Below are 57,671 nucleotides of genomic sequence, written 5' to 3' on the forward strand. Positions count from 1 at the left end.
TGCCTTTTTGAGACAGCCTCTTCTTGCTGTTAGCTCCGTGGGGATTCTTCACGGAGGCAGCGTATAATTAGTGTGAACTTAAATTTTTCGCTTTCTCTTCATCGAAATTCGCTTCTAATTCAGCCAATTTTTTCTTACCGTATGCCATACGTGTAATCACAACGAATAGTACCGGAACGATAAAGATCGCTAGGAGTGTGGCTGCAGTCATACCACCAAATACCGTCCAACCGATTGTTTGGCGAGAAATTGCTCCAGCTCCATGAGATAGCATCAATGGAATAATCCCCAAGATGAAGGCAAAGGACGTCATGATAATTGGGCGTAGACGCAATTTTACAGCATCTAATGTCGCTTCATAAAGGTTCATCCCGATATCAACCCGTTCCTTAGCAAACTCTACGATTAGAATCGCATTCTTGGCAGCAAGTCCAATGATGGTGACCAGACCAATCTGCGCATAGATGTTATTATCCAATGTAGGGATTAATGTTAGGGTTAATATGGCCCCAAATACACCTAAAGGAACAGATAATAAAATAGAGAATGGTACAGACCAACTTTCGTATAATGCGGCTAAAAGCAAGAACACAAACAGGATACACAACGCAAAAATTTGGACAGTTTTTGATCCCGATTGCATCTCTTGCAGCGACAGACCGGAGAACTGATAGTCAAAACCTTCTGGTAATGTTTGTGTAGCTACTTCTTGTAAGGCTTTCAAAGCATCTCCTGATGAGTAACCAGGGGCCGAACTACCATTGATCTCTACACTTCTAAAGATATTGTAGTGATTGATGATCGAAGGCATAGTCATCAATTCATACTTAACCAGCGTACCCATCGGTACAGGGTTTCCCGACACATTGTTGACATACAATTTGTTGATGTCTTCAATATTCATACGGTACGGGATATCAGCTTGTGTGACGACACGGTAACTACGACCATACTTTGTAAAATCATTCACATAGCTACTACCCAAATAGGATGATATCGTCGAATAAATACTGGAGATAGGCACGCCCATGCGTTTTGCCTGTTCGCGGTTCACTTCCAATTTGTAGTTGGGAGAGTTGGTATTAAATAGGGTATAAGCCATGCCAATTTCTGGACGTTGGTTGGCAGCCATCAAGAATTTGCCGACTGTCGCTTCGAAATCTTTGATATTTACCGTCTGTAAATCCTGTACCTGCATAGAGAAACCTCCAGATGTACCTAGACCCGGAATTGCTGGTGGCGTTACCGCCAACACCCTTGCTTTGGTATAGCCCTGGTATTTACCCATAATCATACCAGCGATATCGTTTGCCGTGCGTGTACGGGTTTCCCAAGGTTTAAGCGAAACGAACACTGTTGCACCATTGGATTTAAACGCGCGGTTCAAAATATTGATACCGGAAATTGCAGTAACATACTTGATTTCTGGAAATGTCTTGTGTAGATCGGCTTCAATCTCTTTAAGAACTTCATTTGTACGCGCAGAAGAAGAACCTTCTGGCAATGTAATACCGGCGAAAAATGCACCACCATCCTCTGAAGGAATAAATCCAGTTGGTTTGGTTGTAAACATCCAGCCTGTTCCGATAAAAATACACAACAGAATGATCAATACCAGTGGTGCTTTTTTGATAGCCTGTTTTACACCATTTGAGTACCTGATGGTCACTTTTTCAAACCAAATATTAAATTTGTAGAAAAATTTATTCAAACCTTTAGCGCCTTCATGTACTGCTGTCGGCTTTAATAAAATTGAACATAATGCCGGGGTTAACGAAAGTGCGATAAATGCAGACAGCATAACGGATACTGCAATGGTGATTGCAAACTGTTGATATAATTTACCAACCATTCCAGGGATAAAACCAACCGGAACGAATACTGCAGCCAAAATTAATGCAATTGCAATAACCGGAGCAGTGATATCGCCCATGGCACGACGTGTCGCTTCTTTTGCATCCAGCTTATAATGGTCGATATAGTGCTGGACGGCTTCCACCACAACGATGGCATCATCCACCACAATACCGATGGCCAATACAAAGGCAAGCATGGTCAGGTTGTTGACCGAAAAGCCAAACATTAGGAAAAAGATGAAAGTACCGATGATGGATACGGGGATTGCCAGTACGGGAATTAATGTTGCTCTCCAGCTTTGAAGGAAGAAAAATACCACGACCGTTACCAGAATCAATGCTTCAACCAAGGTGTGGATAACCGAAGAAATAGAGGCATTCACAACCGACACCGTCTCATAACTGATCGTATAATCTACATCCGTTGGAAAAGATTTCTTTAATTTTTCCAAAGCATCGACAATACCTTTTGCGGATTCTACGGCATTTCCTCCTGGGGTTTGATTGATCATCATCGCAGATGAAGTCATACCATTTACGGTAGATGATGTACCATAATTAAATTGACCCAATTCAACACGCGCAACATCCTTTAAGAGTACGATAGATCCATCTTTATTGGTTTTTACAACGATGTTTTCAAAGTCCTCGGGATTTGAAAGATCACTATCGGTAATGATCGGATATTCAAATACCGTCGAAGACTCTTGTGGACGTCCACCAACGCTACCACCAGGTATACGGGAGTTTTGTTCGGCAATTGCTGTGGATACATCAGCAGGAGTCATGCTCAGGTTGGCTAATTTATTTGCGTCAAGCCACACGCGCATCGAGAATGGTTGCCCGAAAGCCGTTACATCACCGACGCCTTTCACACGCAAAAGTGCATCTTTAACGTATAAGTTGTTGTAATTGGCCAAGAAATTTTCACTTCTAGTTCCTTTTGGTGAAGTTAAAGCAACCAACATCAAGATATCGTTATTGGCTTTACGGGTTGTAATCCCCAAACGTCTTACCGCTTCCGGAAGGGCTGGTTCAGCAATTCCTACGCGGTTTTGGACGTCTAAGGTCGCGATATCAATATCTGTTCCCACTTCAAAGGTCACGGTAATTGTTGCTTGACCATTTGACGTACTATTGGACGACATATAAATCATGCCAGGTGTACCATTGATCTGACTCTCAATAAGAGTAGTCACGGTTTGTTCAACCGTCTGTGCATCCGCTCCCGTGTAATTGGCTGTAACCGTTACTGTTGGAGGTGCAATAGAAGGATACTGGCTAATTGGCAATGTAGATACTGCAATGATCCCGATAATTGAAATCAATATCGAAATAACGATTGCGGTAACTGGCCTCTTAATAAATACTTCTGAAATCATTCTATATCTTTTAGATTCTCTTTAAAAAATTAATGGTGTTATTTTCCTTGAGGAGCGCCTTTTGCAGCCTGTTGGGCAGCGACAGCAGCGTCAACTACTTTAACTCCATTTTGGACATTCATGGCACCATCGACAACGATTTTCTCACCATCTTTAACACCTTCTTTGATCACAATTTTGTCACCGGCTTTAATACCTAATTTTACTTGGCGAATTTCAGCTTTACTGCTATCATTTACGGTATAGAGGTTAAATACGCCAAGCTGTTCGAAAACGGCTTTGTAAGGAACCACAACTTCTTCCGTAGCTGAGGTTGTCGATACATTCATCGTAATATTCATACCGGCCCGCAATTCGTTGGCATTGTTGGGGAAAGTAGCGCGCACTTTGATCGTCCCGGTTGCAGGGTCAACTGCGCGGTCGATGGTTGTGATTGTCCCTTTACCTTCATACGTACTTCCATTTGGCAATACAAGAGAAAGATCGGATGATGAATGGCTACTTTGCAGTTTGGTAAATTTGGTAATATCCTTTTCATTTACCTGAAATTCAACAGCTATTGGGCTAGTTGAAGACAAGGTATTCAATAGGGTCGTACCTGGATTGACCAAGGCGCCCAAACGTACCTGTGATATTCCTACGGTACCACTAAAAGGAGCCCGAATGGTCGAACGCGATAAGTTTGTATTCGCGGTGACCAAAGCTGCACGAGCAGACTCTACCTGTGCCTGCGAAGCGGCTACATTCGAAACTGCATTGTCAAATACCTGCTTCGCAATCGCATCTTTATCGGCTAATGTTTGGTAGCGCGCTAGATCTCTTTTTTGCCGGTCCAAATCCGTTTGTGCTACCTGTAAGCTTGCTTTAGCTTGTTGGACAGCCGCATTGTAGCGTGTTCCATCAATTTCATAAAGCGCTTGTCCTGCGGAAACTACTGCGCCGTCAGAAACATATATTTTGGTGATATAGCCGCTTACTTCCGCATATAGATCTGCTTCGTTCAACGGTTTGACTGTTGCTGGATAGCTGATTGTACCTGTAACAATCTCATGTGATGCTACGCCAAAGCTGACAGGAACAACTTTTTCAGCCTGAGCCTGTGCTGCACCTTGCTTTTTTGCATCCTTATTTCCACAAGAGGTCCATACTAATGCCGTCCCAAGGAAGAAAGCGAATAATAATTGTCTTTTATTCATGATTTGTATTAGTTTCCGTTTATTGATTAATTTGTGTGGATTGCCCCAACTGCTTTCTGAACATCTAATTTACTTGATAATAGTGCATAGAGGGAGTTCAAATAATTAAGTTGCGTTGTTTTGAGATCAGTTTCTGCTGTCATTAGATCGAGGTAAGTTTTGATACCTTCGTCATATTGAAGTTTGATGGTCTCGTATACTTCTTTGGAGAGTTCCACATTTTCTTTAGCTGTTTTCCAATCATTTAAGTTAGCATTATAGGTTGCTCTTGCCAGCGAATACTCTGTGTTAATGCTATTTTCTAAATTTTTGATGTCCCAGTCAATTCTTTCTTCCTGCAATCTGGACTTATTGATTTGTTTTTTACGTTTAAATCCGTCGAAAATTGAAAAAGAAACATTTAGGCCGGCAACTGAACCCGGGAAATTATCGGAGTAAAGTTTACTAAATTTATCATTTCGATAGTTGAAAGCGTAATTATAAAAAGCACTTACACTTGGTAAATATGTCCATTTATAGTATTGCGTGCTCAACTGCTGGATTTTTTTGGATGTTTCCAATTGTTGGAATTCAATTCGATTAGAGACATTTATTCCAGCAGTTGTGTCTAACAAAATTTCTGATTCCATATTGCTATTGTCAAAGGATAGCGTCAAATTTTTGCTTTTATCCAAAGCTAGCAATTGTTTGAGGTATTCGTATTTATATTTGCGAAGCTCAACCGTTCTTTTCTCGTCTGCATTCGAATTTGCCAAAGCAATTTGTGCTCGCTTATAGTCGGTCTTATCGACTAAGCCCACATCGTATTGAGACTTTGCATCTTTCAATTGTTTTTGGAGGCGAGCGATATTTTCTCGTACAATCTTGATCTGCTCTTCCGAAGTTAGGATATCATAATAGGCTTTGCTGACCTCTACAACAGCGGTGATCTTTTTGTTCTCCGTATTTTGTTTATTGCCAAGACGTACCAATTCTGCCGCTTTCTTCGCCTGCATTAGCTCTGGATTTAGGATCTGTTGATCTGCTTGAAGCGTTAATGCACTTGCATTGTTCTGCCCCATTTTGATATTATTTCCGCCAATATTTGCTAATGGAACAATGACATTATAATTATAACTTCCTTTTAGACCCAATTGTGGATACCAACCTGAAAGAGAGATGTCAATATCCTTTTCACCGATGGTCTCGTCCAATTGCGCTTGTTTTACAGCGATTTGATTACGTAAGGCGTAATCAATCAGCTGCTGAAGTGTTGCATTTGCCGGCAAGTTTTCAGATTGCTGTTGTGCAAATCCTGTATTACTCAAAAGCGATAGGGCCGCTAAGGAATAAACGATTTTATTAAACTTCATATATGTAATTAATTATTTTTTTCTCTATTAATAGCCCCATCCCAAATAATCCCCATTAAGTCCTCCACATTTTGTTCGGAAAACTTGAGATCTTTAAATTTGATGCTGTGAACAGTTGATAGTGCCACGCCAATGTAACTTGCCACCAAAAGATGGACATCTACCTGCTTCAAAATTTTTCGATCAATGCCTTCCTGTAAAAAATCAACAACTTTGTTTTGCCCCCCCACAGGTTCTTGTATCTCACCTTTGTTCTTCTCGTAATAAGGAGAGGAAAAAAACTGCTCAAAAAAACTAAAGATGTGCCCGTTCTCTAGATAGAACTTGACAAAGTTGCGCCAAATATGAAAAAATGAGTCTTTATAGTCGAAATCATCTTTTATACCATCAAAAATATACTCATTGAGTAGTGTTCTACAATGTTTGAACAAACCAAAAATTAGATCGTCTTTTGACGGGAAATAATGGTAGATAGTCCCAATTGCTACATCAGACTCTTGTGCGATTTTGCTCATCGGCGTTCCATGGAAGCCGTTTGTTTGTATAAGTTTTAGTGTGCTGGCAAATACTGCCGCAATTTTTTCATTGGAATTCATCAATCGAACGTTCATTCGGTTGCAAAATTAACGATTAATTTGGATCCAAAATGTCAGAATATTGTTATAAATCAATAAATATAAAACGATTTGAATCAATAATACAATAAGGAAAAAGAGATGAAATTGTTTTCGTATTTTTATTTTTTTTGATCGGTGGAGGGGAGGTAGAGGTGAAGGATCACAAATAGAAAAGCGGTGATTTGATTAAATCACCGCTTTTCTATTTGCAACCTTTTAAACTTTTCTCAACATCTTCCAAAGGATATAAATTTTTCCCTTTGTTTATCTTGGTATTGATATAGGTTAATACATAAGCGATATCAATTGCGGAAAGATTTGAAGCGGGCATGGTATTATTGAACTTTTTACCCGCAACTTCAAGTTCCCCAGAAGTTCCGTGCTTGATGATGCAAGCAAGATCTTGACGATGAGTTTGCAGAAAGGTGGTATCGGTTAGGGGCGGATAGAGATTGCCCAATCCTTCACCTTTCTCTCCATGACAATTTTGACAATGTGTTCGGTATACCTTTTGACCGTTGACCGCATATTGCGCAGTTTTGATATCAACTTCATGCTGACAGCTTATCAAGACCGCTAAAATAGCACCAATTGTTATACCTGTTTTTAAGAGAATGTGCATGTTATTTTTTATCCTTGCTCAAGAGTAAAGGTAAGTCGTTCATCAGTTTTTTTACTTGCTCATCATTTGTACCGTCGTAGGCGCCCCGAATTCGCTTATCTTTGTCTATTAAGACAAGGTACCCCTGATGATCGTAACCTCCAGGCGCATTTTTATCTTCAGCGGTATAAACCAGGTATTGATTGGCTAGACCATATATTTCTGCTTTAGTCCCCGAAACAAATTGCCAGTGATTATTGGTTACACCCAATTTATTGGCATAATCTTTCAGTACGTAGGGTTGATCGTATTTAAAGTCTATACTATGGGACAGGAAACGAACTTCTTCATTATCCTTGTATTGCTGGTATATTTTTAATAGGTTGCGATTCATCGTTGGACAGATACTTGGACAATGGGTAAAGAAGAAGTTGGCGATATATACTTTACCCTCAAAATCTTTGTCTGAAATCATTGTACTATCCTGATTGAGCAGTTTAAAAGGCGGAATAGTATGATAGACTGTATCTACGATTTGTTTTCCATCAACTGTTTTTTCTACAGCTTCTCTTTCGCCATAGATGGGTAAACTTGTCTGGCTATTGTTTTTACAGGAAAATAAACCGAGTAAAAGACCAGTTGCGCAGTAAAATTTAGTTATGGATCTCATGTATTTAATAGTTTTGTTTGTTAAAGCTTAATTCCATCTTTACACGAACAACTTAATGTTAACCTAAAGAGGGGCGGACTGTGTTATTTGAATTTTTGGATTTAAAAATTCTTTAATTTGTCTTGGCTTTCTTTAGCAACATTATCAAATATTTTTTTCATATCACTTACTTTTTGAAGCTCTGTTTCAAAATATTTAACATCTGTTGAATCTGGGTTATATCCTTTCATCCAGTCCATCATATGGTCTGTAGCACTTTCTAAATTAGCTTTCAATGTGCTTAGCTCTTTTCTTGTTAAATTGGTGTCTAAATCAGCCTTAGTTGTTTTTAGGTTTTTTAAATTTGCCAAAATAGAATCTATCTTAACAACATCGCGGTCGAAATGAGCGATTTGAGGCATAATTTCATCATGTATCTTAATAGTTGAATCTTGCAGGGCTTTTACACCTGTTGCACCATTTCCCGGGGTTCCACATGCTGCTACTGCCAAGGATGCGATAGCTACAAACGCGATTTTATTCATGTTTTATGTTTTTTGGTAATTGGACAAATATATTAATTTCTTATGGCTCAATATTTCGATTTCTGGAAGGGAATGTAAAATTCAAGTCACGAATATAGGTTTCACAACGTACCGTGGCACAGAGGTCACCATACTTATCTTTAATTTCCAGGGTAAAATCCTTTACTACTTTGCCTTTTGTGCGGATAATATGGGCACATTCTTCAAGGATTTCCTCTGAGAGTTGCACAGAATATTCCACGCTGGTTTTGCCGGGTTTCTTAAAGGTAATCTGTGATGATTTTAACCAAGCAACGGTTTTCTTAAAGCCAATTTTTTGAAGGTATTGGTCGATTAGGATAGGGAAGATGGGGTCTGCTGCAGAAAAGATTGTTCCACCAAAGAGTGTTTTGTTGGTATTGATGTTGAATGGTGTTTTATATATTTTTACTTTGGCACCTTGGAAGCCAGGACTAATTTTTTTTACCCAGATTCCTTGAAATAGAAAGGGCGGGTAAATACGTAATAGCCATGTTAAGGCAAGTGGACTATATCTCATGATGCAAAAATAAAACAATGTGTCGGATTATTTTTCGAAATCTTGGTTTTATAGCTTCACTATGGTATTTTTACAGATCAAAAAACCTAAAATGTCAACAATAAAAGAAAAACAACCCAATAAAAAAGTGTGGTTACTGGTTATGATTGCGTCACTGGGCTATTTCGTCGATATCTACGATTTGATTATTTTCTCCATCGTCCGTATTCAGTCCTTCACTGATATTGGCGTCCCTGCGGAAGAGATGCGGGTAAAAGGTGAATTTGTGCTCAATATGCAAATGGGCGGTTTGCTGTTGGGTGGAATTCTTTGGGGGATTATAGGGGATAAATTTGGACGTTTAAAAGTGCTTTTTGGATCGATTCTTTTATACTCTGTAGCGAATATTGCAAATGGTTTTGTACATGATGTGCTTATGTATGGTATTATTCGTTTTATAGCGGGCGTTGGTTTGGCTGGAGAACTGGGGGCGGGAATTACCCTGGTTTCTGAAAGTATGCATAAATCAAAACGCGGTTATGGGACCATGTTGGTTGCCGGTGTCGGTGTTTTAGGCGCTATATTGGCCTATTTTGTCTCGGAAGAATTTGACTGGCGGACGGCTTACTTTGTCGGTGGTGGAATGGGCTTACTGTTGCTATTGTTGCGCATTGGCTCTTTTGAATCAGGATTATTTAAGGAGCAAGATAAATCGGGTGTTGTGAAAGGGGATATTCGCATGCTTTTCACAAATAAAAGCCGCTTAAAACGGTATGTCAACTGTCTATGCATTGGTCTTCCAATCTGGTTTGTTGTCGGTGTTTTGGTTACTCAAGCTCCGGAGATCGGCAAGGCCTTGGGGGCTGCAGGTACACTGAGTGCTGGTCAAGGGGTGATGTTTACCTATATCGGTATTTCTATCGGGGATGTACTGGCAGGAATATTCGCACAGATTTTAAAATCCCGCAAAAAAGTGGTGTTTATATGTCAATTAATTATCATTGGAAGCTCACTATGGTATTTATTGAGTGATGGTATTACAGCGACGAAGTTTTTAAGCCTTGCCTTTATAATAGGCTTAGGAGTAGGGTATTGGGCAACCTTTGTGACTATCTCAGCGGAACAATTTGGTACAAATCTTAGAGCAACTGTCGCAACGACGGCCCCCAATTTTGTACGCGGTGCACTCATTCCGTCAACAATGCTATATGGACTTCTAGTAAATGCATTTGGAATTGTGACAGCAGCAATTACAATGGTTGTCGTTCTTTCGGGTATAGCAATTTATTCGTTGAGCCAGTTAGAAGAAAGCTTTGATAAAGATTTAGACTACCTGGAAGAGTAGTCAATAAATAGCTATTTTTTTCGTCCCGGACATTTTTTACAGCGTTTGCCTTCTTTATATTTTTTGCAACACTTTTTAAAGCAGGCACAAGAAAAGTCAGAAAAAGGGTTCATAGCCGTATTCCGAAACTGAAACAACCCAGCTTTATTTTCTGACTCATCGATCTCCAACACAGATTCAATAACTTCGTTCATAATACAAAGTTACAATTTGTTTAAAACAATTCTAAATAATAGAATTGTTTTTACATTTTTTTGATCAGATTTTCAATTATTTTAGGGAAGTACTGATGTTCGAGTTGCTGTCCTTTAAATTTAATAATGTCTAAAGTATCGTTGGGATCCACTTTGAATCGTGCTTGGTATATAATTTCCCCCTCGTCGAAATGTTCATTTGCGAAATGGATCGTAATGCCATGTTCCTCTTCCTTATTGGCCAAAACGGCTTTATGTACATGGTCACCATACATACCTTTGCCACCGTATTTTGGTAGGAGAGCAGGATGTATATTTATAATTTGATTTGGAAATGCTTTCAGCAGGTTATTTGGAACGAGCCAAAGAAAACCCGCCAAAACAATCAGATCAATATTTAAGTTTTTAAGAATATTGACAACGTTGTCGGTTTTGTAAAATTCGTCACGATCAAATATATGTGCAGGTATTTCAAAATTGTCGGCTCGTTGAATAACGTAAGCATCAGGGTTATTGGATAAAATCAAGGCAACCTCAGCTTCATCTGAATACTTGAAATGTTCCATTATTTTTTGAGCATTGGACCCTGAACCTGAAGCAAAAATAGCAATTCGTTTTTTCACGATTAATAAGTATTAATAGATTTGATCGATTTAAAAATTAGCCCAAACTTACGGATTTTTTGTAAAAAAACTAAAATAATAGTTGACTGAAGCGCATTTTTAAGTATTATTGATTAAAATTAATTGAATAGTCACTGTTGGTTTAAATTTCTTTAACATGAGGTTCCTTTGTTCCCTATTTTTTGTAAGTGTATTTTTCTTATTTAAACCTGTTTTTGCACAGGCGCCCAAAACACTTCCATCGTTTACTTTTGAGGAGGTCTATCAGGCCAGCAAGTTTAATTCGGACAGGCTTCCAAAATCGGGCTATATTGTGTTGGATTTTTACGACCCGGGTTGTGGCCATTGCCAGAAAATGGGGGCTGGTATCGCACGCAATTTGTCCAAATTCAAGAATATATCCTTCTATTTTATCTCCATGAATGATAAGCCTTATGTCGATGGATTTATTAATATGCATGCGAAGGCATTGAAAAGTGCCCCAAATGTCAAATTCTTGTTTGATGCTGGAACTCAATTTATTGAAAAATTTAAGCCAAGCAATTACCCATCGCTCTATATCTATGATGCAAAAACCAAAGTATTGGTACAGCATTTGGACGGCGAAGACGATGTAAACAAGTTGTTAAAAGCTTTAGGTATTACAGGTTAAATGTTTAAAAATTAACAATAAAAAAAGAACGTCCGACAGTACTGTCGGACGTTCTTTTTTTATTGTTCTTGTTTATTGATGAACACAAACTTACCGTCGAATACATCCAGACGAATAATCGAATCGCGATTTACTTTTCCGGATAAAATTTCCTTTGATAGTTCATTTAAAATTCGTTTTTGAATAACACGTTTTAGTGGCCTAGCCCCATAAATTGGGTCATAACCAAGCTGTGCCAACCAATCCATTGCTTCATCAGAAGCCGTAATGAATATATTTTGTTCGGCCAGCTGTTTCTGAACATGTGCAAATTGTAAACGAACAATATCTCCAATTTCGTCTCGACTTAATGGCGTAAACATAATCACTTCATCGATACGGTTCAAAAACTCGGGGCGAATCGACTGTTTTAAAAGATCGAAGACCTCATTGCGTGTTTTGGCGATAATTTCATCCCTATTATCATCGGTCAGATGACTGAAATTCTCCTGTATAATGGTTGACCCCGTATTGGAGGTCATGATGATAATGGTGTTTTTGAAGTTTACCGTACGACCTTTGTTGTCTGTAAGATGGCCATCATCCAATACCTGCAATAGGATATTGAATACATCGGGATGAGCTTTTTCAATTTCATCTAACAAAACAACAGAATAGGGTCTTCTTCGGACTGCTTCAGTCAACTGTCCGCCTTCATCATAGCCGACATATCCTGGAGGCGCTCCGATTAAACGAGACACGGCGTGTCGTTCTTGATATTCCGACATATCAATACGAACCATGGATTGTTCGTCGTCAAATAAGAACTCGGCAAGTGCTTTTGCAAGTTCGGTTTTTCCGACTCCGGTAGTCCCCAAAAATATGAACGATCCTATTGGCCGTTTCGCATCATTTAATCCAGCACGTGATCGACGAATGGCATCGGAAATAGCTTCTATTGCTTCATCCTGACCGGCGACACGTTTATGAAGCTCTTCTTCTAGATTCAATAATTTTTCGCGTTCTGATTGAATCATTTTACTCACAGGTATGCCCGTCCATTTTGCAACAACATCAGCAATGTCTTCTGAAGTAACTTCTTCTTTGAGCATACGCTTACTTTCTTGTTTTTCGGCGAGTTCAGCCTTTAGTTTGTCCACTTTTTCTTGCGCTTCTTTAATTCGCCCATAACGAAGTTCTGCTACCTTTCCATAGTCTCCGGAACGTTCGGCCTGCTCAGCTTCGAGTTTGTAGTTTTCAATATTCTCAATCTCTTGATTGACATTGTCAACAAGACTCTTTTCTTCTTGCCACGATGCTCTCAGCGTATCTCTTTCTGCAGATAGATTAGCGATACTTTCCGATAGTTCTGCAACTTTTTTATCGTCATTTTCACGTTTCAAAGCTTCACGCTCAATTTCCAATTGCATGATACGACGTTCAAGCTCATCGACAGCTTCCGGTACAGAATCCATTTCAAGGCGCAATTTGGATGCTGCCTCATCAATTAAATCAATCGCTTTATCTGGTAGAAAACGATCGGCAATATAGCGCTGTGACAATTCCACGGCAGCAATGATAGACTCATCCAGAATGCGTACCTTATGGTGTGTTTCGTAGCGTTCTTTTAGGCCACGGAGAATGGAAATGGCATCTTGCGTGTCAGGTTCTTCAACCATAACTTTCTGGAACCTGCGCTCCAATGCTTTATCTTTCTCAAAGTATTTTTGGTATTCGTTTAAGGTTGTCGCTCCAATTGCACGTAGTTCACCTCTAGCTAACGCCGGTTTGAGGATATTAGCCGCATCCATTGCACCTTCACCACCTCCAGCACCCACCAATGTATGGATTTCGTCGATAAAGAGTATGATGTCTCCATTGGAATCGGTAACTTCTTTTACAACCGCTTTTAGACGTTCTTCAAATTCACCTTTATATTTAGCTCCGGCAACCAAAGCGCCCATATCTAAGGAAAATACAATCTTAGATTTTAAGTTTTCAGGTGCGTCGCCTTTAATAATTCTGTAAGCAATACCTTCCGCGATAGCCGTTTTACCAACCCCAGGCTCACCGACAAGTATCGGGTTGTTTTTGGTACGACGGGAGAGTATCTGCATCACACGTCGAATTTCCTCATCACGGCCAATCACAGGATCCAATTTTCCGGATTCGGCATATTCATTTAAATTTCGGGCATATTTTCCCAAAGCATTGTAGGTGGCCTCCGCATTTTGATCAGTTACCCGACTGTTTCCGCGCAATTCTTTTATGGCGGTCTTTAAGTCTTTTTCTGTAACGCCCTGTGACTTAAGTAATGTTGAGGTTTTATCAGAAGTTGCCAGAATACCCAATAATAAATGCTCTACCGAGACAAATTCATCATTGAATTCTTTGAGATAGCCCTGTGCTTTCTGAAGTGCATTGTTGGCATCGCTACTTAAATAAATATTGCTGCCACTAACCTTCGGAAAACCTTCAATTTGTTTGTCAAGTTCAGTCCCGAGATAGCTGATGTTGACATTTAACTTTTTTAATAAGTGGCTGACAACATTTTCATCCACTGTGAGTAAAGCTTTTAAAATATGCGCTGTCTCAATAGCCTGTTGTTGATGACCAGCCGCAATTTCGGAAGCTTTTTGTATAGCCTCTTGGGCTTTAATTGTATAGTTGTTAAAATTCATTTTTATTCTCTTATTTAAAGTTTCGTTGATACATATTGGTTATAACAATTGAAGTGCCATTCGGGTTTTAAGCTATACTTCGGAAAAAATGGCAATAATTTTTATTGAATCATGACAAATTTTCAGTTGTCAAAAATAATGCGCTTGATTTTTAAATAATTGGCTTAGCAGGGTATAAAATTCTTGAAATCGACTTGCATTTTTGGTTTAAGCTTTCGATATTTGCAGCATCTTAAAACGGTCAGACGTTATAAGATTGAAAAGAAGTAACGCCTCTTTAGCTCAGCTGGTAGAGCAACTGACTTGTAATCAGTAGGTCATTGGTTCGATTCCGATAAGAGGCTCTTTTAAGCAACATGCATTAAACTTCTTTAAAAAGCCTCTTTAGCTCAGCTGGTAGAGCAACTGACTTGTAATCAGTAGGTCATTGGTTCGATTCCGATAAGAGGCTCTTTGAGCGACACTCATTAAAATTCATTTGAAAGCCTCTTTAGCTCAGATGGTAGAGCAACTGACTTGTAATCAGTAGGTCATTGGTTCGATTCCGATAAGAGGCTCATAAAAAAGATCCCCAAGATTTCTTAGGGATCTTTTTTTGTTTAGTCCAAACTAAGTTTTGCTGCTGTAGCGATTTTCTTTGGTATATCTGTGTTATCCATTTTCTGACTGAATTGCTCGGAGCCAACACCGATCGCATATACCGGTGCATAGGCGGCCGAATGGTTGTTAGAGGCCCAGCTTATTGATCCCATCCGATTTAAGATTGAAATACTCAGTGCGGCTATTTTGTCGTCGCTTGCGTAAAGGCTTTTTGCGGTTTCATTTTGGTGATCGACAAAGCTTTTTTGATAGGCAGCTTCTAAAGCATTACGATCAGTTTCATGGATTGTAATTTTGGAAAATAAACCAGTTTGAGCAGCAATGAGATTCTTGAGATCGTCCCATGTTGCATTTGGATTATTCTTACGAAGGTTACCTATTGCGTTCGAAAGTTCTGCATGCGAGGTTTTTTGGTGGGATAAGAATTTTGTTTTCAGCGAAGAACTTCCATTACCGACACCTAATCCTCCTGTTTCATGGTCCGCTGTAACGACTATAAGTGTTTCATTTGGGAATTTTTTATAAAAATCATAGGCGAGTTGTACGGAGGCATTGAAATCCAATACTTCCTGAATCGTTGTAGCCGCATCATTTGCATGGCATGCCCAATCAATTTTTCCACCTTCAATCATTAAAAAGAAACCATTTGTATTGTTTTTATGCAGTGAAGTGATAGCTGCAGATGTGATATCTGCCAATTTTAAATCATTTGGCTTTTGGTCTATGGCATATTTAAGGGCATCTATAGGACTGCCATCTGAATTCATCAATATGATCTTATCTGATTTATTTGGTAGTTGTGCATAAGCATCTTTTCCTTTAAGCACTTTATAGCCGGCTTTTTCTAATATGGGGAAAAGCGATGGCGCCTTTTTATGATCAAATGTTGTTTCGGGTTTGAGAAAATTGGATCCGCCAAAAAAATCAAAATTGGAAGTGACAATTTCTTTACCGATTTCATAATACATGTCGCGGTCTGCTTGATGCGCATAAAATGAAGCCGGGGTAGCGTGGTCTATGCTGACGCTTGTAATAATACCGACTTTCTTTCCTTTTTGCTTTGCGGCATAAGCTATACTCTTATAGGGGACAGTTCCTGTACTATCCATACCGATAACGCCATTTTTGGTTTTTTTTCCAACGGCTAATGCGGTACCTCCAGCGCCTGAGTCCGTTACGCCATTGGAGAGTGAATGTGTGGAGGCAAATCCAACATGAGGAAATTGGGTAAACACAAGTGGGATGGGGTTATCTTTATGCTGTACTTCAGCTTGATGAATTTCGGTGAGATTAACCTGGTTAAGGCCCATGCCATCACCAATTAAATAAAAGATGTATTTTGCTTCTTGGCCAAAAGAGGGGAAAACATGTACAAAAACGAGGAGAAACAGAAATAAAACGTGTTTTTTCATTTGAATGGTTGTTATTTTAAAAAAACACAAATTACAGCCTTAGGATTAGCTTACTGTTAATTCAATATTATGAATTGTTTTTTTACTTGTTTCAACTGGTTTCTGCTGCTAGTTTCTGGATATCTTTCACGGTTACTGTATGGATACCTGTTTTGTAGTGATTGATCGCCTGTAACATTGCCATAGCAACTTGTCCTACTGAAAGAGGATCGTATGTTTTGAATAATCCTATTGTATTAAAGATACGAAGGGCAGCTATAGCTGTTTTTTCACCCAAGCGATCTGTATTTGGTCGGATTAGTCCTCCAGGCTGGAAAATAATAAGCCGATTGAAATCAAGTGCCTTAACATCCTGTTCAAGGCTTCCTTTCATGCGGTTATAAAAAATTTTTGATGCAGGATCCGCAAGAACAGCCGATAATAAGAGAAAGGTAGCAAAACCATTTTTTTTAGCCAATGCCGCAAATTGCAAATTAAGATCATGATCTATTTTCCATTGTGCATCTTTACTGCCTGCGTCTTTTAATGTGGTGCCAAGGCAGGAAATTGCGACATTGCCCTGTATCACTTGCTCAAAATCCGTTAGATTTTCGAAATCTACGATAACCTGTTTCAATTTAATGTGCTCCTCAAATGAGACACGTCTTAAAAGCAGTACGATTTCCGTAATTTCCTTAGATTTTAACATCAATTGAACGAGCGCCCTTCCTGTAGCGCCAGAACCGCCTATTAAAACTACCTTCATTATTTCCTTACTTCTTTTCTTTACTAATTATCTTGTATTAATTGCTTTACTGAGCGTTATTTGCCGAGATGATTGAGCATGCAATTAATCTTTATAATTAGGCTTGCCAGGAGTAAAGCGAACAATAGATTGATCCAATCGGAGGGTGTCTGCGACGGTAATCAAGTCTTCTTCGACGATAAAATTTTGATCAATAGCGGTTTTTATTGACGTAAAATCCTCTTGATCGGCGTCCTGAAAATAGAGGAGGGATTGAATAGTAGATACAGCTACCAGTTCGAGTAATTCGTCTTCACCTTCGTATCCAACGTAGAAAAAATCTGCCATAACAATGATATTTGATGTTATACGAATATACTTTTTTTCTTTTTAAAATTTGTCAATTAGCGCGAGAACTTATTGAATTGTGATAAAGGCTATGTCAAAAAGTTGTTGAAATTTGAGTTTCTTTTAGACAGATGTGGGTAGCCATCGTAAAATACATTATATTTGATATAGTCATTTTAAAGATAATTAACAATAAGTTTTGATAACGATGGATAAAGAGCAGATACAAAATTGGTTGGACAATGGATATGACATACTTCATCATGGAAGACCTGTGAAAGTTGAAGGTGATTTGTGGGATTATATCGATGGATTGGGAAGTTATGAAAATGTGTATGTTTTGCGCGAATTGATCTATTGGACGGAAGAAGAGTTGGCAAATATCGGTAAATAACGTGGAGACCCTGAAAAATCATATTCAGGATCCCGTCGGTTGTTGCCTTGTACTAGAATATAATATTTCGCTTGAAGGCACAGCCTAATTCAATAAGGGAATCTGTTTTTGCAATTCCTGGAATGCTATCGATTTTTTCATAAAGCAATTGTCGCATATGTTCGTGGTTCTTAGCAATAATTTTTACATATAGCGTGTAATTGCCCGTAATGTAATAGCATTCTGTAACTTCTGGTATTTTCTTAAGTTCTTCAATAATTCGGCTCGAGTCATGATCTTTTTCTAAACTTAGCCCTGTAAAAGCACCCCAATCATAGCCTAGCTTTTTTTCATTTAATACAGGCTTTATACCCGCTAGTATTCCTTGTTCCGTCAATCGGTTGATTCGTTGATGGATCATCGTATTGGATACGCCCATAGCTGTTGCTATTGCAGAGTAGGCCATCCGTCCATCTTCGTCTAAATATTTTAAAATCTGTAGATCAAAGTCATCGATATTATTCATTGTAGAAAGCGGTTTAAAAGTTAATTTTAATATTTCTACGCTAATTTAGTGTTAAATTTTATTTTTCAGTCAATAAAAAAGTAAATATTGTATATTTGTTGTTATTAGAAAAAACTGAATTATGAGTACAGTAGCTAAACAAGGTAAGGGCGAGATGTTCATTGCCAAAGAAGAAAAATATGGAGCGCACAATTATCATCCTCTTCCGGTCGTCTTGGAACGAGCTGAAGGAGTTATGGTGTGGGATGTTGATGGAAAGTCTTATTTTGATTTCTTATCTGCATATTCAGCTGTCAATCAAGGACACTGCCATCCACGAATTGTACACGCTTTAAAAGAGCAAGCCGAGAAATTAACATTAACATCCAGGGCATTTTATAATAATAAACTGGGTGATTTTGAAGAAATGCTTTGTCATCTTTTTGGATTTGATAAGGCTTTGGTGATGAATTCGGGCGTTGAAGCTGTGGAAACAGCAATGAAGCTTTGTCGTAAATGGGCCTATCAGGTGAAAGGTTTAGCAGCCAATCAAGCGAAAATTGTCTTTGCCAAGGACAATTTCCATGGTAGGACAATCTCTGTGATATCGGCATCCAATGATCGTACTGCAACCCATCAATTTGGTCCCTTTTTAGATGGCATAGTACTCGTTCCCTATAATGATGTTGATGCACTAGAACAGTTATTCAAAGCAGATGAAAATATCGCCGGTTTTATCGTTGAGCCAATTCAGGGCGAAGCGGGTATTGTCGTTCCTGATGAGAATTATCTGATGCACGTGAGACAATTATGTACAAAATACAATGTATTGTTTATTGCAGACGAAATCCAAACCGGTATTGCTCGGACGGGAAGTATGTTGGCATCCTATGCTATTGATGATGCGCAGAGTCAAAGCAAACCAGATGTTCTGATTTTAGGGAAAGCTTTATCGGGCGGTGTATTGCCGGTATCGGCAGTGTTGGCAAATGATTCCATTATGTTGTGTATTAAACCGGGCGAACATGGTTCGACTTATGGCGGGAACCCATTGGCCTGTGCAGTGGCTATGGAAGCGTTAAATGTTGTGCGGGATGAAAATTTGACGGAACGGGCGTTTCAGATGGGGGCCTTGTTTTTGGATGGATTGCGTCAGATTGCTGCTAAGTGCACGTTAATTACAGAAGTGCGAGGAAAGGGGCTATTGACTGCCATTGTAATTGATGCGGATGAAGAAAGTGATTTGGCCTGGAATATCTGTCTCAAATTTAAAGAAAATGGACTTTTAGCGAAGCCTACACATGGTAACAAAATTCGATTGGCTCCGCCGCTGGTTATTACAAAAGAGCAAGTCGAGACTTGCTTAGGGATCATTGAGCGATCGTTGACTAATTGGAAATAGTGTATGGAGAAAATGATTGAATTGATCAAAAACAGATCGGATATAGGAGCAGGGACTAGGGGTTCAGATCTGGGCATCGACGCCATCGAGATAGCTGCAATTAATAAAGGAAGTCAATATTTCATTAACTATCCATTTGTTGATGTGCCGACTCGAAATAGCTCCATTTATCAGAATGATAATCATCCTTTTGCGAAACATATTCAGCAGATTTATGAACAATGCAAACAAGTAGCTTCTACCGTTGAAGATAGCTTATCTTCCGGCAATTTTCCATTGGTGTTTTCAGGGGATCATTCCTCCGCAATGGGGACGATTAGTGGTATAAAGTCCGCTTATCCTGATAAACAACTCGGTGTGATCTGGGTAGATGCGCATGCCGATATTCATTCTCCGCACACAACACCTTCTGGTAATATGCATGGAATGCCTTTAGCGGCGATGTTGAATGAGGATAATATCCCATGTAAAATCAATGAAATAGACGAATCGACACAAGAATTTTGGAATAAACTAAAACGAATAGCTGGCCCAGTAGGTAAAATACTATCCAATCATTTGATTTATTTTGGTGTAAGGGATACGGAAGAACCGGAAGATCAGGTCATTGAACGACTTGGCATTAAGAACTATCGTGTGGAAGATACCAGACAGCGGGGAATAACCGTTTGTGTGGCTGAAGCATTGAAAATCCTAGAAGCATGTGATATGGTTTATATCTCTTTTGATGTGGATAGCATGGATAGTGAATTGATCTCGGATGGCACGGGAACACCAGTACCGAAGGGTTTTTTGCCAAGGGAGATTGTGTTGATTTTAGAAGAGATCATCCGATCTGGTAAGGTAATTTGTTTTGAAATTGTTGAAGTTAATCCGTTATTGGACAATAAAGGTAATAAAATGGCAGAGGTGGCATTTGATATATTAGAACGGATCACTCCGCTCATTGAATTGAAATCGAGTAATTAACCGGTTTTGGGATTGTCTATTTTCAAGCCCTTTTATTGATGTGTATCGTCAATAAAAGGGCTTTTTTAATAGTATACCGTTGAGCTTGGTGGATAAAAATAAGTCAGGCTTCCTTATGTTAAAACTCGTATTACTCTATGTGATTTAATATTGTGTTAACATGTTTCATGTACATTTGCAATTCGATTATTTACATGAAATATGAGGATTTCTGATAAAATTATTTTGTTTCTACTTTTTTTTCTACAGCTTTTTTTGTGGCAGCCAGGTACTGCGCAGGTTAAATCCTTTAAAGATATCAGGTCGTTAAGTCAAAACCATCCGGATTCTGCAATTATGCTCGTAAAAAAACGTTATGCAAAAGCTGTTACGGATAAAGACTTATTATTACAAGCCAATTGTTTACAGGCGATTGGATGGTTATGTGTTAATCAGGGGCATTATGGACAGGCGCAGGACTACTATTTTCAAGCTGATCGAATCTATACGCAATTAAATTCAAAACAGCATCTTGCTTCGAATTGGAGTGATATCGGGGAGCTTAATATTTTCAACAAACAACATGATCTAGCGAAAGTTTATTTTAACAAGGCGCTACATTCTTTCCGAACAGAAGGGGATAAAAATGGAGAGGCAGGTACATTAGGGAATATAGGTCATTTATTTGAAAAGGAAGCGAACTACGACTCCGCCTTTGTCTACCAGAATCTTGCTTTGTCCATTTATAGCAGTATTGGGAATAAAAATGGAGAAGCTAAGATCCATGAAAATTTAGGCAGTATTTATGAAGATCTTGCAAGATATGACAGCGCTTTTTTTCATTTTGAAAAAGCACGTACCCTCTATACGGAAACAAAAGACAATTATGGAAAAATTGTGGTCATAAATAATATGGGCGATATTTTTAGGAAGACCAATAAATATCCAGAAAGTATCAAACTCACGCAATTGGCTTATCAGATGGCGGAAAATTTGGGTGATGTGTATCAAATGGCTGCTACGACAAAAGATTTGAGTAGGACCTACGCCTTGCGCGAGCAGATGGATAGCGCCTATTTTTATGCAGAAAAGAGCCGTAAGTTGGTGCTTGAGCTTTATAGTGTGGATGGTGCTCGCCATACTGCTTTTTTTCAGGCACTCTACGATATGAATCAACAAGCCGAAGAGATCGAGAAATTACAAGTAACCAAAAGAATCAACTTAATCATGCTCTGGGGAACAATCGTAGTTTTAATTTTGTTAATTGTGTTATCCTATGTATTGCATAGTCGCCAGAAAATTAAGATTAAAAACCAGATCTCCGATTCACGAAAACAGGAGGCCGAACGCGAGTTGACCGAAATTGCACTTAAAAACCAGTTGCTTGAAGATAAGCAGCTCAAACAAGAACTGTCGCTCAAGCAAAAGGAATTGACATCCCATACCTTAAATTTAATCCGTAACAATCAATTTTTGGAAGAACTTCGTGATGAACTGAAAGGTATGGTTAAGGACGAACGCCGGGATCAAAAACGACAGATGCAGAAGTTGGTGTTGCAGATCAATGAAAATATCACACAGGGTATTCATTGGAAAGAGTTTATGGGAACTTTCGAAAAGGTGCATCACAGCTTTTTTGAAAAACTTATTCAACGATTTCCAGATTTGACGGCAGCGGATATGCGGTTAATCGCATTGCTTAAAATAAATTTGAATAATATCGATATTGCCGTCTTATTGGGCATATCACAAGATAGCCTTCGTGTTGCCAGACATCGATTGCGAAAAAAACTAAGACTGGAACAAGGAGAGGACCTCGCGGGCTATCTTGTTGGGATTTCATAATTTTTTAACACAGGAGTAATAGAATGTTAATGGCGCTTAAATTGCATTTAAACTGCTGTTTATTAGTTGTTTAGTAGTGCTTGTTTCCTTACTGTATAGCCCACTTTCTACCTTGTTTCCTCATTGTAACGCTCGATATTTTGTGTGATTAAAGTTGGCTGCCATCTTTGCGACAACAATCAAAGATTCATAATAATCTAAGCAAAATGAAAAACTTTTTAACAGTATTACTTGCCTCCAGTATTTCGGTCAGCGCTGCTTATGCGACCAAAATCAAAGGTAAGGTATTGGATGGTCAGACTGGTGAAGCTATTGCTGGTGCAACAGTTTTCTTGGAACAAAGTGGGCTATCGACCAAAACACAATTGGATGGTTCGTTTGAATTCAAAGGATTATCTGCAGGTGTGGATAAGGTCCATATCAAGCATATGGCTTACGCCGAACTAATTAAAGAAATCGAGATTCAAAAAGAAAATACCCCTCATTTTATTTTTCAGCTGACATCGACCGAACAAACATTAATGGAAGTAACTATAAAAGGACGTCGAAACGGTGGGGATGACGATCCTAGCGCGCGGCGTTTGGAGAAGAATGCGTCACAAATTATGAATGTTGTTTCGGCACGCGCAATAGAGATTTCTCCCGATATCACCGTCGCAAATGTTATACAGCGTGTTTCGGGTGTATCCATAGAAAGAAATTCGAATGGCGAGGGGCAATACGCAATTCTGAGAGGGATGGATAAACGTTACAACATGACTTTGGTGAATGGCGTAAAAGTTCCGAGTCCAGATAATAAATACCGTTATGTGCCTTTGGATTTATTTCCTTCAGATATGTTGGAACGCTTAGAAGTCTACAAGTCGCTAACACCAAATATGGAAGCCGATGCAGTGGGTGGGGTTGTCAATATGGTTATGAAATCGGCGCCGACAAAGCTATTGCTTCAAGCAAATTTGGCAACGGGTTATAGCCAACGTTATTTTAATCGGGATTTTGGAAGCTTTTCAACAAGCGGAACCTCGGCAAAATCGCCATATGAACAGCATGGGAAGAATTACAATGCAACCGCAGCTGATTTTAATAAAGGTGCATTAGATTATACTTATAAAAAGCCCCTTCCAGACCTTGTCGGCAATTTGACAATAGGCAATCGGTATTTGGATGATAAATTGGGCGTTATTTTGGGTGCGAGTTATCAAAATTTACGTCGTGGCAGTCGTTCTATTTTCTACAAATCGGCTGTCGTTGGCGTAAATCCCAATGCGGTAATTACTGAGCAGAGTGATCGTCAATATGATGAACAGCAACAACGCTTAGGTTTGCATAACAAGATCGACTATCGATTTAATCTGAATCATCGGATTAGCTTCTATCAAATGTATGTGAATTTAAATAACATGCAATTACGTGATGCTGTGAATACGATATATAATGGCCAGTATGATCCCAGTATTGGTAAAGCCGAATTGACCTATGTGACAAGAAGTCGAAAAACACAGCAACAGATCTACAATGGTACCTTACAGGGGGATCATCATTTTTTAGATAATCGGCTGAATGTCCGTTGGTCAAGTGTGCTTTCTTCAGCGCGCAATCAATTGCCACAAAATACGATGATCAGTTTGGATGGCGTAGAAGAAAATTTTGAACGTAAAAGGACTTCTCTCGTCAATAAATCTCCTGTAACCTATCGCTGGGAACGGAATACGGATAATGATCATGCAGGTTATTGGGATGTAGCTTATAAAGTTCCAATGGAAAACAGTAAGCTGGAGCTATCGACCGGAGGTCTGTATCGTGATAAACAGCGTAGTAGTTTTTACAATAACTACAACTTATCACCAGCTTCTGCAGAAGAGGCAAAGTATAAATACGGTGTGGATTTTCAGCGCTATACCGATCTCAATCTGACTGTCACCAATCCTACTGGAGCTGTCGCAAATCCACTAACTTACGACGCTGGTGAGAAGACCACAGCATTGTACGGCATGTTCAACTATGAGAATGACAAATGGCAGATGATCGGTGGAATCCGTATGGAACACAGCAATCAGAATTATAAATTATTGTTTCCTGCAGGAGAAAAAAGACCGGAGGGATCACAAATTTATACAGAATGGCTGCCAAGTTTGACCATGAAATATCATTTGGACGAAAAACAACAACTTCATGCAGCCTATTATCGCGCGTTAAACCGACCTGGATTTTATGAAATTGTACCCTCAAGTGTGGTTAATGAAGAGTTTTTAGAAAAAGGAAACCCAGATTTAAAACATGCCTTAGCAGATAATTTCGATTTAAGGTATGAATTATTCCCTGAAGCTTCTTCCCAATTTCTTGTGGGTATGTTTTATAAAAAAATCAAAAACCCAATTGAATATACCTTTCAACCGGATGAGGTTCGTAAGCAGGATGTATACTACACTCCGGGTAATTTTGGTAATGCCAACAACTTTGGTGTCGAGGTTGATTACATCAAGTATATCCAGAAATTTGGTGTTAAGGCCAATTATACCTATACACATTCACGTATAACGACCGCTAAGATGTCGCGTCGAATCAATGAAACCACACAGGACCCAGAAGCGATAATCGTGGATCAAACTAGACCATTATATGGGCAAGCTGCACATGTGGCCAATCTATCATTGCTTTACAAAGATGCTAATAATGGCTGGGAAGGACAGTTGGCTGGATCTTATACCGGCTCACGGATCAATACAGTATCGCAATTTTTGAACGATGATTTATGGCAAAAGGGATTTGTTCAGTTAGATGCTTCTATTGAGAAAAAATTTAAAGCAGGTTGGGCCATTTTTGCCAAAGCCAACAATATCTTGAATACACCAATGGAATTGTATGTGAAAGGAACAAATCCCGAAAATGAGAAGATAGCTGAAAAGCTTATTGAAGGCGGAAATACATTGATTAGAAAGGATTTGTATGGGCAGAACTATATCCTTGGTTTACGTTATTCGTTTAGTAAATAATAGACCCGCGTAAAACACAACATGTTTTAATCTGAACATGTACGGTGTGAAATAACAACAGTTTGTTTCGGTGAAGCTTTCCCTTTTTTGGAACGATCAAGTTTTGAACAAGTATGATTCGCTTCATCATTAAAATTAAATATATACAGATGAAAAATAAATGTATTTTATCGTTTCTAGCATTTTTTATCGTGGTGTTAAGCGCCTGTGAAAAAGCAAATATTGATGTTGATACTGCTGATGCCGATGGAAGTGCTATCGGCGAGGTCTCCGGTGTGTGGAGTAAGGGGAGTGTGCAGCATATTAAGGGGGATATTATTATTCCCGAAGGTAAGACACTAACGATTGAGGAAGGCGTAACTGTATTGATGGATTCTGTCAATAAGCCTGAAATTGTTGTTTTGGGTAATTTATATGCGTTTGGTACAGCTGAAAATCCTGTCAAGTTTACGGTTGAAGATGGGTATAAGACGAAGACGAATGAATTTGGCAAATTATGGGGAGGAATTTTAGCCGCCCCAAGCTGTCAGGAACTTGTTTTGGACAATACCATCATAGAGTATGGGGGTGCAATTACATCAGACGCGTCAACTTCTGTAAAGATGGGCTTGTATAAAAAAGTGTCTGGTGAAGCTTTACCAGCGCTATGGTTTTCTAATCCAAATGGAAAACTAGTGGTTCAAAATAGTACGGTAAGTCATTTTCACGAAGACTGCACGTATATTGAAGGAGGAAAAATCATTTTTGCTAACAACCGTTTCTTTTCCAATGGGGTGACAGGTGGAGAAGCGATGAATTTCAAATCCGGATGTCTTGCAGATGTTGCTTATAACCTAGTGTATAGTGTAAATACCAATGCATTAAAACTGTCCAATTCAGGAGACCGTACACCCCAGGCTTATATTATTGTTTACAATAATACCATGCTCAACACTGGATGGCGCAGACCGACAGCCAAAGGAGGTTCGATTTGGTTAGAAGCATCTGTCAGAGCCGAGATTTACAATAATCTTTTTGCTAATACGCGGTTTGGAGTCAAGCGCGACCCGAAAAAGCCAGAAGATAACCGTTCTGTGTCAAGTAATAACTGGTACTATGGTTACAGCCAATTGAATGTAGATCAGTTTCAGGTCGGCAAAAATGATATTGTAGGCGGTAGTAATGATATTAGAGGTAAAGCGGCAGGAGATAATAATCCTAAATTTATAGCCTATCCTTTGGAAACCTCAGTCGACAACTATCTGTTTGACTCCACCTGGGATTTTCATCTCCAAGGGAATTCACCTGCATTAAAGGCTGGTACCCTTGCTTTTAAACCTCATTTTACGAGTGGCCTGGTGATGTCAAACGGTCTAATCTATAGTTCTCCCCAGCCAGCAGCATATGTTGGGGCATTCGGTTCCAAATTCTAATTTACTTCATATAATGACAAATTTAAAAACAATACTAACACTAACTTTGGGAGCATCAACCCTGCTTCAAATGGCATGCGAAAATGCGCAAACAAATAATATAGAATCAGTTAAGCCCGTTGTTGTGACTGATGCTGTACGTTATGATTCGGATGATCCCGCAATTTGGATCAATAAGAGCGATCCGAGCAAGAGTTTGATTATAGCAACGGATAAAGATGCCGATGGAGCTTTATTCGTGTACGATTTACAGGGTAAAACGGTCAAAGAAAAAGTGGTTTCCAATTTAAAACGACCAAACAATGTTGATGTAGCCTACGGTTTGGTATTGGGAGGGAAACCTGTCGATATCGCCGTCACAACAGAGCGTATGACCCATAAATTGCGTGTCTTTTCATTACCCGATATGAAACCGATCGATCAAGGGGGACTGGATATGTTTGTTAGCGAGACTGAACCGGAATTTAGGGACCTGATGGGGATTGCCCTATATACTTCCCCAAAAGGAGAGATCTATGCTATTGTTGGACGGAAAAATGGACCAAAAGAAGGCTATTTGGGTCAATATTTATTGGAGGATAATGGTTCTGGTACGGTAAAAGCTACATTAGTTCGCAAATTTGGTTCATTTAGTGGAAAGAAAGAGATCGAGGCGATAGCGGTGGACAATGAGCTTGGATATATTTACTATTCGGACGAACAAATTGGCGTAAAACAATACTATGCCGATCCAGCAAAGGGAAACCAACAGTTGGCATTATTTGCTACAACAGGTTTTAAAGAAGATCATGAAGGTATTTCGATTTATAAATTGACCGATAGTACCGGATATATCTTGGTGTCGGACCAAGGTGCAAATCGTTTTCAAGTCTTTAGTCGGGAAGGAACCCAAAGCAATCCTTTCGAACACAAATATCTGAAGACTGTACCGGTTATGGCAACACAAAGTGATGGTTCAGAAACGACCTCCTTTAATTTAAATGAAACCTTTAAACATGGCTTGTTTGTTACTATGAGCGACGATAAAACATTCCATTACTATCGATGGGAAGATATTGCCGAAGCGGATTTGAAAAAGAAATAGGTTATAGAATAAGTGCTAGAGCAACAGTTGTTATTTGATTTCAGCTGTTGCTTTTTTTTGCTATTGGTAATATTTGTTTGCTATTGGTAATATTTGTTTAAAATACCTCGCGTTATGCTTTATGCACTGAGCGGAATTTTAAACCAAAAGGTTGATCCTTGACCAATCTGGCTGTTGACACCAATTTCTCCTTGATGTTTTTGAATAATTTCTTTGCAAATAAACAGCCCAATGCCAAATCCCGACGCGTAACGATCTGCATCGTCATTTACACGATAGAATTTGTTGAATATTTGTTTCTGATCCTTGTGATTGATGCCTTTTCCTTGGTCTTTGATCTCGACTTCAAAATAACCTGATTGTATTGCCACATGCAGGGTAATTGTTGAATTACTGGGTGAATATTTAATGGCATTGTCCATGAAGTTGATTAGCACTTGTTCGATTTTATCACGATCGGCAATAATCTCCAAATTCGAATCTATTGCTCCAGTATAATGGATGAAGTGCTTTACCGATTTTAAAGAATAGATATTTTGAATATAATCGATTAAAGAGCAAATGTTAAATGTCTTTTTGCGAAGCACTAGCTTACCCTCATTTAATTGAGTAACATTTAAAAAGCCGTCAATTAAACCGCGCATACGCGTTGCTTGCTCATTCGATTGGTGGAGATATTGCATGCGCTTTTCGGTGCTCAGTGTATCTTCTTTGGCCTGAAGTAATTGGATATAGGCAATTAGTGAGGTCAACGGTGTTTTAAGTTCGTGACTTGCGATACTAATAAAGTCTAGTTTTTTCCTTTCTTCTTCCTTGTCATTGGTGCTGTCTATTATAGCGCCGTAGATCATATGTCTTGTTGTATCCGATTCCAATTGACTTCCACCTATTGACCTTAACCATTTTATCTTACCTGTTTTTTTATCTTTTATTTCACATTGACAATCGAAAGGAGATTGTTTATGTGTTACTTCCAGAAAAACATCATGGATGATAGTTCTGTACTGAGGCAGTATTTGGTCGAAAAAGTCAGCTTCTTTGATGTTGTCTTGCTGATCGAAGCCAAATAATTCACGGCAGCGATCATTGAGTTCCATTGTTTTGGTTTCCATGTCAATAGAAAATATACCGATACCGGCGGCTTCTACGATCATTCTAAACTGTTGATCTCTTTTGGCGATAAGTTGATGAATTGTTTCAAGCTTTTCGTGTTCTTGATGCTGGGTGGTAATATCTATAGCGGTACCTGCAAACCATTCGGGTTGTTGGTCTTGGTCAAAGTATACTCTTCCTTTACAGTGCAACCACCGTAACTGAAGATCTTGTGCTCCAATGGTTCTAAACTGTACGTCATAAACACCTTTGTTTTGATAAGTCAGTGATTTTTTTACTTCCTGATCGATTCTATTCCTATCTTCTGGATGAATATATTTAAGGACTTCATTGTATGGAACATACTCACCTTTCGCAAACCCAAAGAGTTCCCGAGTCCGTTCATCCCAATTTACTAAGTAATTTTTACAATTTAAGGTCCATGTTCCCATCTCGGCCGACTGTAAAGCAAAATGATAATGTTCTTCACTCTCAATGATTTTCTTGAGTGCCCCCTTAAGTTTTTCATTGAGATCTTCAGTATGTTTAGATGACAAGGTGTAATTATTCGTTGGGCTCTTATAGTGTTTTCCTGCTATAAGATATTTTTGAGTTAATAAATCTTGTAGCAATTTTCGTTCAATGGTATTTTTTTCCTGCGTTTGTGGGTACTTGTCTTCATTTTCAGGTATCAGTCTATTTTGATTAAATATGCCATAAATTTCACCTTTTTCATCGATGAGCGGATGATATTCAAAAGTGTGCGTATAACCTAGTGAAGCCTGATTTTCCGTTTTGAGTTTAATCCTTATCTTTTCAATGACCGCAGTTTTTCCGTTTATCCAGACATTTTTCAGGAGGGGGATATAGGGTGTTAAATCTTCTCGTTGAAGACAATTTTCAAGACACTGCCCAATAATACGCTGATCACAACCCCAAAGTTTTAACATGTTAGTGCTTGCATAAGAAATATGGAGTTCTGCACTATCATAAATTGCGCAGGCATCCAATGAAGAGGTTAGAACGGCTAAAATATCTTTATCTGAACATATCATAACATAGCAAAAATTAAGTATTGATTAAAGCGATATCGCTATAGCTTGATTTAATAGCATACAAATATTGTTCCTTTCTCATGAGTTTTCGCTCTATCCATAAATGACCGGAGTTGTCGTACGGGATGAAATCCACTATTTTATTTGCTAGTTGATCCTGTGGGCTGTTTAATGTGAACTCATCATGTCGACAGTAGACTGGATAGAAAGTTGTATCTTTATTTTGTTTATGCAGTCTGTTTCTTTTTTATTTCAAATAGCGAATATGATAAATTATCGTTGCAGTATAAGTTTGGAAGAAAATAGAATTGAAAGTTTTTATTTAAATGCCATAGAAGATGAATACGGTTAAGATACTATTGGTTGAAGATCACATGGTCGTACGGAATGGTATTAAACTACTTTTAGAATCCCAGGGTGAATTTACGGTGATAGGCGAGGCATCTGATGGTGCAGAAGCGCTGTCTATATTGGCGAATGGTTTAGCTCCTGATATTGTTTTAACTGATATAAACATGGAGCATATGGACGGGATGGAGCTTTTAAAAATCATCAGTCAAAAATATCCATTGGTCAAAGTTGTGATATTGTCTATGCTAAATCAAATTCATTATGTTGTTGAAGGTTTTGAACATGGTCTTTCAGGCTACCTGTTGAAAAATATAGGTTACAATGAATTACTTTTTGGATTAAAGCATGTCGCTGAAGGCGGACGCTATATGAGCGAAGAAATTAGTATAGCCCTGCTTGAACAAGTTTCTTCCGGTCAAGTTTATAGGGATGCGGGCTCGAATATCATCCTCGATCTGGAAATAAACGATCGCGAGCTAGAAGTATTAGAGTTAATCGCTGACGGTTTTACAAATTTAGAAATTGCAGATAAAATCTTTTTGAGTAAGCGTACTGTTGAAGGATATCGGCAGAGCTTGATAGATAAAACAAGGGTAAAAAATACCGCGGAATTAGTAAAATATGCTTTTCAACATGGCTTATTAAAAAAGTCATGATAACCATTTCTGTATTTGGTGAGCATGACGTAGCGGGCTATTATTGGAAGTCCGCGCATGCTATTACGTTATATTCGGTATTCTTTCTCGACAACGATTGAAAATAAATAGACCAGCTCCAATAAGAATGAAGGGTATACTAAGCAGCTGTCCCATATTGATCAATAAGGAGTCTTCAAAATGCTCTTGATTGATTTTCAAAAACTCATCTAAAAACCTGAACGAAAACAGCAAAACCAACAGCAAGGCGAAATAGTTTCCATTGTTACGTCGAAGCTTGTTTTCTTTCCATAAAAGATATAACAATACGAATAATAAGAGACAAAATAAGGCTTCATAAAGCTGTGCTGGATGCCGGGGGATAGTATCGATATGGGTAAACACAAAGGCCCAAGGTAAGCTACTTGCTGTGCCAATCATTTCAGAGTTCATTAAGTTGCCCAATCGAATGCAAACACCAGCTAAAGGGACGACCAAAGCAATCCGATCTGCAAGCCAGAGAAAAGGAAGTTGCTGTTTTTTTGCAAATAAATAGATTGCGATTAGTATGCCTATACCACCACCGTGGCTTGCCAGCCCACCTTCCCATATGGCTAATATTTTTAAGGGATTATTGAGGTAATAACCGGGATCGTAAAATAATACATGCCCTAGTCTAGCGCCAATGACAGTACCAAAAACAATATAAATGGTTAGTTGATCTAAAAACTCGGGTGGCCGACCTTCTTTCTTAAATAATGATCCTAATATCTTATAACATAATACAATACCCAATAACCAAAATAGTCCGTACCAGCGAATAGGGTGTTCAATAAGTGGAATAACAAAGATATCACTATCTATAGTCCAGTTTATGTAAGTAAAGATTAGGTTATTTACCATATTACGTTTTAGCGTGATGCTTTATGATATAAGTATGTGGTATGGCTATTTCGTTACACGTTTTGATAAAAAAACGAAATTCTCTTTATCGATGCAAATATTGAGTCATATATTGCGATTATTAAATAGTAAGTTTTCATTGTTGACCAATTTGTATGTTTGTAGGAAGTAAAAGAAAATTAACTCTATCTGCGATCAATAATTGCACTCGGTGTTTTTACTGAGGAAGAATATTAACATAAGTATCAGTGGGGTTAAATACTTTTGAAAGTATATATTGGTTTTTTTGATAATATTCCGATATTCGACAATAGATAACATGATATGGATAGTAGTGCCTTGCCTATTTTTTTATAGCTGTTGATATCTTGTGAAAGCTTATTATAGTTAATGAAGGAGGTAATGGAAAAATATAAGACCTTCATGTAAATTTAAACAGATAGTTATATTCTGATGATACGAAATTTGACAAGATTTACTTTTTGTTTTTTATCTCTCGTGCTAATGGCACAGTTACTTTCTTGTTATCAAATTGACCGTCAGACGTCTAGAAATAATGCGCATACTGAAGATAAGGCACTTGATTTAACCTATCAGGACAAATTATTAAAATTTCTCGCTCTACAGGATTTTAGGGATCAATCTATTATAGCAAAGGAGACAACGGAGTTTGCTAAGGATAGATATTTTAATATTTCTGGCTATAATTGGATTTTTTTGGCGTATAACTACTTGTTGGATGATAAAATTGATTCAATAGAAATTGCGCTGAAAAACCTTGATGGGAGAACAATGTCTCCCGATTTGCATGTTCTGAAGGATTACTTTAAAATAAGAGCTAATTTTAGTTTTAATGATGTGACTACTATTGGCATCATGGAACAAATTATCGATGCGAAAGAATATGCATTAGCAAATAAAAGTAGGTTTAGTTTTCTTTTTTTTAATCTATTGGCCAATGCAAATTATCGCCGCGCTGATTATAACCAGGCACTCAAAGATAACGAGTCGTGGTATTATTATCATCCCAACAGATCCGACCCACATGTTGCACAGGCCTATCAGGAGATTAAATTTATACAGTATATTGAATTGCATGATTTTGAGAAATTAAAATTAACACTGGATAGCTGCAGATATTATGCAAATAAAACGGCTGATTCTGCTATTATTATGCGCATGTATAATTTACAGGCGCAGTATTTTTTTAGCATAGGTAATAGTCGAAAAGCAGTAGAGGCATCCCAAAAGTATTTTAATTATTTATCTTCAAGCAAGGCGCTCAATGCCTATGCGTATGCGAATTTGGCAAAAAATTTTTTGAATAATCATCAAGTGGACTCGGCGATCTATTATTTCAATGCTGGATTGCAGTTTATCAAAACACATAAAGGCAAGCAAAATAAATTATTCTATTACCAGAATCTACAAGTAGCACACGCATTAAAAGGAGATTATGAACGGGCTTATTTTACCTTAGATTCAGCCTATCAGGATTATAAAAATAGCACAAAAAGTATTGAAAATGATCGTATCAATGAGATCAATACACGATATGAAACTGAAAAAAAGGACCAGGCTATTCAGCTTTTAAAAACAACAAATGCCTTCAACCATCAGATTATGGTCCAACAGCGTTGGATTTTTGTTATTTTATTTGCGCTGATCTTTAGTATTGCATTCTTCATTTATTATCGGAATAAACAAAAGTTGTTGAAAAATATTAATCAGCGTATAGTTGCCGAAAACAGACAATTAATTTTAGAGCAAAAGACACGACAAAACCAGCTTAATCCGCATTTTATTTATAATGCTATAGCTAATTTGCAAGGTTTGATCAGTAGTGAACAAAAAGCAAAAGCAAATCAATACCTCATCCTGTTGTCCCGTCAAATTCGTGATATACTCGAATTAAATAGGGAGGAGTATATTTCTTTGGATCAAGAAATTAAATCATTAAAGAATTATATACTTTTACAGCAGATGCGCTATCAAGATGTATTTGATTTTGAAATTGAGAGCGGTAATTTGGATGTGGACGATGTCATGATTCCCCCCATGTTGATTCAGCCGTTTGTTGAAAACGCTATTGAACATGCTTTCAAAAATTTAAATTATCGCGGACAGTTACAAATTCTTTTTAATCAGCAAGCAGATCAATTGCATATTGTTATCAGTGATAATGGTTGGGGAATGCGCACACATAAAAAAGAGAATGCGCACAAGACATCTCTTTCACAGGTGATTACCAAAGAGCGTCTTGAACTTTTATTTACTGATCCAAAGCAAAAAGCAAGGATTGAAATAAAACCCAATTATAAAGAGGATAAAAGTGGATATCGTGTAGAAATTTATATCCCACTTGTTTTATATTTTAATTAAATACGTGAAATTATGAAAGTTTATATTCTTGAAGACGAGCATAACATCTATCTGTATATTAAGTCTCTGTTAGATGCGATACCCTATGTTCAGATAGTAGGTTATAGTCCCTCTATTGCCCAGGCAGAACGTGAATTGCTTGAATCTAATCCAGATCTTATTTTAGCCGATATTCAATTGAAAGACGGATCCAGTTTATCCTTCCTTTCAGAACTGAAATTGGATATTAATACCATCTTTATAACAGCATTTAACCAGTATGCCATAGAAGCCCTAAATATAGGTGCCATTGCGTATTTATTAAAGCCATTAGTCCCAGAACAATTTATGGAAGCTATTGAAAAATGTTATAAAAAAAATACGGAATTTAAGTTCAATAGCATGCAATTAAGCATGGCCGAAAGCTATCTGAAATCTCCAAGTAGACCTCGTAAGATAGCGCTTCGTACATTTGAATATACCCAGATCGTGAATATTGATGATATTCTTTATTGTCATGGAGATAAAGGGTATACTACATTTTATATCAAAGACAATAAACCGATGATGGTTTCAAAAGTCCTTAAACATTTTGAAACGATGCTTCCTGAATCTGAATTTATTCGTTGTCATCAATCTTATTTAATCAATGCCAATTATATTAAAAAATATTTCAAGGATGGCCAAATAGAAATGTCTGATGGTAAAATGATTCCTGTTGCGACCAGAAAAAAAGATGTCATCCAACAATTCTTGAATGATATATAAGAATTGAAATAGTAAAGATTCCGTTTTAGCACTGTGTTTATTTGCTAAAAAATATAGCTTTCGTCTTTAATACTAAAATATTTAGTATTACATTTGTATGTACTATTAAATAGGAGGGGCTATGATGTTAGATGATAAACAAGCTTTGATTAGTAAACTTAAAAAAGACTTACTGTCGTGGCAGGGAGTAGCTCAAAGTTTGAATGATGAATGCGCTATAGATTTGGGGCCTTTGGAAAAAGCTTTTCCAAATGGAATCTTTCCCAAAGGTGTTATACATGAATTTGTTAGCTTTAACCGCATGGATAGTGCTGCTTCCTGTGGATTTATTGGTGCTTTGCTTGGAAAACTGATGCAAAATGATGGGATTTGTATTTGGATAGGCTCTATTCAAACGGTATTTCCTGCTGCTATCAAATCATTTGGAGTTGATCCGGCCTCGATTGTTTTTGTCTCCATGAAACGGGAAAGAGATGTTTTATGGGCAATGGAAGAAGCGTTGAAATGCCATGGTATAACAGCCGTATTGGCTGAAATACATCAGCTGGATTTTATTCAGTCAAGGCGCCTTCAACTTGCCGTAGAAAAAAGCCGGGTGACAGGATTTATACTTCAACATAACCCCAAGATCTTGTTGGCGACGAGTTGTGCTGCACGTTGGAAGGTTACTTCTTTACCTAGTCAATCGGATGATGGATTACCTGGTATTGGTTACCCCTGTTGGGAAGTAGAGCTGCTTAAGGTAAAAAATGGTAATCCAGCCAAAGGACAAATTATCTGGTCTCCACAAGGATTTAGAACATTCCTCAAAAAAGATGTGCAGATCACAGATTGGACCTATAATTATCAAAATTTAGGCTAGCCATGAAAAAAAGATTTGCGTCCCTTTGGTTTCGTTACTTAAAAACAGATTGGCTTACCGTCTGTAAGCCACATTTGCAGGATGATCCTGTTGTTTTGTCTGTCGCTGTGCAAGGAAAATTAATCGTTAGTGCGTGTAACGCATTTGCAGAGCAAGCGGGGATACACGCAGGTATGGCTATAGCAGATGCACGGGCATTTATTCCATCACTTAAAATCATCAAAGAGCAAGCTGGATTGGCTGAAAAATTACTCCATTCCATAGCAGATTGGTGCATAAGGTATACACCATGGGTTTCATTGGATGAGCCCGATGGAATTATGCTCGATATAAGTGGTTGTGCACATCTTTGGGGTGGAGAGGCAACTTACTTAACAAGTATTGTTTCTCAATTTAAACAACATGGTTATACTGTGCGCATGGGCATTGCTGATACCATTGGGGCCGCATGGGCTATCACACATTTTGGTTCTGAAAATACGATTATAAATGAACAGGCGCAGTCAGAGGCACTTTTTCCCTTGCACCCTGCAGCACTACGATTGGAAGAGGTTCAATTGAAAAGGTTGCAATCGCTTGGACTACAGTCAATAGGAAGTTTTGCAAAAATGCCGCGTTCAGTCTTGCGTAGAAGATTTGGTGACAGCCTATTACTTCGACTGGATCAGGCCATGGGGCTGGAAGATGAATTTGTTCTTCCTATAAAAGCTAATTTACCGTATGAAGAGCGATTACCTTGTCTCGAACCCATCTGTACAGCACATGGTATTGAACTGGCGCTGGAAGAGTTATTAAACAAGTTGTGTAAACGTTTGTCGGGAGAGGGGAAAGGATTACGTGCAGCTGAATTGAATTGCCACCGCGTGGATGGGAAATTAGAGACAATCAGCATTGAGACTAATCGTGCTACTGCCCAGGTCAAACATATCCTTCAATTATTTGCCATAAAGATTCCACAGATTGAACCGGCATTGGGGATTGAATTATTTACTTTGGAGGTTTCTAAAGTTGAAATCGCAGATCCTATTCAGGAAAATCTTTGGAACAATAGAATTGGCCTCAAAAACCCGGCAGTTACCGAACTGTTAGATCGCTTGAAAAGTAGGGACGCCAATTGTGAGATTTCACGCTATGTTCCGTCTGCACATTACTGGCCCGAGCGATCCATGAAAATAGCGACTACACTAGATGAGGTTGCAACTGTTGACTGGCAAATGGCAAGACCACGTCCGACGCGATTATTGAAGGTTCCGGAACGTATTATTGTTACCGCTCCCATACCCGATTATCCCCCCATCTTGTTCCGTTATAAGGGAGACACCTATACGATCAGAAAAGCAGATGGCCCCGAACGTATTGAGCGTGAATGGTGGATTGATCCAGGCGAACATCGGGATTACTATGCGGTAGAAGATCTGCAAGGCCGGCGTTTTTGGCTGTATCGTTCGGGGCATTATGACGGGCATACGGATCAATGGTTTATACACGGTTTTTTTGCTTAAGCATGGGCTATTGTGAATTACAGATAACAAGTAATTTTAGTTTTCTCGAAGGTGCTTCACACCCTGAGGAACTGATCGAAAGGGCTGCTCAATTAGGGTATCATGCTGTTGCAGTAACCGACCGTAATAGCCTTGCTGGGATCGTTCGTGCGCATATCGAGGCTAAGAAAGTAGGTATACGACTTATTCCTGCCTGTCGTTTAGATTTACAGGATGGCCCAAGTTTATTGGCCTACCCAACAGATAAAGAGGCTTATGGCCGACTCTCAACATTGTTAACTCTTGGAAATTTAAGGACCGAAAAAGGAAAATGCGAGTTATATAAAAACGATGTATTTCAATACGCTGAAGGGATTATATTCATTATTTGTCCACCTGAAAAATTGGTGTTGGGGTTTGAGCTTGAACATTCATTTATTGAGTTTGTTCAGGAATGTCAACAGCATCTCCAGGGCTATCTTAATCTAGGAATAAAAAAACTCTATCGTGGGGATGATGCTAAATTATTGTTTCGGATAAATCAGCTGGGCGAACAATTGGATATCCCGAGGGTGGTACTTGGTGATGTATATTATCATGTCCCTGAAAGGCGTGAATTGCAGGATATTTTAACCTGCATTCGTGAAAAATGTACGATACATACGGCTGGATTTCATTTACATCCTAATGCGGAGCGTTATCTCAAATCAATACCTGAAGTTGAACGTTTGTTTAGGCTGTATCCTGAGGCCGTAGCACAGAGTGTAAAAATAGCCAATGCTTGTCGTTTTGCCCTAGATGATTTGAAGTACATCTATCCAGATGAATTATCATCCCATGGTCGAACGACGCAGGAGGAATTAACTTATTTAACCTGGGAAGGGGCAAAAAAACGATTTGATGGTGATATTCCAGCAACAGTTCGTGAAACGATTCAAATGGAACTTGATTTTATCGAACGCAAAAATTATGCTTCTTATTTTTTAACTGTATACGATTATGTCCGGTTTGCAAAGGAAAAAGGAATTTTATGCCAGGGACGTGGATCGGCAGCAAATTCTACGGTCTGTTACTGTTTGGGCATTACTTCTGTTGACCCATCAAAATACAGGCTTTTATTTGCACGATTTATGTCCGATGCACGCGATGAACCGCCGGACATAGACGTCGACTTTGAACATGAGCGTCGAGAAGAAGTGATCCAGTATATTTATGAGAAATATGGTCGAAATCGTGCTGCTATCGTAGCAACTGTCACACAGGTCCGCTCCAAAGGCGCAATACGTGATGTTGGCAAGGCGATGGGGCTTTCCATGGATGCGGTAGGGCGTTTAGCAGGGGTAGTGAGTAGCCATTGGGACGATGATATCAATTTGGAACGTTTGGTTGAACAGGGCTTTAATCCCGAAGATCAACATTTGCGAAAAATTCTCGAATTGACGCACCAATATATTGGCTTTCCACGTCAATTGGGGCAGCATACTGGCGGCTTTGTTATTACGCAAGGTAATTTGCATGAGCTTTGTCCCTTAATAAATGCCCGCATGGATAATCGGACAAATCTCGAATGGAATAAAGATGATCTTGAGGCACTGGGTTTTCTAAAGGTTGATGTACTTGCTTTGGGGATGTTGACCTGTATACGCAAAGCTTTTGACCTCGCTAAAAAGCATTATGGAAAAGAGCTTACCCTGGCTGATATTGGGGCAAAAGACGATCCAAAGGTTTACGATATGATCTGTCATGCGGATACCTTAGGTGTATTCCAGATCGAAAGCCGGGCCCAGATGTCGATGTTGCCGCGATTAAAACCGCGCGAATTTTATGATCTGGTTATTGAGGTGGCTATCGTACGGCCTGGACCAATACAAGGCGATATGGTGCATCCTTATTTGCGTCGGCGAAATAAAGAGGAAGATGTCGATTATCCAAGTACAGAGATCCAAACCATTCTTGAAAAAACCTTGGGCGTACCCCTTTTTCAGGAGCAGGCCATGGAAATTGCCATTGTTGCTGCGGGATTTACTCCTGCAGAGGCCGACGAATTGCGCCGAAGCATGGCTACATTCAAAGCCAAAGGGCAGGTGTCGACTTTTCACAAAAAGATGGTCGATGGTATGGTAAAGAAAAACTATACGGAAGAGTTTGCAAATCGAGTTTTTAAGCAATTGGAAGGTTTTGGCAGTTACGGTTTTCCAGAGAGTCACGCAGCGTCTTTTGCATTACTGGTGTATGTGTCCTCATGGCTTAAGTATTACTATCCGGATATTTTTGCAGCATCCTTACTCAATAGTCAGCCCATGGGGTTCTATCAGCCAGCACAAATTGTTATTGATGCACAGAAACACGGTGTAAAAGTACGTCCTATTGATATCAATCATTCTTTGTGGGACAATACCTTAGAAGGAGAAATTGGAAAACCACATGACCTTCTATTAGGCTTACGTCAGATCAAAGGATTTTCAATGGAAGAGGCTGCTGTGCTGACACAAGGTCGGCAGTCCGCTTATGCATCCATTACTGGTATGATGGATGTTGGACTATCTCTTAATGCGTTGGAGAAGTTAGCTGATGCAGATGCCTTTACATCATTAGGTATTGACCGTCGGCAAGCACTTTGGGAAATTACAGCATTGGCGGATCGTCCGATTGCATTATTTGAAGGTCAACCCTCTGAAAGTATAGTAGAAGGACAGATCGAACTGCCATTGCTCACGAAAAGCCAACATGTAGTGGCCGACTATGCAAGAACCTCGCTATCCATTAAAGCACATCCCGTGAGTTTCTTGCGCGGTAAGCTTGATCTACTCCATGTCGTGCCCACAGCAAAATTAGGTCTGATCAAAAATAATATACTCGTGAAAATATGCGGATTGATTACGGTTAGACAACGACCAGGAACCTCTAAAGGTGTTTTATTTATCACCATTGAAGATGATACCGGTTTTGCAAATATTGTCGTTTGGAGTACTGTATTTGAAAAATATCGAAAAGAAATTCTTCGCGCAAAACTCCTGATGGTCGCGGGTAAAATTCAAGTTGAAGGAGAGGTTATTCATGTAATAGCAGAACGATGCTTTGATATGTCAGGTTTGTTAAAAGATCTGACAACAGATGGCGACAATGCTGCAGGTATTTTTCATAAGGGAAGAAATTTTCATTGATCTTTCATTTATTAATCTGATTTTTGATCTAAAATGTTTCAGTGCTAATCATAACGAAGCAATCCATAGAAATTAAACGGTATGACTAAAAATATTCTCGTAAATACAATCGAAATTGATAAAGCAACTATTCGTGAATTAATTAAACAGGGCGATGTCAATGCCGCAATTGATCTGGTTGCCACAGCGGCAAATGTAAAGTATAAAGCTGCCCGGGATATAGTGCAAATGTTTCAAGAAGATCATATTGATCTTTTTGATGGTAAAGACTTATTTTTAGGCGATTATGACCGGATTGAACATCGTGACGATGCTGACAGAGCAGATCACAAAAGATCTACATTTTTGGAAGTGGAAACAAATGAGCATGGCCGGACCAGTATTTGGAAGGCACTTTTTATTTTTTCTGTCCTTGCACTATTTGCTTTTGTTATCTTAAATTACGTTGTTGGTTTTAATCAAATAGGACATCATATTTCAGAACTTACGCAGTTATTCGATAAAAATGAAAGCTCAGCTGCTGCAGATGCTGACACATCCAAACAAAATATCGCCTTAAGTGTTGGAGCCACCCAGGTGGACGATGTTGAAGACCTCCATCCCGTTGATACAAATCTCTTACCAATGGATGTGAGGCAGGCCGAAATAGCACGAATATATCAGGCTCAGTTCGACCGATTGAACCCCGCAAAACATTCGCCAACGGATGAAGATGCACAGCTTGCTTTAATTCACCTTACCAAAGGACGGTTGACGGACCTTATTATTCAACAAAAATTAAGTGTAAAAATAGGGAAGTGTTATGAAAACCTGGCTATGAAAGATAAGGGAACTTGCGTGAGTTGCATGATACTACTTTATAATAGAGCGCAGAAAAAATGGCAAGAAGCACCCGATGGGGAAAATTTCCTGCGTAATGCTTATGACTTTTACTTGTCCCCTGATTCAGATTTGTGGGAAGCTGGTCCCTTGAGTATGCGCATACCCTATGATTATGCTTTAGTGAACAAATATAAGGCAGCAAATTAGCGGCCTTAACCCTTATATAAAATAAGATAAAACAGCTAAACCCCATACAAATTACCTGCTATTTTATCTTTTGTGAAGGTAAATAAGCTATTGCACCTAGGACAAATAAGAGCAATATGACCGATAGTGCGATCGAGTAGCCATAAGCTGATGAAATATGCTGCCAAATGAAAAATTTATTTTCTTTTTGATGTAGAATTACACCGACGATAAATGTGATTCCCAGGCATATTGATAATTGTTGTATCGTAAGATAGATGGCAGATCCGACTGAAATTAATTTTTCATTGAGGTCTTTTAAGGCAAGAGTCATTAATGCAGGTAGTACACTACCGCAACCAATGCCGTAAAAAAAAGAACAGGGTATGTATCTGGTAGTTATTTAAAAGCATCCTATTAAAAATGAAAAGATGTGCAACCAATCCCAAAATCATGATGCCTAATCCATAAAGCACCACAATTTTTCCATGACGCTGGATCAACTTGCTGACCATAACGCTTGTCAATACATAACCTATACCTTGATAAACAAAGGCAATTCCGGTCATTGTTGCTGTATAATTCTTTTGATTTTGAAGGTAATTGGAATTTATGATAAAATAAGCGTCCTGTACCATATAGTAGGCTAATGCGGCCAGCAGACCCAAATTGAAAACCCGATTATTGAATAAGGTGAAATTGAGTACGCTAGGATAGCCCATCTTTTCTAATTTACGCTGTTTTTTTAGAAATAGCTGGACAAAAACAAGCGTTGTTCCCAGGACCAGCAGTGACCATATTGGCCATTTCAAGTCAGGCCCCATGATTAATGGAAAAATTATTCCCATTAAAAGCGTAAATAATGTTACCATTGGTTTAAAAGAAACAGCGGATTTAACGTAGACTTGATCGTTAGCTGTATAACGATAGACAGCAAAGCAGGCGACCACCCCAATGGGAACATTAATTAAAAAGATAAGACGCCAGCTTTCATGTATCCAGGTCTGGTCGGGAAGTATTCCGCCCAATAATTGACCGATGACAGAAGCGATGCCTGCTATACTCCCATAAATACCCAATGCCATTGATCTCTTCTCGGGATTTTCAAAACGTAAGGTGATCAATGCGATACCCTGTGGAACCATCAATCCAGAACTAATCCCTTGGATCAATCTTCCGGCCAATAAAATGTAAAGATTATCGGCTAAGCCACATAAAAGAGAGGCTACTGTAAAACCAGCCATGCCAATTAAATATAATTTCTTCTTTCCATAATGATTTCCGGCATTCCCTGCATTGATTAGAAGACTTGTGTAACCAATGATATATAGTATTATGATCCATTGCGTATCACTATTGCGTAGATGTAGCGCATGTTGAACCGTGGGAAGAGAAACATTAATGATAAAAAGATCGATGACGAAAAGAAATATACCCGTTGAAAGGAGGAAAATATGAAGTAGATCCTTAATTTGAAAGCGCATATAGAAAGTTTTTAATAATTTTACGATTAAAAATAGTTTGGATATTTTTTGCAATCAAGTAGTTATAAATGATGTACTTGGTATGTTTTTATGAACTAATGGTCAGTATGGGGAGATTATGAAGGAAAAAAAAAGTGAAAATTTTGGAGCCTGTTGTGATGTCAACGGAATTTTTAAGATAATTGGCGGAAAATGGAAAGTTTTGCTCATTAAGGCTGTTGCCAAACAATGCCCCAAAAGATTTGGAGAACTACGGCGGGAAATGGAAGATCTGGCGCAAACGACCTTGACCGTTCAACTCCGTGAGCTCGAACGTGATGGTATTTTATGTAGACAGATTTATGCTGAATCTCCACCACGTGTGGAGTATAAACTTAGCGAATTAGGTAAAACTTTACTGCCGGTCATTGAAAGACTTGATGAGTGGTGGTGTGATTACAAACGCGAAAGGGGATAGGCATTTAGTTTATATTCCCTTTCGCTACTCATTTTTGCTGATGCCTAATGAGACAATTGTACCGATGATACAACAGTTTGCATCAATTCTGTTTCTTTAAAAGGTGCATTTAGCCACAACATTGCTAATAGCGCTACCTCAAAATAAATTTGATGGGAAGTCTTGTTAAAGCATGACCTCGGCGTCAGTGATTCCTTTGGTTGATAGGTCTGAGATGCTCCTTAGTGTTCTTTGCGAAATTTCGGTTAATGCTTCTGTGGTGAAAAAAGCTTGGTGTGCCGTCACTAAGACATTCGGATAACTCATCAATAATTGTATTGTTTCATCTTCAATAATTGTTGTCGATAAGTCTTTAAAAAACAACTTTTCCTCTTGTTCATAGACATCAATACCCAGTAAACCAATTTTTCGTTCTTTGAGTGCTTTAATGACATCTTGGGTGTTGATCAGATTGCCTCTGCTTGTATTAATAATAGTAACGCCGTCTTTCATTTTCCCCAATGACTCGCTATTGATGAGGTAGTGGTTCTCGGAGGTTAGGGGACAATGAAGTGAAATGATATCTGATTCTTTAAAGAGCTCATCCAATGATTTGTAATTGACACCCTGTGTTGTAAGCTGCTGATCGGGATATAAGTCATAGGCAATTATTTCTGCCCCAAATCCCAATGCAATTTTGATAAAGGCCTTTCCAATTTTCCCCGTTCCAATAACGCCAATTTTTTTCTGGTGAAGATTAAATCCTAAAAGGCCATTCAATGCAAAATTTTGCTCCCTTACGCGGTTATAGGCTTTATGGGTTTTACGATTCAATGTCAATAACATTGCCATTGTATGCTCTGCAACTGCTTCTGGGGAATAAGCCGGGACCCGACATACCTGAATGCCAAACTCCTTTGCCGCCTCCAGGTCAACATTGTTAAAACCAGCACAGCGTAATGCAATCAGTTCGACACCTTTTTGAGCAAGTACTTCAATCACTTGTCGGTTTAGTTTATCATTGACAAATGCGCAGACCACTTTCTCATCTTCAATAGCATTGACAATATGTGGACCTAAATGCGTTTCAAAAAAATTAAACTGAAATCCGTAAGCGCTGTTTTCCTGTTCAAAGAATAATTTGTCGTATGGTTTAGTCGAAAAGAAGGCGATTTTCATAAAATTGTTTGTTACGTAATAGAATACCATAAATATACAGTATAAATAGCTTATTTGGAACTTCCGTTGTAGGATGTTTCCCAATTGTTATCACATCATTTAACAAAAAATAAGCTAAATTAGACGCATTACATCGATCGTTATACAAATTTTAAGACTATTAAATTGTCCCGATATGCAGTGGTCAAATCAACTCACAAGATCAATAGGTATTGAATATCCGATTATCCAAGCTCCAATGTTTGGTGTTACGACACCAGAAATGGTCATTGCAGCCTCGCGTGCTGGAGCGCTCGGTTCGTTATCTTTGGGTGATCTGCCGCCAGAACGTTGCAGCGAACTTATTCGTTTGACTGCCGAAAATCTAAAGCGGCCTTTCGCGGTCAATATTTTTGTCAATAATATTCCCAAGGTTTCATTCGATTTAAGGAAACAGTATAGTGAAACAAAAACTTTCGTGGAGCAATTAGCCGCGCAGCACGATTTGAAAGTAACCTTACCCGAGCTTGATAGTATCCATTTGACCGATTACAGGGAACAGATTGACGTAATCATCACCCATCGGTGTAAAGTTGTGAGTTTTACGTTTGGAAATTTGGATACAGAAAGTATAAAACGATTGAAAGACAATGATGTTACTCTTATTGGTACATGCACCTCGGTGGCAGAAGCAATCGCTTTGGAAGAATCTGACATTGACATCATCTGTGTACAGGGACTAGAAGCAGGGGGACATCGCGGAAGTTTTGACGAGACTCCAATACCGGCGATTGGCGGACTTTCACTACTACCGCAGGTAAAAGAGCATGTCCATGTTCCCCTTATTTATGCCGGTGGTTTATACAACGCTAGTACATTGCATGCTGCAAAGCTCTTAGGTGCCAGTGGCTTCCAGGTGGGTAGTTTATTACTCAAATCTAAGGAGAGAGCGCTCCTGGACTTTGAAAAAGCGCGTCTTTCAGGCGTTAATGAATCAGACATCGTATTAACGAGGAGCTTTTCAGGGCGCTACGCCAGAGGTATAAAAAATAAATTCATTGAAGCTTTAGAAGCCGCTCAAAAGATTTTGCCCTATCCTTATCAAAATAAACTCACAGGCGAATTAAGAAGAGTAGCAAGGATAAATAGAAATGCTGATTTTATCCACATTTGGACCGGACAATCGATACATTCTTACAGTGAACTTTCTACTGCAGATATCATTCGTTCCTTGATCGAAGAAGTTGAAATTTTACATACTAGTTTAGTTGTTTAACAATAAACACGAAATAAGCTATGTCAATATATTGTCATTTTAAGAGATAACAATCCTTAAAACCTGCGTTTAAATTATTTAAATCCACCTGTAGTTGTTAATCTACAAGACATTTTCTTTTTTTTTCGAAACTTTGTCTCACCGTGAAAAACTAAAAATCTACCGCTATGGAGAACGAAAAAAAGAGAATTCTTGTTATCGAAGATAATGAAATTCTATTGAGCACAATGCAATTTGTTCTTGTAAGAGAAGGGTATGACCTCTTACTGGCAAAGTCCGGTAAAGAAGCCTTTTCGCTGGTTTCGGATGAAACCATTGATTTGGTCATAACAGACCTGGCATTACCCTTTGCTAATGGTTACGAAATAATCGATCGCATTCGGAAAAGCAGTACGAATAACCAGGTGCCCGTTATTATTATTTCAGGCTATCGAGATGACAACAGCATTGTTGAAGGTTTCGAAGTAGGAGCCAACGATTATATCAAAAAAACTATTTCGCCGTCTGAACTGATATCCCGTGTACGATTAAGAATAGGTCATGCTTAGTAAAATAGAACATACGATTCATAGCATCCGATCCTTTTTTGAGGGTGAGGGTTGGCCAATTTTGGTTACGATAGCGCTTGTGTTGAGCTTTCTATTTTGGGTAAGCTGTCTTGTCGGTATTGCTATCTTTTATTATCGTGACTATCGGTATCGCCTATATCATGCTAAAATATATCCTGTATTGCGAGATTTTATCTATGAACACATTTTGATTGATAATAGGAATAGCCATTATCCGGTGGATAAACTAGCGTTGGATCTTCATAAGCCGATCATTCAGAAAGTGGTCCGTCAAATATTGCATGAATATATTTTTACTATCGGTGGAGAGAAAGGAAAAAATATGCGGAGTTTATTTAATGAATTGGGCTTCGATAGAGAAGCGCAATACGAAATAAGACACGAGAGCCACCATGTGGCAGCCACAGTAAGATCTTTGGCCGATTTAGCATTGATGAAGGTCGAAATCCAGGATGCGGTTTTGATGCAGCTGATGAGTAGCCCACGCATTGAAATTCGGGTAGCGGCCTTTAAATATCTTTTGCAGGTGCGGGGTGAAATATCCTTCGATCAGGTTTTTTCTGGTATTGCAGGAATTACTGACCTGGATGCACTTGATATCTATCAAACAATTGTCTCAACCGATTATGTGGGATCTTACGTGTTCTCTCAATGGCTGGACGGCGCTCAATCTTTTTCAATCAATAGCCTTATGATGGACCTCATGGTCTATTACCAGCAATTGGATGAAGAAAAATTATGGCAGCTCATCGTTTCAGCTCAGGACGCTAAAACGCTACACAAAGCGATCAACTCATTGGGCAAACTCCTGGCGAGAGATAGCGAAAGTCGGTTAGTGGATTTTTACACCATCGAGCAGCCCTTAAATGTCAAGATAGAGATTGTAAAAGCATTGGGGCGTCTTGGTCAAGGAAAATCGATCGATCTTTTAGAGAACATCTTCAACGATAAAAGTACAGTATTGGCACTACGAAAACACGCTTATCGTTCCCTGCTCGCGCAAAAGCCTTACAGTGCATCAAGTTTACGTAAAATTGAAACTGCTGAAAATTTGGACGATTATAAGCTTATACGTTATGTTAGTCACCCTATGGTTCACTATATATAGATTGCTAGGTATTGGTTCCATAACACAAAAGTATTGCATATGAAACATTTTATATTTTCAATAGAATTTGTTTTCGGATTTTATTGTCTCTTGCTGTTGATTGTATACGTCATGTTGTTTCGGATGTCATCCATATCGATCCGGAAGAATCTTCGTAAGAGAAATTCCCGACGTGTGCAGACATTAATGGAGTCTGAAATTGCTCCAGGGGTAAGTATTGTCGCACCAGCATATAATGAATCGGTTACAATCGTGAACAATGTACGTTCGCTGATGACACTGTTTTACTCCAGATACGAGGTCGTTATTGTGAATGATGGCAGTAAAGATGATACATTGGAGAAGCTCATTAAAGAGTTTGATCTGGTCCAGGTAGACTTTTTGGTTGACTATTTGGTGCCATGTAAGGAGATTAAAGCAATCTACAAATCCAGGGACATCTCTCATAAACGACTAACGATCGTTGATAAAATAAACGGGGGTAGTAAGGCCGATGCGGTAAATGCTGGAATTATTGTAGCTTCCTTTCCTTATATTTTAAATACCGATGTGGATTGTGTACTCGCCAATGACACCCTGGTTCAATTAATCGAAGCTGTACTGGATTCGAAGGAACGTGTAATCGCTGTGGGCGCAACACTACGGATGTCAAACTCCAGTTATGTGGATTCCGGTATGTTGGTGGAAGCTGCATTACCCAAACCCATATTGGCCCGTTTTCAGGAAATGGAATACATTCGATCATACCTGTTGGGTAAAATGGGCTGGAATTACCTCAACTGTATTCCCAATGTTTCTGGGGGGATTGGGATTGTTTGATAAAGAGATTCTCATTGCTGCGGGCGGATATGATTCTAATTCCTTGGGCGAGGATATGGAGATGGTAACCAGAATGTGTATGACCATGTGTGACAATAACCAAAAATACGAGGTCAAGTATATTCCGCAGACGCTCTGTTGGACTGAGGGGCCTGACAGCCTCAAGATGTTAACGCGTCAACGTGTACGCTGGGCGCGGGGTTTGATGCAAATTATGCGCACACATCGTAAGGCCTTTTTTAATCCAAAGTACAAAAGGTTTGGACTCATCGTTTTTCCATACAATGCCATTTTCGAATTTTTTGCCCCTATTATGGAGATTTTAGGTATTTTCTTTTATATCTACCTCATCCTAACACATGGCATTAATTGGCCAATGGCTATTCTTTTATTGATCTTCGTCTATATGTTTTCGGTCTTTCTGACAAGTTTTTCCATTTTACTGGACAATTATGTCTATAAATATTACAAACGGCGAAAAGATATTATAAGGTTATGCCTCACCGCATTTATAGAACCATTTGTTTATCATCCCATTATCGTTTATAGCTCGCTTAAGGGCTATGTCCAAGAACTTTTTGGGAAAAAGCATGCCTGGGGGGAAATGACGCGAAAAGGCACCTTAACTCCTTTGCCCTCTGATCACATTAAAAAGTAGAAAAATGAAAAAATTAATCCTATCTGCGCTAATTTTTTGTTTGCTATTTTTGTCGCAAGTTGTACATGCGCAGGTTAACTGGCAAAATAAAACATACGACGTTGACAGCTTGGTTCCAAAAGCCGCTGGCTACCTGCGAGCAGGAAGAGTGGGGGAATCCATTGCATTGAGCCAAACCGTATTATCAAAATATCCTAAATACACGGATTTTAGGTATATCTTGGGATTGAGCTATCAGAAGATGGGGCGAGCCGACTGGGCGATTCCCTATTTTGAAGCAGTGGTTTCGAGCGAGCCGAGCTACAGAGATGCGTATCTTTCATTAGCTGCACTATATGAGTCTTCTAATCAGCCTGAAAAAGCAACGATTACCTGGCAATCCGCACGTAAACGGTTTCCGATGGACGCTGAAATCATCAGGTTGTATAGCGAATTTGAACATAGGAAGTTAAAACGTGACCGTGATGCGTGCATCGATATCTGGTATAAAAGGGGACGGAATTTCGTCGAAAAGGGAGATGTATTTCAAGCATTGGCTTATTCGGACAGTATACAACATGCTGATCCTGCAGACAATCGTTTCTTATACCTGCGATCAAGTGCTTTTATGACGAATAGAGAATACGGGAAAGCGAAGACTGATTTCGAAACTTTATGGAGCAGAGGTGACAGTTCGATTTTTGTTACCGAACAATTAGCAAACATTGCCGCACTAAACAAAGATTATTCAACGGCATTGGGTTATATGAATCAGCTGGTAGCGAAGATACCAGAAAATGTACAATATCAGCATTTGACCAAAGTTTACCGCGAGAATATGCCTTATAAGTTTTATATTGGAGCAAATCATATGCAAAGTTCGCAAGATCGGCCAAATGGACATTTCTTTATTTCAGGTCTGGAATATGGCCAAAAATTAGGGGAGAAAAATACACTTATCGGACAGTTTAATAACGGGAATAGACGTGGTGAGAAAGGTTATCAGGTCGGTTTGGATGCTTGGCTTAACTACAGTAAAAATATATATGCCTATCACCAGATAGCTTGGGCTGATGGTAGTGTTTTTCCAACATGGCGCGCATCTTATAGCCTATATCGGGAAGCGGGATTGTGGCTCTTCGATTTCGGAGGAAGGTATGTTCGTGCAAATGACAATACAAATAATTACGGACTTGTCGCTTCGGCAGGCCGATATTTTGGGCCAACTTTTGTCTATTTAAGGGGATTTTTGTTACGTGATGAACAGCGATGGAACCAAGCCTACTCCCTCGCGATCCGACATTATTATAACAGTGAAAAACCGGATTCCTATGTCACACTAATCGGTAATGTGGGGACTTCGCCAGATGATCCATCGCGTTATCAATTCCTAAACAACCGTTTCAATTTTTTATCCCGATCAATTAATGCAGGCTGGCAACATCGCATAGATGCTTGGGGTTTTACACTCATGGGCGGTTGGAGCTATTACAAAGTTGCTGAAAATAGATTTATGAACCAGTATGATCTAAATCTATCATTAAGGAGATATTTTTAATATGATGTGGAAGTTTATGTTAGGTCTATTGTCTTTGGTAACGATAGTTCAGGGTAAGGAAAGAATGGTATTGGTGGACAATGGGAAAACGGATTATGTCATCCAGGCGGATGCAAATGATCCTGTTGTACAAAAAGCTGCTGCGGTGATAAACACCTTTACAAAAGAAAGCACAGGTGTAGATTTTGCAATACAAGCCAAAGTTGATGATACATATGCCATTATTTTGGAAAGAAGCCCAATAACAAATGCGTCCCCTGAAGACAGTTATTCGATTGAAGCTGTAGGAAAAAATATTTACATCAAAGGAAGTGGTAGAGGTGTAATATTTGCGGCTTACCGTTATGTCAGGGATGTTATTGGTGGGCGAAAGTGGTATACAGGTAAAGACAGTACCGATGTTCCAAAGTGTACTGCGTTATATGTGGATGCCGATTTAAAAATCTTTTCAAAGCCTAATTTTCAATTTAGAGAAGTTTATTTCCCTGTGGAATTGGATCAGGAGTACATGGACTGGTATGGCCTACATAATTTGGAAGATAGATGGGGGGACTGGGGCCATACCTTCAGTAAAATATTGCCACCATCGATTTACTTTAAAGATCATCCGGAATATTACGCGCTGTATGATGGGAAGCGCCAACCGATTCAGCTCTGTCTTTCCAATGAAGAAGTTTTTACTCATACAGTCGCTTACTTTAAGAAAAGGATGCTTGAAAATCCAACGGCTATCTATTGGTCCATAGCAGCCAATGACGACATTGGAAGCTGTACTTGCGATCTTTGCCAAGCCGTTGATAAGCGCGAAGGAGGAGCACAGGGCTCCTTGATCCACTTTGTGAATAGGGTGGCCGGAAAATTTCCAGACAAGAAATTTACGACGCTGGCGTATCTCGAATCGGCTAATGCTCCAGCGCATCTTCGCGTCGCAGATAATGTTTCGGTTATATTAAGTAATATCGATGCTTTTCGGAAAAATGATATCAGTAGTGAATATTCTGCAGCAACTTTCCGTAGACAATTGGGCGCTTGGAAATCGAAAGCGAAGCATGTGTTTGTATGGGATTATTTGACTCAGTTTACCAATTATCTTGCCCCATTCCCCATTCAAGGAACGATGCAGAAAAGCATGCAATATTTGAAAGGACAAGGGGTAGAAGGGGTATTCTTACAAGGTGGCGGAGCGACCTATAGTGATATGGCGGAGTTAAATGCTTATATTTTGGCTAACCTTGCCTGGGATACAGATGGTCGTTCAGAAGAGCAATTGACAGATGAATTTATTGAGGGCTATTATGGTAAGGCTGCGCCATTTATTAAGAAATATCTCGATCTGCGAAGAAATCACTTGCCTGGAGCTTCCTCCGCTTTGTCGATTTATGGAAATCCAATTGATAATAGAAAGGATTTTTTGAGTCCCGAAGCTATGGATCAATACAGTACATTGTTAGAAAAAGCTGAAATTGCAAGTGAAGGAAATCCTTTATTAGAATCGCGTATTAGACGTGTCGGTTTAGGCTTGGATTACACCTACTTGCAACAAGCACGGTTCTATGGTCCGCATCAGCATGGTATCTTTGAGCAAGACAGCGACCATTTGGTTGTAAGACCTAATGTAAGCCGTAAAGTCACTCAATTTATTAAAGACGCCAAAAGGCTGGGGGTAATAGAACTTGCCGAAGGAGGGGCGTCACCTGATGCTTATGCAAAAGAATGGAGCGAAATATTCAATGCTGGAGTCAGAACGAACAAAGCTTCCCAAGCAAGTATAAAACTGAAAAATCCATTCGATCCTTCCTTCCCTGCCAATGGTCTGGAAACCCTCTCCGATAGTGTCCCAGGATACATGGATTATAGCTACAACTGGTTGCTATGGAATGGGGAGCCGATGGATATTACGTTTGATTTTGAACAGGAAAAACACATCGATACAATTGAGCTTAATTTTCTAAAGGATGTCCGACATTGGATATTTTCACCAAAGGAAGTCCGCATTTCGGTATCCAAAAATGGCGAAGATTTTCAAGATGTGCTGCTGAGGAAACTTGAATCTCAGGAGGAAGATTATACAGTTGAGAAGGTTCGCTATCGAGCTGTGATAAACGACCGTGTTAAGGTCATTCGAGTCTATGCTGAGCCCTTAGCAAAATTACCTGAATGGAGGTATCATCCGAAACGGAACGCGCTTATAGCCTGTGATGAAATATGGATAAACTGATGTTGAAGATGTATCTATAGAACTGATTTTAATAGTGTGTGAATATTGTTCTACAATAAATTTTTTAGTGCTTTAATTTAATACGGAAAATGATTAAATTAGAGTTAACTAAGTTATAAACAGATTCATATGGAAATTAAAACATCTTCAAAATTTGTTGCCGAACTAATTGGAACATTTGGTTTGGTACTTTTTGGTTGTGGAGCTGCCGCTATTGCAGGGGCCAATACCACAGCTGGACTTTCTGGCCTTGGCCTTTTGGGTATTGCAGTTGCCTTCGGCCTTTCGGTCGTGGTTTTTGCTTATGCGATCGGAGGAATCTCAGGTTGTCATATCAATCCTGCCGTTACGGTTGGTGTATTATTGGCGGGTAAAATGTCTGCTAAGGATGCAATTGTGTATATCATTGATCAATTTATTGGCGCACTTTTGGGAGCATTTGTTCTTCAACAGATTTTGAGTGGACAGCTGGCCGGCTTTACTGCAGGTGAATGGGCCTATGGCTCCAACGGATGGGGAAAGGGTTATCAAAACGAGTATGGTACTGCTTCTGCCTTTCTGATCGAAGCAGTGTTAACGTTTCTTTTTCTATTTGTGATATTAGCGACAACCTCTAAAGTAGGTAACAGTACAATGGCTGGACTTGCAATCGGTTTTACACTGCTATTAATCCACCTCGTTGCTATCCCTGTAACGGGTACATCCGTTAACCCAGCACGTTCATTTGGTCCTGCCATTTTAGCGGGGGGGCAAGCTTTGTCTCAGCTATGGTTATTTATCGTTGCGCCGCTCGTGGGTGCTGCAGTTGCAGCGGTTGTTTGGAAAGCGTTGGAACCTAAAGACTAATTTTTTTCATTTTATCGGATGCGTCCAATGGGTACAACATACCTATTGGACGCTTTCATTTAGGAGTGATTAATAAGCCTAGAGGTCGGATCACTAAGATTTCAATATGGCCTCCATAAAACTTGCAACCTGCTCCTCGTCGGTGGCCCAGGAGGTAATCAGGCGAATAGCAGCATAATCATTATCTATTTCCTTCCAAATATAAAACTGGTATTTCTGACTCAATGTCTCTATGACAGATTTGGGTAAAATCGGGAAAATTTGATTAGTGGTTGAGTCTGTCAAAAATGAATGGCCTTTTTCTTTGATCACCTGAGCGATCCGCATAGCGTAGGAATTTGCTTTTTGCGCTAGTTCAAAATATAAATCATCTTTAAAGAGCTCGAGAAACTGAATGGATAAAACCCGGCCCTTGGCAAGCAAAGCGCCCTTCTGCTTGATTGCATAGTCAAAATCCAGTGCCAATTCGGGTTTATTAAACACTACGGCTTCACCTAAAAGCGCACCGTTTTTCGTCCCGCCAATATAGAATACGTCAGCATAATTTCCAATGTCTTTCAGTGTTAGATCGTTGTTTTCAGCCATCAAAGCATGCCCCAACCGAGCTCCATCCAGATAAAGTAAAAGATGATGTTCTTGACAACATACATAAAGTGCTTCCAATTCTGTCAGCGTATAGATCGTGCCAATTTCAGTCGAATTGGAAATATACACTATTCTTGGCTTTACGACATGTGGTGCCAGTGCATGTTCCTTTAACGTTTTTGTAATATCCTTCGGCGTTAGTTTTCCATCAAGTGTTTCGACAGTAATGACTTTGTGTCCAGTTGCTTCGATAGCGCCAGTTTCATTGGCCGATATGTGCCCCGTTTTTGCGCTAATTACGGCTTCATGGATACGTAAGAGAAAGGATAGCACAAGTAGATTGGTCTGTGTTCCGCCAGATAAAAAGTAAACAACAGCTTGCTCGTTCGCTATCTTTTTCTTCAAAATGCTTTTTGCTGCTTTAGCATATTCATCTTCGCCATAGCCGGCTTGTTGTATCAGATTTGTTTCAATAAGTTTATCTAAAATGCGGGGGTGCGCCCCTTCGGAATAATCGTTTTTAAAATTATACATAACGCTGTTTTTTACTTCAGATGCTATTTACTAAGTACGTCAAACGCATTACCAGGATGATAAATGAATCTTGACCGAGTCAAATGTATAAATACAATATCGTTTTTTAACAATCTGAGCAGGAAAAAAATGGGATAAAAGCTATGAATATAACATTCTGAGCGTATAAGAAAAGAATATGTTGTTTTGCACTGTAAATGTTTTTTCAAAACTTATGATTAAATTTGGGAGAGGAGGTAGAAATAAATATTTATCCTTATCAAATTATGAAAAGAGTCGTATTTGTTGCGAGTATTTCGCTGGCGTTTGGAATGGGGTACGCCTTTAATACCATGAGCAATTTGAACCGACCTGTCGAGTTAAAAAGAGTAACTGGTATAGGCGGAATTTTCTTCAAGTGCAAAGATCCTAAAAAATTAAGGGCCTGGTATGCCGATCATCTGGGACTGGCAACAAATTCTTACGGCGCTGTATTTGAGTGGTATCAGGGTGCTGATAGTACGAAAAAAGGATTTACGCAATGGAGCCCTTTTAAAGAGAGTACAAGCTATTTTGGTCCCTCGGACAAAGACTTTATGATCAATTATCGGGTTGCCGATATTGAAATTCTAATCGATCAATTGAAGAAGGAGGGAGTTACGGTACTTGATAAGATCGAGTCCTTTGACTATGGCAAATTTGTTCATATCATGGATATTGAAGGAAATAAAATAGAGCTTTGGCAGCCGAATGATGTTGCTTATGAAAAGATGGGCATCGATATGGGGGCCAAAACGACAAAATAGGTCTATTCAGTTCACAACGCAGGGTCTGTTTTTAGCAAATGATCTTTAAGATAATCAAGAAATGCAGCTCCAAGCGCTCCCAGGAAATAAGCCCCTAAATCTGACCAGAGAAATCCTTGTCCAAATACGAGGCGCAAAAGTGAATTGCTCCTTATCCATAAAAATAGGGGCAATTGGACAAGTTGTAAAAATTCAATGGTAAAACAGAATAGAATGGTAATGATACAGTAGGAGAACAGTGATTTTTTAATAAATATTAAGCGTGATAACCAATACACCATCATGGCATAAAGCACATCGCCACATATAGGCGGTATGACAGATATTTTACGTGAGATTAAACCCAAGAGTAGAGTTGTCACCATTAGGACCAAATACTGAATTTTTGCCGCGCTTTTCATTTCGTATATCGATGCCAAATTTATTGCCTGGAATAGGAAATTGTTTCAACAGGATTTCCAAAGATCTTTTTGTTCCCCTTTGTCTTCACAAATCTACCCTGTTGTGCTATTGCACTAGCGATGGAGAAAATGACATTTGTGTCGTTTTGGGGGTGTATTGTAGCGAGTAGCTGTCTATTTTGATCGAACAGCTGAAGCTGGTTGACCAAAGCATGGTTTATTTCCATGATGTAGATCTCTTTCAGTGGAATAATGCTATCCTCTTTTTTCGGCTGCCTGATAGATAAGTTCGCACTGTCAACTTGTACTTCAATCTTGGGATTGATCAATTGCAAGATGACGACTAGTGGACCAATGATAACAACCGCAACCAATATCCCTAAGCCCTTCGCCGAACCAAAGTTATTTGCCGCATCGGCCATCCCATTTATACCACCGAAGATCATATAACATAGTATAAATACAACAACTAAATAAATTAATCCAAAGATTAAGCCCTTTTTAACCTGATGTGATTTAAACTGAAAAGTCTTCATACGATACGCTTTGATTTTTTACATATATATTAATTAAAGATATTTATATTTATGCAATCAGAGAGATATTATGTTAAACATTTTTTCATTTTGTTCGAGCAGGTAGTGGAAAACAGCATTGAAATTAAGAGAACCAACTTCCAACGGAAATCAGATTATTTTCAACTGCTGATGTATATGCTATGCTCAGTGCTGGGTGTTGTCAGTATATTTTGGGATTGGAAAGCAAGTATCCCAGCTGTAATGTGTACAATTTTTGTGTTAATAATACGACGTAAGGTTGACATTTTGTCTAATATGAGCTGGTTTATTTTTGGATTTATTGCTGTTGCATTGCTTTTGTCCTGGATTTTTCATCTGTCTTTTGGTCTGTTTGTGCTTCAGTGTGCATTATTTGCAACCGTTAAACTTGCCATATCAAAATTTAGAGAGATTGGTCAAGATCACACTGATATTATCTTCTCTTTAAATGCCATTGAGTTCTCTTGTCTATGTCCCGAAAACAGCGATTATAAGGGCTATGCAATAAATCCCATGGGCTATAAAAAGCGATTTCAAATGGCAGATATTCGCTCTGTACAACGCGATCGCAAAAATCTACTTATCGTATTAAAAGAACAGATCGTCCGCCCCCGCGAACTTAGACAGGAAGAGATAGAGCTCATTCTTACGTATTTTAGAAAAAATAAGGCCGCTCTTATTCATGCGGTAACCACCGAAAGGATCCTCCAGGAAGAGGATCGTGTCTATTGGATCAAGCTGATTGTTTTTGCTTTGCCCTGTCTGTTGGCGGTATGCGCAATCTATATTTTTGCTGATAACGGGCGAAATTCATTAATCAGCGGATGTATCATTATTGGGGCAATACTTGTAGCGGTAATTTTATTAAAAATCACGAATTTGATTTATCATCATGGTGAGAAAAAGTAATTTTTTTATTTTAAGAAGTCCGCATACCAATGCCCAGAGGATTTGATGATACGTTGTTGATTTTTGAAATCAACATACACCAGTCCAAATCTTGGCCGATATCCTTCAGCCCATTCGAAGTTGTCAAGAAAAGTCCATACAAAATAGCCCTTGACATTTATACCTTCCTGTTTCGCACGATAAACTTGTTGCAATGCTTCCTGTAAATAGGAAACTCTTTTAGGATCATGTACTATACCATTCTCGGCTTTATCCGGAAACGCGGCGCCGTTTTCG

The 57,671-nt window shown here is 39.0% G+C and carries 49 protein-coding genes and 3 tRNA genes (1 of these 52 running past the window's edge); 30 read left to right on the plus strand and 22 right to left on the minus strand.

What is annotated here, in order from left to right:
• Positions 1 to 67: 67 nt before the first annotated feature.
• The 8 genes from B3E92_RS08035 to B3E92_RS08070 all read right to left on the minus strand — a co-directional run bounded on the left by B3E92_RS08035 (position 68) and on the right by B3E92_RS08070 (position 8,736).
• Positions 68 to 3,238: an efflux RND transporter permease subunit gene (locus B3E92_RS08035; protein WP_286896118.1), complete on the minus strand. Its 3,171-nt coding sequence runs from the start codon at positions 3,236 to 3,238 to the stop codon at positions 68 to 70.
• A gap of 38 nt (positions 3,239 to 3,276) precedes the next feature.
• Positions 3,277 to 4,434 (minus strand): efflux RND transporter periplasmic adaptor subunit, encoded by a 1,158-nt coding sequence (locus tag B3E92_RS08040; RefSeq protein ID WP_286896120.1) that lies wholly within the window; start codon positions 4,432 to 4,434, stop codon positions 3,277 to 3,279.
• Positions 4,435 to 4,460: 26 nt separating this feature from the next.
• Positions 4,461 to 5,786: a TolC family protein gene (locus B3E92_RS08045; RefSeq protein WP_046673553.1), complete on the minus strand. Its 1,326-nt coding sequence runs from the start codon at positions 5,784 to 5,786 to the stop codon at positions 4,461 to 4,463.
• Positions 5,787 to 5,794: 8 nt separating this feature from the next.
• Entirely contained in the window at positions 5,795 to 6,397 is a 603-nt protein-coding gene (locus B3E92_RS08050) for a TetR/AcrR family transcriptional regulator (RefSeq protein ID WP_286896123.1), read from the minus strand.
• 208 nt (positions 6,398 to 6,605) lie between these two features.
• A complete protein-coding gene (locus B3E92_RS08055; protein ID WP_070563810.1) occupies positions 6,606 to 7,025 on the minus strand; it encodes a c-type cytochrome in 420 nt (139 codons plus the stop codon).
• Between the two features lies 1 nt (position 7,026).
• Positions 7,027 to 7,674, minus strand: coding sequence for an SCO family protein (locus B3E92_RS08060; protein WP_070563813.1), 648 nt, complete (start codon positions 7,672 to 7,674; stop codon positions 7,027 to 7,029).
• 101 nt (positions 7,675 to 7,775) lie between these two features.
• Entirely contained in the window at positions 7,776 to 8,198 is a 423-nt protein-coding gene (locus tag B3E92_RS08065; protein ID WP_286896125.1) for a transposase, read from the minus strand.
• Positions 8,199 to 8,238: 40 nt separating this feature from the next.
• The gene (locus B3E92_RS08070; RefSeq protein WP_286896127.1) at positions 8,239 to 8,736 is read right to left on the minus strand and encodes a PaaI family thioesterase; all 498 of its coding nucleotides are present in this window, start codon (positions 8,734 to 8,736) and stop codon (positions 8,239 to 8,241) included.
• A 91-nt stretch (positions 8,737 to 8,827) separates the two neighbouring features.
• On the opposite strand from B3E92_RS08070, the gene B3E92_RS08075 reads away from it, so the two are divergent.
• Entirely contained in the window at positions 8,828 to 10,060 is a 1,233-nt protein-coding gene (locus tag B3E92_RS08075) for an MFS transporter (protein WP_112376617.1), read from the plus strand.
• Between the two features lie 244 nt (positions 10,061 to 10,304).
• On the opposite strand, the gene purN is transcribed toward B3E92_RS08075, so the two are convergent.
• A complete protein-coding gene (gene purN, locus B3E92_RS08080) occupies positions 10,305 to 10,877 on the minus strand; it encodes a phosphoribosylglycinamide formyltransferase (protein ID WP_070563826.1) in 573 nt (190 codons plus the stop codon).
• A 157-nt stretch (positions 10,878 to 11,034) separates the two neighbouring features.
• On the opposite strand from purN, the gene B3E92_RS08085 reads away from it, so the two are divergent.
• Positions 11,035 to 11,529, plus strand: coding sequence for a TlpA family protein disulfide reductase (locus tag B3E92_RS08085; RefSeq protein WP_112376504.1), 495 nt, complete (start codon positions 11,035 to 11,037; stop codon positions 11,527 to 11,529).
• Between the two features lie 59 nt (positions 11,530 to 11,588).
• On the opposite strand, the gene clpB is transcribed toward B3E92_RS08085, so the two are convergent.
• Entirely contained in the window at positions 11,589 to 14,189 is a 2,601-nt protein-coding gene (clpB, locus tag B3E92_RS08090; RefSeq protein WP_075992745.1) for an ATP-dependent chaperone ClpB, read from the minus strand.
• A gap of 271 nt (positions 14,190 to 14,460) precedes the next feature.
• On the opposite strand from clpB, the gene B3E92_RS08095 reads away from it, so the two are divergent.
• From B3E92_RS08095 to B3E92_RS08105, 3 genes are all read left to right on the plus strand, one after another.
• Positions 14,461 to 14,533, plus strand: a tRNA-Thr gene (locus tag B3E92_RS08095).
• 34 nt (positions 14,534 to 14,567) lie between these two features.
• A tRNA-Thr gene (locus tag B3E92_RS08100) sits at positions 14,568 to 14,640 on the plus strand.
• A gap of 33 nt (positions 14,641 to 14,673) precedes the next feature.
• A tRNA-Thr gene (locus tag B3E92_RS08105) sits at positions 14,674 to 14,746 on the plus strand.
• 42 nt (positions 14,747 to 14,788) lie between these two features.
• Here B3E92_RS08105 and B3E92_RS08110 read toward each other — a convergent pair.
• The 3 genes from B3E92_RS08110 to B3E92_RS08120 form a co-directional block, all read right to left on the minus strand.
• Positions 14,789 to 16,201, minus strand: a complete 1,413-nt coding sequence (locus tag B3E92_RS08110; RefSeq protein WP_286896136.1) for an alkaline phosphatase — start codon at positions 16,199 to 16,201, stop codon at positions 14,789 to 14,791.
• A gap of 91 nt (positions 16,202 to 16,292) precedes the next feature.
• Positions 16,293 to 16,946, minus strand: a complete 654-nt coding sequence (locus B3E92_RS08115; RefSeq protein ID WP_286896140.1) for an NAD(P)H-binding protein — start codon at positions 16,944 to 16,946, stop codon at positions 16,293 to 16,295.
• An 84-nt stretch (positions 16,947 to 17,030) separates the two neighbouring features.
• Positions 17,031 to 17,273 (minus strand): hypothetical protein, encoded by a 243-nt coding sequence (locus B3E92_RS08120; RefSeq protein WP_286896142.1) that lies wholly within the window; start codon positions 17,271 to 17,273, stop codon positions 17,031 to 17,033.
• Positions 17,274 to 17,481: 208 nt separating this feature from the next.
• Between B3E92_RS08120 and B3E92_RS08125 the strand changes: the two genes are divergently transcribed.
• A complete protein-coding gene (locus tag B3E92_RS08125) occupies positions 17,482 to 17,667 on the plus strand; it encodes a hypothetical protein (RefSeq protein WP_046673540.1) in 186 nt (61 codons plus the stop codon).
• Between the two features lie 52 nt (positions 17,668 to 17,719).
• Here B3E92_RS08125 and B3E92_RS08130 read toward each other — a convergent pair whose 3' ends face one another.
• On the minus strand, positions 17,720 to 18,172 hold the full coding sequence (locus tag B3E92_RS08130; RefSeq protein WP_075992742.1) for an Lrp/AsnC family transcriptional regulator: 453 nt from the start codon (positions 18,170 to 18,172) through the stop codon (positions 17,720 to 17,722).
• 121 nt (positions 18,173 to 18,293) lie between these two features.
• Here B3E92_RS08130 and rocD point away from each other — a divergent pair, with 121 nt between their 5' ends.
• From rocD to B3E92_RS08160, 6 genes are all read left to right on the plus strand, one after another.
• A complete protein-coding gene (rocD, locus tag B3E92_RS08135; protein ID WP_286896147.1) occupies positions 18,294 to 19,553 on the plus strand; it encodes an ornithine--oxo-acid transaminase in 1,260 nt (419 codons plus the stop codon).
• 3 nt (positions 19,554 to 19,556) lie between these two features.
• Positions 19,557 to 20,522 carry an arginase gene (locus B3E92_RS08140; RefSeq protein WP_286896149.1) on the plus strand — a complete coding sequence of 322 codons (966 nt, stop codon included), beginning with the start codon at positions 19,557 to 19,559 and terminating at the stop codon, positions 20,520 to 20,522.
• A 336-nt stretch (positions 20,523 to 20,858) separates the two neighbouring features.
• Positions 20,859 to 22,346 carry a tetratricopeptide repeat protein gene (locus B3E92_RS08145; RefSeq protein WP_286896151.1) on the plus strand — a complete coding sequence of 496 codons (1,488 nt, stop codon included), beginning with the start codon at positions 20,859 to 20,861 and terminating at the stop codon, positions 22,344 to 22,346.
• Positions 22,347 to 22,552: 206 nt separating this feature from the next.
• Complete coding sequence (locus tag B3E92_RS08150; protein ID WP_286896153.1) at positions 22,553 to 25,339, plus strand: TonB-dependent receptor; 2,787 nt, start codon at positions 22,553 to 22,555, stop codon at positions 25,337 to 25,339.
• Positions 25,340 to 25,488: 149 nt separating this feature from the next.
• Positions 25,489 to 26,751 carry a right-handed parallel beta-helix repeat-containing protein gene (locus B3E92_RS08155; protein WP_286896155.1) on the plus strand — a complete coding sequence of 421 codons (1,263 nt, stop codon included), beginning with the start codon at positions 25,489 to 25,491 and terminating at the stop codon, positions 26,749 to 26,751.
• A 13-nt stretch (positions 26,752 to 26,764) separates the two neighbouring features.
• Positions 26,765 to 27,835, plus strand: a complete 1,071-nt coding sequence (locus tag B3E92_RS08160) for a phytase (protein ID WP_286896157.1) — start codon at positions 26,765 to 26,767, stop codon at positions 27,833 to 27,835.
• Between the two features lie 119 nt (positions 27,836 to 27,954).
• On the opposite strand, the gene B3E92_RS08165 is transcribed toward B3E92_RS08160, so the two are convergent.
• Entirely contained in the window at positions 27,955 to 29,982 is a 2,028-nt protein-coding gene (locus tag B3E92_RS08165) for a PAS domain-containing sensor histidine kinase (protein WP_286896159.1), read from the minus strand.
• Positions 29,983 to 30,320: 338 nt separating this feature from the next.
• Here B3E92_RS08165 and B3E92_RS08170 point away from each other — a divergent pair, with 338 nt between their 5' ends.
• A complete protein-coding gene (locus tag B3E92_RS08170; RefSeq protein WP_070563855.1) occupies positions 30,321 to 30,989 on the plus strand; it encodes a response regulator in 669 nt (222 codons plus the stop codon).
• 63 nt (positions 30,990 to 31,052) lie between these two features.
• Here B3E92_RS08170 and lgt read toward each other — a convergent pair whose 3' ends face one another.
• Positions 31,053 to 31,871 (minus strand): prolipoprotein diacylglyceryl transferase, encoded by an 819-nt coding sequence (gene lgt / locus B3E92_RS08175; RefSeq protein WP_286896160.1) that lies wholly within the window; start codon positions 31,869 to 31,871, stop codon positions 31,053 to 31,055.
• Positions 31,872 to 32,375: 504 nt separating this feature from the next.
• Here lgt and B3E92_RS08180 point away from each other — a divergent pair.
• The 6 genes from B3E92_RS08180 to B3E92_RS08205 all read left to right on the plus strand — a co-directional run bounded on the left by B3E92_RS08180 (position 32,376) and on the right by B3E92_RS08205 (position 41,536).
• The gene (locus tag B3E92_RS08180; RefSeq protein ID WP_286896161.1) at positions 32,376 to 34,253 is read left to right on the plus strand and encodes a sensor histidine kinase; all 1,878 of its coding nucleotides are present in this window, start codon (positions 32,376 to 32,378) and stop codon (positions 34,251 to 34,253) included.
• Positions 34,254 to 34,265: 12 nt separating this feature from the next.
• Positions 34,266 to 35,000, plus strand: a complete 735-nt coding sequence (locus tag B3E92_RS08185) for a LytR/AlgR family response regulator transcription factor (RefSeq protein WP_046673530.1) — start codon at positions 34,266 to 34,268, stop codon at positions 34,998 to 35,000.
• 121 nt (positions 35,001 to 35,121) lie between these two features.
• Entirely contained in the window at positions 35,122 to 35,862 is a 741-nt protein-coding gene (locus B3E92_RS08190; RefSeq protein ID WP_286896163.1) for an ImuA family protein, read from the plus strand.
• Positions 35,863 to 35,864: 2 nt separating this feature from the next.
• On the plus strand, positions 35,865 to 37,364 hold the full coding sequence (locus B3E92_RS08195) for a Y-family DNA polymerase (protein WP_286896164.1): 1,500 nt from the start codon (positions 35,865 to 35,867) through the stop codon (positions 37,362 to 37,364).
• A gap of 2 nt (positions 37,365 to 37,366) precedes the next feature.
• Complete coding sequence (locus B3E92_RS08200) at positions 37,367 to 40,507, plus strand: error-prone DNA polymerase (RefSeq protein WP_286896167.1); 3,141 nt, start codon at positions 37,367 to 37,369, stop codon at positions 40,505 to 40,507.
• An 81-nt stretch (positions 40,508 to 40,588) separates the two neighbouring features.
• The gene (locus B3E92_RS08205; RefSeq protein WP_286896169.1) at positions 40,589 to 41,536 is read left to right on the plus strand and encodes a hypothetical protein; all 948 of its coding nucleotides are present in this window, start codon (positions 40,589 to 40,591) and stop codon (positions 41,534 to 41,536) included.
• A 329-nt stretch (positions 41,537 to 41,865) separates the two neighbouring features.
• Here B3E92_RS08205 and B3E92_RS08210 read toward each other — a convergent pair whose 3' ends face one another.
• Positions 41,866 to 42,999: an MFS transporter gene (locus tag B3E92_RS08210; RefSeq protein WP_286896171.1), complete on the minus strand. Its 1,134-nt coding sequence runs from the start codon at positions 42,997 to 42,999 to the stop codon at positions 41,866 to 41,868.
• 118 nt (positions 43,000 to 43,117) lie between these two features.
• Here B3E92_RS08210 and B3E92_RS08215 point away from each other — a divergent pair, with 118 nt between their 5' ends.
• The gene (locus tag B3E92_RS08215; RefSeq protein WP_112375470.1) at positions 43,118 to 43,456 is read left to right on the plus strand and encodes a winged helix-turn-helix transcriptional regulator; all 339 of its coding nucleotides are present in this window, start codon (positions 43,118 to 43,120) and stop codon (positions 43,454 to 43,456) included.
• Positions 43,457 to 43,621: 165 nt separating this feature from the next.
• Here the strand turns inward: B3E92_RS08215 and B3E92_RS08220 are convergent, their stop codons facing one another.
• Positions 43,622 to 44,614 (minus strand): 2-hydroxyacid dehydrogenase, encoded by a 993-nt coding sequence (locus B3E92_RS08220; RefSeq protein ID WP_046673609.1) that lies wholly within the window; start codon positions 44,612 to 44,614, stop codon positions 43,622 to 43,624.
• Positions 44,615 to 44,789: 175 nt separating this feature from the next.
• Between B3E92_RS08220 and B3E92_RS08225 the strand changes: the two genes are divergently transcribed.
• From B3E92_RS08225 to B3E92_RS08260, 8 genes are all read left to right on the plus strand, one after another.
• Positions 44,790 to 45,869, plus strand: a complete 1,080-nt coding sequence (locus B3E92_RS08225; RefSeq protein ID WP_286896173.1) for an NAD(P)H-dependent flavin oxidoreductase — start codon at positions 44,790 to 44,792, stop codon at positions 45,867 to 45,869.
• A gap of 167 nt (positions 45,870 to 46,036) precedes the next feature.
• The gene (locus tag B3E92_RS08230) at positions 46,037 to 46,417 is read left to right on the plus strand and encodes a response regulator (RefSeq protein ID WP_286896174.1); all 381 of its coding nucleotides are present in this window, start codon (positions 46,037 to 46,039) and stop codon (positions 46,415 to 46,417) included.
• Positions 46,410 to 47,546: a HEAT repeat domain-containing protein gene (locus tag B3E92_RS08235; RefSeq protein ID WP_286751969.1), complete on the plus strand. Its 1,137-nt coding sequence runs from the start codon at positions 46,410 to 46,412 to the stop codon at positions 47,544 to 47,546. Before B3E92_RS08230 ends, B3E92_RS08235 begins: the two co-directional genes overlap by 8 nt.
• Positions 47,547 to 47,585: 39 nt before the next feature.
• The gene (locus tag B3E92_RS08240) at positions 47,586 to 48,365 is read left to right on the plus strand and encodes a glycosyltransferase family 2 protein (protein ID WP_286896175.1); all 780 of its coding nucleotides are present in this window, start codon (positions 47,586 to 47,588) and stop codon (positions 48,363 to 48,365) included.
• Positions 48,316 to 49,023 carry a glycosyltransferase gene (locus B3E92_RS08245; RefSeq protein WP_349676660.1) on the plus strand — a complete coding sequence of 236 codons (708 nt, stop codon included), beginning with the start codon at positions 48,316 to 48,318 and terminating at the stop codon, positions 49,021 to 49,023. The genes B3E92_RS08240 and B3E92_RS08245 overlap by 50 nt, the downstream gene beginning before the upstream one ends.
• A gap of 4 nt (positions 49,024 to 49,027) precedes the next feature.
• Entirely contained in the window at positions 49,028 to 50,560 is a 1,533-nt protein-coding gene (locus B3E92_RS08250) for a YaiO family outer membrane beta-barrel protein (RefSeq protein WP_286896178.1), read from the plus strand.
• A 1-nt stretch (position 50,561) separates the two neighbouring features.
• Positions 50,562 to 52,778, plus strand: coding sequence for a DUF4838 domain-containing protein (locus B3E92_RS08255; RefSeq protein ID WP_286896179.1), 2,217 nt, complete (start codon positions 50,562 to 50,564; stop codon positions 52,776 to 52,778).
• A gap of 129 nt (positions 52,779 to 52,907) precedes the next feature.
• A complete protein-coding gene (locus B3E92_RS08260; RefSeq protein ID WP_286896182.1) occupies positions 52,908 to 53,624 on the plus strand; it encodes an MIP family channel protein in 717 nt (238 codons plus the stop codon).
• A gap of 93 nt (positions 53,625 to 53,717) precedes the next feature.
• Here the strand turns inward: B3E92_RS08260 and B3E92_RS08265 are convergent, their stop codons facing one another.
• Complete coding sequence (locus tag B3E92_RS08265) at positions 53,718 to 54,743, minus strand: threonine aldolase family protein (protein WP_070563890.1); 1,026 nt, start codon at positions 54,741 to 54,743, stop codon at positions 53,718 to 53,720.
• A gap of 266 nt (positions 54,744 to 55,009) precedes the next feature.
• Between B3E92_RS08265 and B3E92_RS08270 the strand changes: the two genes are divergently transcribed.
• On the plus strand, positions 55,010 to 55,528 hold the full coding sequence (locus tag B3E92_RS08270) for a VOC family protein (RefSeq protein WP_201303537.1): 519 nt from the start codon (positions 55,010 to 55,012) through the stop codon (positions 55,526 to 55,528).
• A gap of 11 nt (positions 55,529 to 55,539) precedes the next feature.
• Here the strand turns inward: B3E92_RS08270 and B3E92_RS08275 are convergent, their stop codons facing one another.
• Positions 55,540 to 55,929, minus strand: coding sequence for a DUF2809 domain-containing protein (locus B3E92_RS08275; protein WP_112374072.1), 390 nt, complete (start codon positions 55,927 to 55,929; stop codon positions 55,540 to 55,542).
• A gap of 20 nt (positions 55,930 to 55,949) precedes the next feature.
• The gene (locus B3E92_RS08280; RefSeq protein ID WP_070563896.1) at positions 55,950 to 56,465 is read right to left on the minus strand and encodes a hypothetical protein; all 516 of its coding nucleotides are present in this window, start codon (positions 56,463 to 56,465) and stop codon (positions 55,950 to 55,952) included.
• A 297-nt stretch (positions 56,466 to 56,762) separates the two neighbouring features.
• Here B3E92_RS08280 and B3E92_RS08285 point away from each other — a divergent pair, with 297 nt between their 5' ends.
• Positions 56,763 to 57,395, plus strand: a complete 633-nt coding sequence (locus tag B3E92_RS08285; protein ID WP_286896183.1) for a hypothetical protein — start codon at positions 56,763 to 56,765, stop codon at positions 57,393 to 57,395.
• A gap of 5 nt (positions 57,396 to 57,400) precedes the next feature.
• On the opposite strand, the gene B3E92_RS08290 is transcribed toward B3E92_RS08285, so the two are convergent.
• Positions 57,401 to 57,671, minus strand: the 3' portion of a protein-coding gene (locus B3E92_RS08290) for a GH1 family beta-glucosidase (RefSeq protein ID WP_070563902.1). Its footprint extends 1,064 nt past the window's final position; the window shows 271 of its 1,335 coding nt (coding positions 1,065–1,335); its start codon lies off the right edge, out of view; the stop codon is at positions 57,401 to 57,403.

Origin of the sequence: Sphingobacterium sp. UBA6317 (genome assembly GCF_002440385.1) — a bacterium.
GTDB lineage: Bacteria > Bacteroidota > Bacteroidia > Sphingobacteriales > Sphingobacteriaceae > Sphingobacterium > Sphingobacterium multivorum.

Excerpts from the sequence above, each read along its gene's own strand:
- B3E92_RS08035 (WP_286896118.1), bottom strand. The coding sequence starts at position 3,238 with ATGATTTCAGAAGTATTTATTAAGAGGCCAGTTACCGCAATCGTTATT.
- B3E92_RS08040 (WP_286896120.1), bottom strand. The coding sequence starts at position 4,434 with ATGAATAAAAGACAATTATTATTCGCTTTCTTCCTTGGGACGGCATTA.
- B3E92_RS08045 (WP_046673553.1), bottom strand. The coding sequence starts at position 5,786 with ATGAAGTTTAATAAAATCGTTTATTCCTTAGCGGCCCTATCGCTTTTG.
- B3E92_RS08050 (WP_286896123.1), bottom strand. The coding sequence starts at position 6,397 with ATGAACGTTCGATTGATGAATTCCAATGAAAAAATTGCGGCAGTATTT.
- B3E92_RS08055 (WP_070563810.1), bottom strand. The coding sequence starts at position 7,025 with ATGCACATTCTCTTAAAAACAGGTATAACAATTGGTGCTATTTTAGCG.
- B3E92_RS08060 (WP_070563813.1), bottom strand. The coding sequence starts at position 7,674 with ATGAGATCCATAACTAAATTTTACTGCGCAACTGGTCTTTTACTCGGT.
- B3E92_RS08065 (WP_286896125.1), bottom strand. The coding sequence starts at position 8,198 with ATGAATAAAATCGCGTTTGTAGCTATCGCATCCTTGGCAGTAGCAGCA.
- B3E92_RS08070 (WP_286896127.1), bottom strand. The coding sequence starts at position 8,736 with ATGAGATATAGTCCACTTGCCTTAACATGGCTATTACGTATTTACCCG.
- B3E92_RS08075 (WP_112376617.1), top strand. The coding sequence starts at position 8,828 with ATGTCAACAATAAAAGAAAAACAACCCAATAAAAAAGTGTGGTTACTG.
- B3E92_RS08085 (WP_112376504.1), top strand. The coding sequence starts at position 11,035 with ATGAGGTTCCTTTGTTCCCTATTTTTTGTAAGTGTATTTTTCTTATTT.
- clpB (WP_075992745.1), bottom strand. The coding sequence starts at position 14,189 with ATGAATTTTAACAACTATACAATTAAAGCCCAAGAGGCTATACAAAAA.
- B3E92_RS08110 (WP_286896136.1), bottom strand. The coding sequence starts at position 16,201 with ATGAAAAAACACGTTTTATTTCTGTTTCTCCTCGTTTTTGTACATGTT.
- B3E92_RS08115 (WP_286896140.1), bottom strand. The coding sequence starts at position 16,946 with ATGAAGGTAGTTTTAATAGGCGGTTCTGGCGCTACAGGAAGGGCGCTC.
- B3E92_RS08120 (WP_286896142.1), bottom strand. The coding sequence starts at position 17,273 with ATGGCAGATTTTTTCTACGTTGGATACGAAGGTGAAGACGAATTACTC.
- B3E92_RS08125 (WP_046673540.1), top strand. The coding sequence starts at position 17,482 with ATGGATAAAGAGCAGATACAAAATTGGTTGGACAATGGATATGACATA.
- B3E92_RS08130 (WP_075992742.1), bottom strand. The coding sequence starts at position 18,172 with ATGAATAATATCGATGACTTTGATCTACAGATTTTAAAATATTTAGAC.
- rocD (WP_286896147.1), top strand. The coding sequence starts at position 18,294 with ATGAGTACAGTAGCTAAACAAGGTAAGGGCGAGATGTTCATTGCCAAA.
- B3E92_RS08140 (WP_286896149.1), top strand. The coding sequence starts at position 19,557 with ATGGAGAAAATGATTGAATTGATCAAAAACAGATCGGATATAGGAGCA.
- B3E92_RS08145 (WP_286896151.1), top strand. The coding sequence starts at position 20,859 with ATGCTCGTAAAAAAACGTTATGCAAAAGCTGTTACGGATAAAGACTTA.
- B3E92_RS08150 (WP_286896153.1), top strand. The coding sequence starts at position 22,553 with ATGAAAAACTTTTTAACAGTATTACTTGCCTCCAGTATTTCGGTCAGC.
- B3E92_RS08155 (WP_286896155.1), top strand. The coding sequence starts at position 25,489 with ATGAAAAATAAATGTATTTTATCGTTTCTAGCATTTTTTATCGTGGTG.
- B3E92_RS08160 (WP_286896157.1), top strand. The coding sequence starts at position 26,765 with ATGACAAATTTAAAAACAATACTAACACTAACTTTGGGAGCATCAACC.
- B3E92_RS08165 (WP_286896159.1), bottom strand. The coding sequence starts at position 29,982 with ATGATATGTTCAGATAAAGATATTTTAGCCGTTCTAACCTCTTCATTG.
- B3E92_RS08170 (WP_070563855.1), top strand. The coding sequence starts at position 30,321 with ATGAATACGGTTAAGATACTATTGGTTGAAGATCACATGGTCGTACGG.
- lgt (WP_286896160.1), bottom strand. The coding sequence starts at position 31,871 with ATGGTAAATAACCTAATCTTTACTTACATAAACTGGACTATAGATAGT.
- B3E92_RS08180 (WP_286896161.1), top strand. The coding sequence starts at position 32,376 with ATGGCACAGTTACTTTCTTGTTATCAAATTGACCGTCAGACGTCTAGA.
- B3E92_RS08185 (WP_046673530.1), top strand. The coding sequence starts at position 34,266 with ATGAAAGTTTATATTCTTGAAGACGAGCATAACATCTATCTGTATATT.
- B3E92_RS08190 (WP_286896163.1), top strand. The coding sequence starts at position 35,122 with ATGATGTTAGATGATAAACAAGCTTTGATTAGTAAACTTAAAAAAGAC.
- B3E92_RS08195 (WP_286896164.1), top strand. The coding sequence starts at position 35,865 with ATGAAAAAAAGATTTGCGTCCCTTTGGTTTCGTTACTTAAAAACAGAT.
- B3E92_RS08200 (WP_286896167.1), top strand. The coding sequence starts at position 37,367 with ATGGGCTATTGTGAATTACAGATAACAAGTAATTTTAGTTTTCTCGAA.
- B3E92_RS08205 (WP_286896169.1), top strand. The coding sequence starts at position 40,589 with ATGACTAAAAATATTCTCGTAAATACAATCGAAATTGATAAAGCAACT.
- B3E92_RS08210 (WP_286896171.1), bottom strand. The coding sequence starts at position 42,999 with ATGCGCTTTCAAATTAAGGATCTACTTCATATTTTCCTCCTTTCAACG.
- B3E92_RS08215 (WP_112375470.1), top strand. The coding sequence starts at position 43,118 with ATGAAGGAAAAAAAAAGTGAAAATTTTGGAGCCTGTTGTGATGTCAAC.
- B3E92_RS08220 (WP_046673609.1), bottom strand. The coding sequence starts at position 44,614 with ATGAAAATCGCCTTCTTTTCGACTAAACCATACGACAAATTATTCTTT.
- B3E92_RS08225 (WP_286896173.1), top strand. The coding sequence starts at position 44,790 with ATGCAGTGGTCAAATCAACTCACAAGATCAATAGGTATTGAATATCCG.
- B3E92_RS08230 (WP_286896174.1), top strand. The coding sequence starts at position 46,037 with ATGGAGAACGAAAAAAAGAGAATTCTTGTTATCGAAGATAATGAAATT.
- B3E92_RS08235 (WP_286751969.1), top strand. The coding sequence starts at position 46,410 with ATGCTTAGTAAAATAGAACATACGATTCATAGCATCCGATCCTTTTTT.
- B3E92_RS08240 (WP_286896175.1), top strand. The coding sequence starts at position 47,586 with ATGAAACATTTTATATTTTCAATAGAATTTGTTTTCGGATTTTATTGT.
- B3E92_RS08250 (WP_286896178.1), top strand. The coding sequence starts at position 49,028 with ATGAAAAAATTAATCCTATCTGCGCTAATTTTTTGTTTGCTATTTTTG.
- B3E92_RS08255 (WP_286896179.1), top strand. The coding sequence starts at position 50,562 with ATGATGTGGAAGTTTATGTTAGGTCTATTGTCTTTGGTAACGATAGTT.
- B3E92_RS08260 (WP_286896182.1), top strand. The coding sequence starts at position 52,908 with ATGGAAATTAAAACATCTTCAAAATTTGTTGCCGAACTAATTGGAACA.
- B3E92_RS08265 (WP_070563890.1), bottom strand. The coding sequence starts at position 54,743 with ATGTATAATTTTAAAAACGATTATTCCGAAGGGGCGCACCCCCGCATT.
- B3E92_RS08270 (WP_201303537.1), top strand. The coding sequence starts at position 55,010 with ATGAAAAGAGTCGTATTTGTTGCGAGTATTTCGCTGGCGTTTGGAATG.
- B3E92_RS08275 (WP_112374072.1), bottom strand. The coding sequence starts at position 55,929 with ATGAAAAGCGCGGCAAAAATTCAGTATTTGGTCCTAATGGTGACAACT.
- B3E92_RS08280 (WP_070563896.1), bottom strand. The coding sequence starts at position 56,465 with ATGAAGACTTTTCAGTTTAAATCACATCAGGTTAAAAAGGGCTTAATC.
- B3E92_RS08285 (WP_286896183.1), top strand. The coding sequence starts at position 56,763 with ATGAGCTGGTTTATTTTTGGATTTATTGCTGTTGCATTGCTTTTGTCC.